At 73.4% G+C, this 56,840-nt stretch carries 48 protein-coding genes and 1 tRNA gene (1 of these 49 only partly in view); 23 read left to right on the forward strand and 26 right to left on the reverse strand.

Going from position 1 to position 56,840, the window contains the following annotated elements; genetic code table 11:
* The 3 genes from ACF1ED_RS24415 to ACF1ED_RS24425 all read right to left on the reverse strand — a co-directional run.
* Positions 1 to 1,304: AAA domain-containing protein (locus ACF1ED_RS24415; RefSeq protein ID WP_391763801.1), on the reverse strand; the 1,304-nt coding region annotated here is incomplete at its 3' end.
* Positions 1,301 to 2,893: a hypothetical protein gene (locus ACF1ED_RS24420; protein ID WP_391763803.1), complete on the reverse strand. Its 1,593-nt coding sequence runs from the start codon at positions 2,891 to 2,893 to the stop codon at positions 1,301 to 1,303. The genes ACF1ED_RS24420 and ACF1ED_RS24415, both read right to left, overlap by 4 nt.
* A complete protein-coding gene (locus tag ACF1ED_RS24425; protein ID WP_391763805.1) occupies positions 2,884 to 4,083 on the reverse strand; it encodes a hypothetical protein in 1,200 nt (399 codons plus the stop codon). Before ACF1ED_RS24425 ends, ACF1ED_RS24420 begins: the two co-directional genes overlap by 10 nt.
* 186 nt (positions 4,084 to 4,269) lie before the next feature.
* On the opposite strand from ACF1ED_RS24425, the gene ACF1ED_RS24430 reads away from it, so the two are divergent.
* Positions 4,270 to 4,866: a histidine phosphatase family protein gene (locus ACF1ED_RS24430; protein ID WP_391763807.1), complete on the forward strand. Its 597-nt coding sequence runs from the start codon at positions 4,270 to 4,272 to the stop codon at positions 4,864 to 4,866.
* 139 nt (positions 4,867 to 5,005) lie between these two features.
* Here ACF1ED_RS24430 and ACF1ED_RS24435 read toward each other — a convergent pair whose 3' ends face one another.
* Positions 5,006 to 6,292: a tetratricopeptide repeat protein gene (locus ACF1ED_RS24435; RefSeq protein WP_391763809.1), complete on the reverse strand. Its 1,287-nt coding sequence runs from the start codon at positions 6,290 to 6,292 to the stop codon at positions 5,006 to 5,008.
* Positions 6,293 to 6,517: 225 nt separating this feature from the next.
* On the opposite strand from ACF1ED_RS24435, the gene ACF1ED_RS24440 reads away from it, so the two are divergent.
* Positions 6,518 to 7,003 carry a hypothetical protein gene (locus ACF1ED_RS24440; protein ID WP_391763811.1) on the forward strand — a complete coding sequence of 162 codons (486 nt, stop codon included), beginning with the start codon at positions 6,518 to 6,520 and terminating at the stop codon, positions 7,001 to 7,003.
* A 72-nt stretch (positions 7,004 to 7,075) separates the two neighbouring features.
* Positions 7,076 to 7,939 carry a spermidine synthase gene (locus tag ACF1ED_RS24445; RefSeq protein WP_391763813.1) on the forward strand — a complete coding sequence of 288 codons (864 nt, stop codon included), beginning with the start codon at positions 7,076 to 7,078 and terminating at the stop codon, positions 7,937 to 7,939.
* 9 nt (positions 7,940 to 7,948) lie between these two features.
* Here ACF1ED_RS24445 and ACF1ED_RS24450 read toward each other — a convergent pair whose 3' ends face one another.
* A complete protein-coding gene (locus ACF1ED_RS24450) occupies positions 7,949 to 8,527 on the reverse strand; it encodes a hypothetical protein (RefSeq protein WP_391763815.1) in 579 nt (192 codons plus the stop codon).
* Between the two features lie 108 nt (positions 8,528 to 8,635).
* Here ACF1ED_RS24450 and ACF1ED_RS24455 point away from each other — a divergent pair, with 108 nt between their 5' ends.
* The 3 genes from ACF1ED_RS24455 (at position 8,636) to ACF1ED_RS24465 (ending at position 12,438) form a co-directional block, all read left to right on the forward strand.
* Entirely contained in the window at positions 8,636 to 9,337 is a 702-nt protein-coding gene (locus ACF1ED_RS24455) for a response regulator transcription factor (protein WP_391763817.1), read from the forward strand.
* A 34-nt stretch (positions 9,338 to 9,371) separates the two neighbouring features.
* Complete coding sequence (locus tag ACF1ED_RS24460) at positions 9,372 to 10,763, forward strand: ATP-binding protein (RefSeq protein WP_391763819.1); 1,392 nt, start codon at positions 9,372 to 9,374, stop codon at positions 10,761 to 10,763.
* Positions 10,764 to 10,902: 139 nt separating this feature from the next.
* Positions 10,903 to 12,438, forward strand: a complete 1,536-nt coding sequence (locus ACF1ED_RS24465; protein ID WP_391763821.1) for a cellulose binding domain-containing protein — start codon at positions 10,903 to 10,905, stop codon at positions 12,436 to 12,438.
* A gap of 93 nt (positions 12,439 to 12,531) precedes the next feature.
* Here the strand turns inward: ACF1ED_RS24465 and ACF1ED_RS24470 are convergent, their stop codons facing one another.
* The 6 genes from ACF1ED_RS24470 to ACF1ED_RS24495 form a co-directional block, all read right to left on the reverse strand.
* Positions 12,532 to 14,181 (reverse strand): bifunctional aspartate transaminase/aspartate 4-decarboxylase, encoded by a 1,650-nt coding sequence (locus tag ACF1ED_RS24470; protein ID WP_391763822.1) that lies wholly within the window; start codon positions 14,179 to 14,181, stop codon positions 12,532 to 12,534.
* Positions 14,182 to 14,198: 17 nt separating this feature from the next.
* Positions 14,199 to 15,902: an aspartate-alanine antiporter gene (gene aspT, locus ACF1ED_RS24475; RefSeq protein ID WP_391763824.1), complete on the reverse strand. Its 1,704-nt coding sequence runs from the start codon at positions 15,900 to 15,902 to the stop codon at positions 14,199 to 14,201.
* A gap of 17 nt (positions 15,903 to 15,919) precedes the next feature.
* Entirely contained in the window at positions 15,920 to 17,602 is a 1,683-nt protein-coding gene (gene aspT, locus ACF1ED_RS24480) for an aspartate-alanine antiporter (protein WP_391763826.1), read from the reverse strand.
* Positions 17,603 to 17,793: 191 nt separating this feature from the next.
* Entirely contained in the window at positions 17,794 to 18,639 is an 846-nt protein-coding gene (locus ACF1ED_RS24485; protein WP_391763828.1) for a carbohydrate ABC transporter permease, read from the reverse strand.
* Positions 18,636 to 19,595, reverse strand: a complete 960-nt coding sequence (locus ACF1ED_RS24490) for a carbohydrate ABC transporter permease (protein ID WP_391763830.1) — start codon at positions 19,593 to 19,595, stop codon at positions 18,636 to 18,638. Before ACF1ED_RS24490 ends, ACF1ED_RS24485 begins: the two co-directional genes overlap by 4 nt.
* Positions 19,596 to 19,610: 15 nt before the next feature.
* Entirely contained in the window at positions 19,611 to 20,972 is a 1,362-nt protein-coding gene (locus ACF1ED_RS24495) for an ABC transporter substrate-binding protein (RefSeq protein WP_391763832.1), read from the reverse strand.
* A gap of 192 nt (positions 20,973 to 21,164) precedes the next feature.
* Between ACF1ED_RS24495 and ACF1ED_RS24500 the strand changes: the two genes are divergently transcribed.
* Both ACF1ED_RS24500 and ACF1ED_RS24505 read left to right on the forward strand, forming a co-directional pair.
* A complete protein-coding gene (locus ACF1ED_RS24500; RefSeq protein ID WP_391763834.1) occupies positions 21,165 to 23,855 on the forward strand; it encodes a cellulose binding domain-containing protein in 2,691 nt (896 codons plus the stop codon).
* Entirely contained in the window at positions 23,840 to 25,180 is a 1,341-nt protein-coding gene (locus tag ACF1ED_RS24505) for an endo-1,4-beta-xylanase (RefSeq protein ID WP_391763836.1), read from the forward strand. Before ACF1ED_RS24500 ends, ACF1ED_RS24505 begins: the two co-directional genes overlap by 16 nt.
* A gap of 58 nt (positions 25,181 to 25,238) precedes the next feature.
* On the opposite strand, the gene ACF1ED_RS24510 is transcribed toward ACF1ED_RS24505, so the two are convergent.
* From ACF1ED_RS24510 to ACF1ED_RS24525, 4 genes are all read right to left on the reverse strand, one after another.
* Positions 25,239 to 25,311: transfer RNA gene (locus ACF1ED_RS24510), tRNA-His, on the reverse strand.
* Positions 25,312 to 25,430: 119 nt separating this feature from the next.
* Complete coding sequence (gene orn, locus ACF1ED_RS24515) at positions 25,431 to 26,033, reverse strand: oligoribonuclease (protein WP_391763838.1); 603 nt, start codon at positions 26,031 to 26,033, stop codon at positions 25,431 to 25,433.
* A gap of 155 nt (positions 26,034 to 26,188) precedes the next feature.
* Positions 26,189 to 27,358, reverse strand: a complete 1,170-nt coding sequence (locus tag ACF1ED_RS24520) for a helix-turn-helix domain-containing protein (protein ID WP_391763840.1) — start codon at positions 27,356 to 27,358, stop codon at positions 26,189 to 26,191.
* A gap of 407 nt (positions 27,359 to 27,765) precedes the next feature.
* Positions 27,766 to 28,176 (reverse strand): hypothetical protein, encoded by a 411-nt coding sequence (locus tag ACF1ED_RS24525; protein WP_391763841.1) that lies wholly within the window; start codon positions 28,174 to 28,176, stop codon positions 27,766 to 27,768.
* A 411-nt stretch (positions 28,177 to 28,587) separates the two neighbouring features.
* Here ACF1ED_RS24525 and ACF1ED_RS24530 point away from each other — a divergent pair, with 411 nt between their 5' ends.
* Positions 28,588 to 29,109, forward strand: coding sequence for a universal stress protein (locus ACF1ED_RS24530; RefSeq protein WP_043224232.1), 522 nt, complete (start codon positions 28,588 to 28,590; stop codon positions 29,107 to 29,109).
* Positions 29,110 to 29,287: 178 nt separating this feature from the next.
* Positions 29,288 to 29,854: a GPR1/FUN34/YaaH family transporter gene (locus ACF1ED_RS24535; RefSeq protein ID WP_391763843.1), complete on the forward strand. Its 567-nt coding sequence runs from the start codon at positions 29,288 to 29,290 to the stop codon at positions 29,852 to 29,854.
* Positions 29,855 to 30,014: 160 nt separating this feature from the next.
* Here ACF1ED_RS24535 and glmS read toward each other — a convergent pair whose 3' ends face one another.
* Positions 30,015 to 31,832 carry a glutamine--fructose-6-phosphate transaminase (isomerizing) gene (gene glmS, locus ACF1ED_RS24540; RefSeq protein WP_391763845.1) on the reverse strand — a complete coding sequence of 606 codons (1,818 nt, stop codon included), beginning with the start codon at positions 31,830 to 31,832 and terminating at the stop codon, positions 30,015 to 30,017.
* A 68-nt stretch (positions 31,833 to 31,900) separates the two neighbouring features.
* Positions 31,901 to 32,176, reverse strand: coding sequence for a hypothetical protein (locus ACF1ED_RS24545; protein WP_391763847.1), 276 nt, complete (start codon positions 32,174 to 32,176; stop codon positions 31,901 to 31,903).
* A 251-nt stretch (positions 32,177 to 32,427) separates the two neighbouring features.
* On the opposite strand from ACF1ED_RS24545, the gene ACF1ED_RS24550 reads away from it, so the two are divergent.
* The 6 genes from ACF1ED_RS24550 (at position 32,428) to ACF1ED_RS24575 (ending at position 39,537) form a co-directional block, all read left to right on the forward strand.
* On the forward strand, positions 32,428 to 33,480 hold the full coding sequence (locus ACF1ED_RS24550; protein ID WP_391763849.1) for an ABC transporter substrate-binding protein: 1,053 nt from the start codon (positions 32,428 to 32,430) through the stop codon (positions 33,478 to 33,480).
* Between the two features lie 4 nt (positions 33,481 to 33,484).
* Positions 33,485 to 34,354: a siderophore-interacting protein gene (locus tag ACF1ED_RS24555; RefSeq protein ID WP_391763851.1), complete on the forward strand. Its 870-nt coding sequence runs from the start codon at positions 33,485 to 33,487 to the stop codon at positions 34,352 to 34,354.
* Between the two features lie 144 nt (positions 34,355 to 34,498).
* Positions 34,499 to 35,938 (forward strand): pyridoxal phosphate-dependent decarboxylase family protein, encoded by a 1,440-nt coding sequence (locus tag ACF1ED_RS24560; RefSeq protein ID WP_391763853.1) that lies wholly within the window; start codon positions 34,499 to 34,501, stop codon positions 35,936 to 35,938.
* Positions 35,925 to 37,208, forward strand: a complete 1,284-nt coding sequence (locus ACF1ED_RS24565) for a lysine N(6)-hydroxylase/L-ornithine N(5)-oxygenase family protein (protein ID WP_391763855.1) — start codon at positions 35,925 to 35,927, stop codon at positions 37,206 to 37,208. Before ACF1ED_RS24560 ends, ACF1ED_RS24565 begins: the two co-directional genes overlap by 14 nt.
* Positions 37,205 to 37,753, forward strand: a complete 549-nt coding sequence (locus tag ACF1ED_RS24570; RefSeq protein ID WP_391763857.1) for a GNAT family N-acetyltransferase — start codon at positions 37,205 to 37,207, stop codon at positions 37,751 to 37,753. The genes ACF1ED_RS24565 and ACF1ED_RS24570 overlap by 4 nt, the downstream gene beginning before the upstream one ends.
* Complete coding sequence (locus ACF1ED_RS24575; RefSeq protein WP_391763859.1) at positions 37,750 to 39,537, forward strand: IucA/IucC family protein; 1,788 nt, start codon at positions 37,750 to 37,752, stop codon at positions 39,535 to 39,537. Before ACF1ED_RS24570 ends, ACF1ED_RS24575 begins: the two co-directional genes overlap by 4 nt.
* A 69-nt stretch (positions 39,538 to 39,606) precedes the next feature.
* Here the strand turns inward: ACF1ED_RS24575 and ACF1ED_RS24580 are convergent, their stop codons facing one another.
* The 4 genes from ACF1ED_RS24580 to ACF1ED_RS24595 are packed head-to-tail and all read right to left on the reverse strand — an operon-like array spanning position 39,607 to position 45,258.
* Positions 39,607 to 40,767 (reverse strand): acyl-CoA dehydrogenase family protein, encoded by a 1,161-nt coding sequence (locus tag ACF1ED_RS24580; protein ID WP_391763861.1) that lies wholly within the window; start codon positions 40,765 to 40,767, stop codon positions 39,607 to 39,609.
* A gap of 8 nt (positions 40,768 to 40,775) precedes the next feature.
* Entirely contained in the window at positions 40,776 to 41,708 is a 933-nt protein-coding gene (locus tag ACF1ED_RS24585) for a hydroxymethylglutaryl-CoA lyase (RefSeq protein ID WP_391763863.1), read from the reverse strand.
* Complete coding sequence (locus ACF1ED_RS24590; protein ID WP_391764052.1) at positions 41,705 to 43,630, reverse strand: biotin carboxylase N-terminal domain-containing protein; 1,926 nt, start codon at positions 43,628 to 43,630, stop codon at positions 41,705 to 41,707. Before ACF1ED_RS24590 ends, ACF1ED_RS24585 begins: the two co-directional genes overlap by 4 nt.
* A 20-nt stretch (positions 43,631 to 43,650) precedes the next feature.
* Complete coding sequence (locus ACF1ED_RS24595) at positions 43,651 to 45,258, reverse strand: carboxyl transferase domain-containing protein (RefSeq protein WP_391763865.1); 1,608 nt, start codon at positions 45,256 to 45,258, stop codon at positions 43,651 to 43,653.
* An 87-nt stretch (positions 45,259 to 45,345) separates the two neighbouring features.
* On the opposite strand from ACF1ED_RS24595, the gene ACF1ED_RS24600 reads away from it, so the two are divergent.
* Together ACF1ED_RS24600 and ACF1ED_RS24605 are read left to right on the forward strand one after the other, a co-directional pair.
* Entirely contained in the window at positions 45,346 to 45,945 is a 600-nt protein-coding gene (locus ACF1ED_RS24600; protein ID WP_391763867.1) for a TetR/AcrR family transcriptional regulator, read from the forward strand.
* A gap of 43 nt (positions 45,946 to 45,988) precedes the next feature.
* Positions 45,989 to 46,771, forward strand: a complete 783-nt coding sequence (locus ACF1ED_RS24605) for a phosphatase (RefSeq protein ID WP_391763869.1) — start codon at positions 45,989 to 45,991, stop codon at positions 46,769 to 46,771.
* Here ACF1ED_RS24605 and ACF1ED_RS24610 read toward each other — a convergent pair.
* The 4 genes from ACF1ED_RS24610 to ACF1ED_RS24625 all read right to left on the reverse strand — a co-directional run bounded on the left by ACF1ED_RS24610 (position 46,768) and on the right by ACF1ED_RS24625 (position 51,114).
* On the reverse strand, positions 46,768 to 47,706 hold the full coding sequence (locus ACF1ED_RS24610; protein ID WP_391763871.1) for a cation diffusion facilitator family transporter: 939 nt from the start codon (positions 47,704 to 47,706) through the stop codon (positions 46,768 to 46,770). The two genes, ACF1ED_RS24605 and ACF1ED_RS24610, sit on opposite strands and share 4 nt — an antisense overlap.
* A gap of 22 nt (positions 47,707 to 47,728) precedes the next feature.
* Positions 47,729 to 48,598, reverse strand: coding sequence for an acyl-CoA thioesterase (locus ACF1ED_RS24615; protein ID WP_391763873.1), 870 nt, complete (start codon positions 48,596 to 48,598; stop codon positions 47,729 to 47,731).
* On the reverse strand, positions 48,599 to 49,756 hold the full coding sequence (locus ACF1ED_RS24620) for an acyl-CoA dehydrogenase family protein (protein WP_391763875.1): 1,158 nt from the start codon (positions 49,754 to 49,756) through the stop codon (positions 48,599 to 48,601).
* A 74-nt stretch (positions 49,757 to 49,830) separates the two neighbouring features.
* A complete protein-coding gene (locus tag ACF1ED_RS24625) occupies positions 49,831 to 51,114 on the reverse strand; it encodes a helix-turn-helix domain-containing protein (protein ID WP_391763877.1) in 1,284 nt (427 codons plus the stop codon).
* A 136-nt stretch (positions 51,115 to 51,250) separates the two neighbouring features.
* Here ACF1ED_RS24625 and ACF1ED_RS24630 point away from each other — a divergent pair, with 136 nt between their 5' ends.
* On the forward strand, positions 51,251 to 51,853 hold the full coding sequence (locus ACF1ED_RS24630) for a hypothetical protein (RefSeq protein ID WP_391763879.1): 603 nt from the start codon (positions 51,251 to 51,253) through the stop codon (positions 51,851 to 51,853).
* Between the two features lie 9 nt (positions 51,854 to 51,862).
* On the opposite strand, the gene ACF1ED_RS24635 is transcribed toward ACF1ED_RS24630, so the two are convergent.
* Positions 51,863 to 53,290, reverse strand: coding sequence for a PucR family transcriptional regulator (locus ACF1ED_RS24635; RefSeq protein WP_391763881.1), 1,428 nt, complete (start codon positions 53,288 to 53,290; stop codon positions 51,863 to 51,865).
* Between the two features lie 114 nt (positions 53,291 to 53,404).
* Here ACF1ED_RS24635 and speB point away from each other — a divergent pair, with 114 nt between their 5' ends.
* The 4 genes from speB to ACF1ED_RS24655 form a co-directional block, all read left to right on the forward strand.
* Complete coding sequence (speB, locus tag ACF1ED_RS24640) at positions 53,405 to 54,370, forward strand: agmatinase (protein ID WP_391763883.1); 966 nt, start codon at positions 53,405 to 53,407, stop codon at positions 54,368 to 54,370.
* 68 nt (positions 54,371 to 54,438) lie between these two features.
* Positions 54,439 to 56,121, forward strand: coding sequence for a thiamine pyrophosphate-binding protein (locus tag ACF1ED_RS24645; RefSeq protein WP_391763885.1), 1,683 nt, complete (start codon positions 54,439 to 54,441; stop codon positions 56,119 to 56,121).
* Between the two features lie 81 nt (positions 56,122 to 56,202).
* Positions 56,203 to 56,535: a hypothetical protein gene (locus ACF1ED_RS24650; protein ID WP_391763887.1), complete on the forward strand. Its 333-nt coding sequence runs from the start codon at positions 56,203 to 56,205 to the stop codon at positions 56,533 to 56,535.
* 93 nt (positions 56,536 to 56,628) lie between these two features.
* A protein-coding gene (locus tag ACF1ED_RS24655; protein WP_391763889.1) for an ABC transporter ATP-binding protein crosses the window boundary here: on the forward strand, positions 56,629 to 56,840 show its 5' end (the start). It continues 3,574 nt past the right edge of the window; only the first 212 of its 3,786 coding nucleotides appear in the window; its start codon is at positions 56,629 to 56,631; its stop codon lies off the right edge, out of view.

Here is a 56,840-nt window from a genome sequence, read left to right on the forward strand (position 1 = left end):
ACCGCGTGGTTCGCCTCCCAGCCGTCCGGGAACTTCACGGTGACGCCGAGCTGGACCGGTTCCGTGGAGGGGTGGGCGTCGAGGAGGTCGGTGACGCCGGCGCGGCAGACGACGACGCAGGCGTGGCGGTGGCGGGAGGCGAGGACGCAGAGGCGGCCGGTCTCCAGGTGGAAGGCGGTGGCGTCCGGGCGGCCCGACAGGGGGTGCAGGACGACCGTCACGTCGTACTCCCGGCCCTGGAGGCGGTTGGCCGTGTCGACCGTCACGTCCGACACGCCGAGCGCCGCCAGGGCCGCGCGGACGGCCGCCGCCTGGTCGCGGTGGGCCGTGCCGACCGCGATCCGGTCGGCGGTCACCGGCACGGGCGTGTCGGAGCGCTCGCTGACCGCCGCGCCGCCCCGGTCCAGGAGGCGCCGGACGACCAGCGCGACCGCGTGCACGGCCTCCGGGTCGGTGCGCGGGGTGTGCCGGGCGGGGAGCTCCAGCAGGCCCCAGCCGGACTCGGCGGCCTCGTCCAGGACCCGGTCCGGCGCGGAACCGTCGGAGGCGACGCCGAAGGCGAGCCGCCGGTCGCCGGGGCCGGTCCCCGAGCGGAACGGCGTGTACGGGTAGAACGCGTCCGACACCAGCGGCGCCGCCGAGGCGGGCAGCCGCCAGGAGACCGGCAGCCGGTGCTGCGGCAGCTCCGGGTTGTGGGCCAGCAGCGTCGACACCGCCGAGGCCGAGGGGTCGTACGACAGCCCCGCCCACTGGTCCGCGCCGACCACCGAGAAGGGGTCCAGCTGCCCCGGGTCGCCCACGAACAGCGCCCGCTCGAAGAGCCCCGCCACGGCGAGCAGCGCGTCCGAACGCATCTGGTACGCCTCGTCCACGATCGCGTGCGCCCACGGCTCCACGTTCTTCACGTGCGCCCACTTGGCGGCCGTCGAGACGACCACCGGCAGCCCGGCGAGGTCCCCGGCCTTCGCCGACTTCCGTACGCGTTCCAGCGCGTCGAGCGCCTTGTCGTACGGGTCGCCGTCGCTGGAGTGCAGCCGTCCCACCTCCAGCTCCGGCTCCTTCTCGGCGAGCCGCAGCACCAGGTCGTCGACCTGCGCGTTGGTCTGCGCGACCACCATCAAGGGGCGCCCGGCGGCGGCCAGTTCGAGCGCGGCCCGCACCACGAGGGTGGACTTCCCGGCGCCGGGCGGGGAGTCGACGACGACCCCCCGGGCGGAGCCGCGCAGGGTGCTCTCCAGGATCTCCGCCGTCGCCTTCGCGGCGGCGGCGCCGGGGTCGGGCACGGCGGGGTCGTACACGGTCACAGCAGGTCCTCGGGGGTCACGGCGTCGGGCAGTTCGGCGGTGTCGGCGGAGCGCGGCGGGCCGCCGTGGGTCCACGGCGTCTCCTCCGGATCGGGCAGCTTCGGCCCCACCCGCGTGTCGTGCTCGAAGAGGGTCCAGGCGATCCGCTCGCCCTTCTCCGGCACCGTGCCCGGCGCGGGCTCCTTCGACCTGCCCATCCTGTCCAGCAGCCGCAGCACCAGCGCGCCGTCCTCCTCGCGGGCCACGAACTCCGCGGACTGCGGCTTGCCGTCCAGCGAGCGGTACACCTTCACGCCCGCGTCCAGGTGCGGCCGGTCCCCGGTGCGGACCGTGAGCAGCGGGCGCGGCGCGGGCCGCTTCGACTCCGTCCACGCCATGGTCACCTCCCTCACCTCCCCGGTGAACGCCTCGCCGGACAGCCGCCGCCCCGCCAGCACCAGCGGATCGTCCAGCGCCTCCTGGGCGTCCAGCTGCCCCTGCGCCTGCTCGCGCGCGGCGAGCTTGGCGGCGGCGGTCACCGCGTCGTCGCGGCGCGGCTGCGGCGGCTCCCCGGCGGCGATCCGGTCCCGGTGCGCGGTGAAGGACCAGCGGTCCCGGGTCCACCGGTCGGGGACCCGCGCCCCCTCGGGCAGCTCCCGCAGCAGGTCCAGCGCCCGCCAGGTCGCGTCCCAGGTCGGCCGCAGCTGCGAGACGACCAGCCGTCGGACCTCCCGCTCGGCGCGGTGCAGGGCGCCGAGGGCCGCGTCGGCCGTCTCGCCGTCCTCGGCGGCGCCGACCGCCTGCCGGGCCCGGTCGTACGCCTCGATCGCCGGCGCCAGCAGCTGGTTGTCGAAGGCCGGATCGGTCGCGGGCCCGGCCGGCGGGCACAGCAACTGCCCCCGCTCGTCCCGCCCCAGCTCGGCCCGGTGGGCGGCCTCGGCGCCCGGCTCGTCGTCGTACGGGTCGATCCAGGCGAGCAGCGCCCCCAGGTGCTGGTCCTCCAGGGAGGACTGCCCGGTGGCCCAGTGCCGGTTCAGCAGGTCGGTCGCCGCGAGCAGCAGGGAGGAGCCGGGGACGCGGGCCCGCTCCCCGTAGTGGGTCAGCCAGCGGCCGAGCAGCGGCACCCGAGGGGGCGCCGGGTACGGCGTGTCCGGGTCCTGCTCGGCGGTGCGCCGGAAGCGCGTCGACCGCCCCAGGAGCCGTACGTACTCGATCCCGGCCCGGCTCGGCACGATCAGCTGCGGCGCGTCCGCGCACAGTTCGACCTCGACCCTGGACCTCGTCCCGGTCTCCGGATCCGTCTGGTTCCGCTCGACCAGCTCGACGGCGTCCGTGAACCCGTCGACGTACGGCAGCACCTCCTCGGCCAGCTCGGCGAGGAACGCGAACCGCAGCTCCCGGTCCCGCGGCTGAGGCACCACCAGCAGCCGCGGCTCGTCCGGATCGGTGCCGACCAGCGCCCCGAGCGGGGCGCCCGCCTCACCGGCGGTGGTCAGCGGCACGAGGACCAGCGGCCGCCCGCCGAGGTGCCGGTGCCGGACGGTCGCCAGGGGCTGTGCCCGGCCCGCCTCCACGGCCTCCATCCGGGCCAGATGCGCGATCAGCGACACGCGGCTGCCTCCGCCCCGTCCAGCGCCTCCTGCCGCAGGGCCCACGCCCGGCGCAGCGTCACGACCGCCGGATCCTCCGGTTCGCCCGCCTCCGGGCCGTCGGCGCCGCCGGAGCGGGGGTCGCCGGCGCCGCGCGCGGCGGCGAGCACCGCGCCGATCGTGGTCAGCCCGCCCAGCTCGCCCCGGACCGCACGGCCCAGGGTCTGCACCGCGTCCGCCTCCCGGGCCCGCGACCGGCAGTGGAAGCCCAGCTCGCAGGCGGTCAGGCACTCCGGCGCGTAGGCGTGGGGGACCGCCTCCACGGCCTTGGACAGCTCCTCGGCCGAGCGGCCCTCCAGGTCGAAGCTCAGCCCCTCCGGCAGGGCCCCGGCGATCTCCTCGATCCGGGTCAGCCGCTCCAACTGCCGCCGGGTGACCGCCCGCTGGCGGCGCACGTCCACCGCGGAGGCCGTCGGCAGGTTCGAGAAGTCCTTCGGGCAGACCAGCAGCACCGTGTGGCGGACCTCGGCGCCCTCGGTGAGCGCCGCCACCCGCTCCAGCGCCAGCACGTACACGGCCGCCTGCCGGGCCGCCGCGCCCACCTTCGCCGCGTCCGCCGCCCCGTCCACCATCGGGAAGGACTTGATCTCCACGACCGTCCACCGCCCGGACGGGTCCACCACCACCGCGTCCGGCTCCAGGTGCACGGGGGAGCCCGCCACCTCCAGGGTCAGCAGCGGGTGGTCGAGCAGCGTCCACCCGCCGGCCGCGGTCGCCTCGCGCAGCGCCAGCGCCGTCCGCGCGGTCCGCCCCTCGGGTCCGGACGCCGACAGGTCGGGTACGGAGACGGCCCCCGGGTCCTCGACGCCGAAGAGCCGCAGCAGCTCGCGCCCGCCGTCCGCCTTCACCTTCGCCTCGAAGCTGTTGCCCCGCACGATCGCGAACTGCGACTGGCCGAACGGCGCGGGCGAGCCCAGCCGGGAGGCCAGCGCCGCCTTGTCCACCCCGGCGCCGTCGAGCAGCGCGCGGCGGCTGCACCCCGGGTTCGCCGCCAGCGCGGCCAGCGCCCGCGCGTCCAGCGGGCGCGGCGGGACCGCCGGGCCGCGCAGTTCGGCGAGTCTCTCCCGCGTCCTGCGGCGGCTCGCCGGGGTCGGCACGGGGTCCGTCGTCTGAGGCGGCCGTGACCCGCCGTCGTCCAGGGATGCGCTCACCCGCGGAAGTCTCCCATCCGCCACTGACAACGCGGGCGCGTTCCGGCCCGGGGACACCGGGAGTTCGCGCCCGGGACACCTGCGCGATGATGGGAGGGGACCCTCCGCCAGGGCACCCGGCGGAAGGGCGTCCGGCGGAAGGACCCCGTACCCCCGTACCCGCGCAATCTCTGGAGAGCCCCGCCCATGGCACCGCGCATCCTGCTCGCCCGACACGGCCAGACCGAGTGGTCGCTCCTCGGACGGCACACCGGCAGGACCGACATCCCGCTGCTCGACGAGGGCCGGCGCGGCGCCGAGCTCCTCGGCGAGCGCCTGCGCCGGGGCCCCTGGCAGGGCCTGCCCGGCGTCGAGGTGCGCACCAGCCCGCTGGTCCGCGCGAGCGAGACCTGCGACCTGGCCGGCTTCGGCGACCGCGCCGAGCCCTGGGACGCCCTGATGGAGTGGGACTACGGCGCCTACGAGGGCCTCACCCCGGCGCAGATCCAGGAGCTGCGCCCCGGCTGGCTGATCTGGCGCGACGCCGTCCCGGAGGGCGAGTCCCTCGCCCAGCTGTCGGCCCGCGCCGACCGGGTCGTGGAGTGGGCCCGCTCGGCCGACCGCGACGTGCTGGTCTTCGCCCACGGCCACATCCTCCGCTCCATCGGCGCCCGCTGGCTCGGCGAGGACGTCTCCTTCGCCGCCCGCATCCGCCTCGACCCGACGAGCCTGTCGGTCCTGGGGTGGGCGTACGGGGCGCCCGCGATCGAGCGGTGGAACGACACGGGGCACCTGGAGGGCTGAGCGGGTCTGGATTCGACCTCCCGGATCTCGGATCCAAGCTTCCCGGATCTCGGATCTCGGATCCAAGCTCCAACCTCCCGGATCTCGGATCTCGGATCTCGGATCCAAGCTCCAACCTCCTGGATCCCGGATCCAGCCCTCACGCCCCCGTCAGGATCAGCCGCGTCTCGGCCAGCAGCCCCCGGATCCGCGCCGACGCGATCCCGTCCAGCGAGTCCGCCACCCGCCGCGCCTCGGCCTCGGCCTCGTCGCGGCGGCCGGCGCGGGCGAGGTTGCCGGCGAGCTGGGCGCGGTAGAGGGCGAGGTTGCGGGCGAAGCGGGGGTGCTGGAGGACGGTGGCCCGGTGGGAGTGGCGGGCGGCGCGGGTCCAGTCGCCGAGCGCGGCCCAGCAGTGGGACTCCAGGGCCTCCAGCTCGGGCTCGCCGAAGAAGGACATCCACTCGGGGTCCTGGTCGGCGTGGCCGTGGCCGAACTGCTCGTGGGCGCGGCCGAGGCACTCCTCGGCGGAGGAGCGGTCGCCGAGTCCGGCCCAGGCGGCGGCCTCGCGCAGCGAGAGCAGGGCGAGCAGCCGGGGGGAGCCGAGCGGTCCGGCGGCCCGCAGCCCGGCCTGGGCGGCGCGGGCGGCCTCGCGGTAGCGGCCGGTGTCGCGGGCGAGGAAGGACGTGTTGCAGAAGGCGTGCGCCTCCAGGGCCGCGTTCCCGGAGACCCGGGCGGTGGCGAGGGCCTCGGCGTAGTGCGAGCGGGCGTCCTCGTGACGGCCGGAGTCGTGGGCGAGCCAGCCGACGGAGAGGGACAGTTCGCCGGCGCCGGCCAGCAGCCGGTCCTCGGTGGCGCGGCGGGCCGCGGTGCCCTGGTCGAGCAGGGCGTAGGCGGTGCGGAGCGGCTGGGCGGCGACCTTGTAGAGCCCGTCGGCGCCGTGCCGGTCGTCGAGCAGGCGGATCTGCCGTACGGCGTCCTCGACGGCGAGGACCTCGGCCTCGCCGATGCGGTGGGTGCCGCGGGGGCTGGGGATCGCGACGGCGGTGGAGCCGAGTCCCCAGGAGGCGGCCGCCAGGGTGGCGGTGCCGCTCGTCATGAATGCGCGACGCAGCACGTCGCTCTCCTCATCGTTCCGGGTCGGGAGGGCGGGGGGCCCCGAGGCCCCGGCCGGGGCGGCCTGCCGTCGGCCGCGTACCGCCTCCCGCGCAGAGAAACCCAGGTCGGCAAGGGTCAGCCCGGGGAACATGTGCAGGAAGACCCGCTCGTACGCGTAGTTCGGGCAGCGGATCTCGCCCGCCTCCACGCGCCCGATGTAGCGGGCGTCGCACGCGACCTGTTCGCCGATCTCCCGTGCCGCCCGGCGGACCACGGCGGCGAACTCCGCCGGGGAGTGCTGTCCGCGGAGCCGCCGGAAGGCGAGATTGGGAACTGCCCGTGACAGGGACATGGCCGAGCCCTCTCCTGGTGCTGCCGGGTGTTCCGGCGGCATGAACGTACCTGCTGTGACCGGATGCCTACGCTGAGTTTGGCTACAAATCGGATATCTCGCCTGCGATCTGCCATGAACTGCCATCCTTTGCGGCGGCGTGCCGCCGTAGCCGTTGACGCGCACGGGCGTTGAACCGTATGGGAGAGACGGAACGTGTCTCCTCTGGGAAGCGAGGAGGGGTCCATGTCCGAGAACGCCGCGCCTTTCGAGACGACCGTGACGACCGTACCGACGCCGACGACCGTGCCGACCGCGACGACCACCGGGACCCCCGGGACCCCGGGCCGCGCCGGGGCCGAGGAGCCCTGCGACCTGGTGACCGTGCCCGTGCGGCAGGGGCTGGAGGCCGTCGACATCCTCCGCCGCCGGGGCGTCCCCGCCGTCGGCCCCGTCCTCCACGACGGCGCCTGCGACACCCTCGGCTTCCTCGTCCCGCCCGGCACCGCCGCCGCCTGGGACCTCCCCGGCAGCGCCTGCACCCGCACCTCCGGCCGGGGCCTGCGCCTCCCCGAGCTCCCCGAACTGCCCGAGCCCGCCGGCGACGCCCCCCGCCCGGCCGGCTGGCTGCTGCCCCCCGGCGACACCGGCCCCGTCACCGACCCCGCCGTGCTGCGCCGCGCCCTCGGCGAGGCGGCCCGCCTCATCGAGGCGGCCGACGGCTGTCACTGAGCACCGTCACGGAACACCGCCGCCGGACACCGTCACCGGACGCCCCGCCCCCGTCCCGCCGATAATGGACGGATGGCCAGGAACAAGCAGCGCGAGCGGGCGGCGGCCGACGCCGTCTCCGAGACCGTCGACGGCGGGCTCGCCGAACTGATACCCGACCGCGACCGCCCCCGTGCCTGGACGCTGCTCCTCGACGGAGCCCCGCAGTCCCACGTCGACCTCGACGATCCCGCCGCGCTCACCTTCGAGTACCAGAGGCGGCTCGGCCACGTCGCCGACCTCGCCGCCCCGCCCGGCCGCCCCCTCCAGGCCGTGCACCTCGGCGGCGGCGCCCTCACCCTCGCCCGGTACGTCGCCGCGACCCGGCCCCGCTCCACCCAGCAGGTCGTCGAGATCGACGAACCCCTGGTCCGCCTCGTCCGCCGCGCGCTGCCGCTCGACCCCGGCGCCCGGATCCGGGTCCGCGCCGTCGACGCCCGGGCCGGCCTCGCCAAGGTCCCGGACGGCTGGGCCGACCTGATCATCGCGGACGTCTTCCGCGGCGCCCGCACCCCCGCCCACCTCACCAGCACCGAGTTCCTGGACGAGGTCCGCCGCGCGCTGCGGCCCGGAGGCACGTACGCCGCCAACCTCGCCGACGGCCCGCCGCTCGCCCACCTCCGCGGCCAGGTCGCCACCGCCGCCGCCGTCTTCCCCGAGCTGGCCCTGATCGCCGACCCGACCGTGCTGCGCGGCCGCCGCTTCGGCAACGCGGTCCTGGTCGCCTCCGGCCGCGAACTGCCCGTCGCCGACCTGACCCGCCGGGTCGCCACCGACCCGCACCCCGGCCGCGTCGAACACGGCCGGGCCCTCGCCGACTTCACCGGCGGCGCCGCTCCGGTCACCGACGCGACCGCGAAGGAATCGCCCGCGCCCCCGCCGTCCGCCTTCCACTGACCGGCCGGGTCAGACCGCCCGTTCCTCGATCTGCACCCGCGGCGCCGAGTCGTGCCACAGGCAGAACACGGAGACCTCGCGGCCGTCCTGGGTGAAGGTCACCCGGATCCAGGTCGGCTGCTTCCACACCTGCATCCGCCACCCGGACGCCGGGCTCGCCGAGACCAGCTCGGCGGAGGTCTCGCCCAGGTCGAAGGTCACCCGGCCGCCGTCCGACGGGTAGCTCTTCACCGAGGAGCCGCCCGCCGCCGGCGCGGTGGTGGCCGGGGCCGGGGCGGTCCGCTGCGGGGCGGCCGGCCTGCCGGACGGCGGGACGGCCGGCTTCGGCGGAGACGACGACGGCGTCGGCGACGGGGGAGCGGCGGCCGGCGGCGTGGTCGACGGGCGGCGGGTCGAGGACGTCACGGGGTCGCCGATGGAGGTCTCGGCCGGCACGAGGTCCGCCGGGCTGCCGGCCGGCAGGGGCAGGGCGCGCGGCGGGTCGTAGACCGTGCCGGACAGCACCGTGTGCACTCCCCACCAGGAGAGCGTGACCGCCGCGCCGGTGGCGAGCGACCAGGCCAGGGCGTGAACGAGTCCTCTTCGCATCCCGCACATAGTGCACCACGCCCGTCCCGCGCGTACCGGAAGGTGCGCCGTGACCGGCGGTCCCCCGACGTGACCGGGGGGTCCCCCGGATGGCGTACGGTGCGGGCCATGGCAAGTGTGCTCGTGGTCGAGGACGACCAGTTCGTGCGCTCCGCCCTCATCCGGCAGCTGACGGAAGCCTCCTACACGGTACGGAGCGTCGGCACGGCCCTGGAGGCGCTGCGCGAGGTCGCCCATTTCCGCTTCGACGTGGTCGTCCTCGACCTCGGTCTGCCCGATCTGGACGGGTCCGAGGCGCTGAAGATGCTGCGCGGCATCACCGACGTGCCGGTGATCATCGCGACCGCCCGGGACGACGAGGCGGAGATCGTCCGGCTGCTGCACGCCGGAGCCGACGACTACCTCGTCAAACCCTTCTCCGTCGAGCACCTCACCGCCCGGATGGCCGCCGTGCTGCGCCGGGCCCGGGCGGTGTCCGGGGAACCCGCGCCGAGCACGGAGATCCGGGTCGGCGGCCTCGCCATCGACCCGCTGCGCCGCCAGGCCGAACTCGACGGCGCCCCGCTCGACCTGACCCGGCGCGAGTTCGACCTGCTCGCCTTCCTCGCCGGCCGGCCCGGGGTGGTCGTCCCGCGCAGGGAACTGCTCGCCGAGGTGTGGCAGCAGGCGTACGGCGACGACCAGACCATCGACGTCCACCTGTCGTGGCTGCGCCGGAAGCTGGGCGAGACGGCCGCCCGGCCCCGCTACCTGCACACCCTGCGCGGCGTCGGCGTGAAGCTGGAGCCGCCCCGGGAGCACCGCCCGTGAGCCGGGGCACCCGCCGAAGGACGGGGAAGCGGCCGTGAGGTGGGCGCTCGTCAAGGTGTCGCTGGCCGTCACCGCCATGGTCGTCATCGCCTTCGCCGTGCCGCTCGGCCTCGTCGTCAAGGAGATGGCCCGCGACCGGGCCTTCTCCAACGCCGAGCGGCGCGGCGCCGGGCTCGCCCCGGTCCTCGCGATCACCACCGACCGGGTGGAGCTGGAGAAGGCCGTCGCCACCACCGAGGACGGCGCCGCGGGCCGGCTCGCCGTGCACGTCCCGCCCGCCGCGCCCGACGGCCGGGCCCTGGAGATCGGCACCCGCCGGGCCGGCGCCGACGAGCTGGCCGCCACCCGCACCCTGGGCCGGGCCTCCATCGCCGAGGTCCCCGGCGGCTACGCCCTGCTCCAGCCCACCGCGCTCAGCTCAGGGCAGGTCGCCGTCGTCGAACTCTTCGTCCCGGAGGGCGAGGTCACCAACGGCGTCGCCACCGCCTGGCTGGTCCTCGCCGGCGTCGGCGTCGCCCTGATCGTCGGCTCCCTCGCCGTCGCCGACCGGCTCGGCGTCCGCATGGTCCGCCCCGCCCAGCGCCTCGCCGGCGCCGCCCACGAGCTGGGCGAGGGCCGGCTCGGCGTCCGGGTCGCCGAGGAGGGCCCGCCCGAACTCAAGTCGGCCGCCGTCGCCTTCAACTCGATGGCCGACCAGGTCGTCCAGCTCCTCGCCAACGAGCGCGAGCTCGCCGCCGACCTCTCCCACCGGCTGCGCACCCCGCTCACGGTGCTCCGCCTCAACGCCGCCTCGCTCGGCTCGGGGCCCGCCGCGGACCAGACCCGGGCCGCCGTCGAGCAGCTGGAGCGCGAGGTCGACACCATCATCCGCACCGCCCGCGAGGCCAAGCCGCAGACCACCCCGCCGACCGGTCCCGGGGCGGGCTGCGACGCCGCCGAAGTGGTCCGCGAGCGGATGGAGTTCTGGTCCGCGCTGGCCGAGGACGAGGGGCGTCTGGTCCGCCTCGCCGGGGTCGAGCGGCCGGTACGGATCCCGGTGGCGCGCCCCGAACTCGTCGCCGCCCTCGACGCCCTGCTCGGCAACGTCTTCCGGCACACCCCGGAGGGCACCGCCTTCTCCGTCGACGTCCACAACGGCGACGACGCCGTCATCGTCCTGGTCTCGGACGCCGGCCCCGGCATCGCCGACCCGGACGCCGCGCTCGCCCGCGGCAACAGCGGCACCCGGGCGGGCTCCACGGGCCTGGGCCTCGACATCGCGCGCCGGATGGCCGAGTCCACCGGAGGCGACGTCCGGATCGGCCGCTCGGTCCTCGGCGGCACCGAGGTGCGCATCTGGATCGGGCTCGGCGGGCACCGCCCCGGCGGCTCCGAGGGCCGCGGCTCGCGCCGCCCGGCCCGCCGCCGCAAGGCGTCGAGGCGCTGAACCTTTGCCCGCGCTGATGGCTCCCTTAAGCGGACCCTAAGGATTCCGACCGCCTTCCTCCGTACGGCATTTGTCCGGATCCCTGGCGCTAGCGTGCTGCCGCGTCCCCACACCCCCCCGCACCACGGAGGCAGCACGCATGGGCAGCAACGGACACCGGCGCAGGACGAGCGGCCGTACGAAGGCGGTCGGCGCGGTCGTCGCCGCGGCGATCACCGGCGGCACGGTCTTCCTGCTCACCGGGACCGCCCAGGCGGCCGCCGTCGGAGCCGCCTACACCCGGACCTCCTCCTGGACCGGCGGCTACACCGGCCAGTACGTGATCACCAACGAGACCTCCGCCGCCCAGTCCGACTGGACGCTGGAGTTCGACCTGCCCGCCGGGACCACGCTCGGCTCCCTGTGGAACGGCGACCACACGGTCTCGGGCCGGCACGTCACCGTGAAGCCCGCGAGCTGGAACCGGCGGCTCGCCCCCGGCCAGTCCGTCACCGTCGGTTTCGTGACCTCGGCGGCCGGACGGGCCGGGGACCCGGCCGGCTGCCTCATCAACCAGGCCGCCTGCTCGGCCGGCGGCCCCGCCCCCACCCCCAGCGGCCGTCCCACCGAGCGGCCCACCGCGACGGCGACGCCCACCGCCACCGCGAGCCCGAAGCCCACGGCGACCGCCACCACGCCCCCGAAGCCGACCCCCACGGCCACGGCGACCGCCACCACACCCCCGAAGCCGACCCCCACGCCCACCCCGACCCCGGCGCCCACCCCCACCGGGACCCCCGCCACCGCCGCCCGGTACGCCCCCTACGTCGACACCTCGCTCCACCCCGCGTACGACCTGCTCGCCACCGCCGACGCCACCGGCGTGAAGGAGTTCAACCTCGCCTTCATCACCTCCGGCGGCTCCTGCGCCCCGCTCTGGGGCGGCGTCACCGACCTCGCGTCCGACCGGGTCGCCGCCCAGATCGGCGCCCTGCGCGCCAAGGGCGGCGACGTGCGGGTCTCCTTCGGCGGGGCGGCCGGCCACGAGCTGGCGCTGAACTGCGCGAGCGCCGCCGACCTGGCGAAGGCGTACGGCAAGGTCGTCGACCAGTACCGGCTCACCAAGGTCGACTTCGACGTGGAGGGCGCCGCCCTCCCCGACACGGCCGCCAACACCCGCCGCTCCCAGGCCATCGCCCGGCTCCAGAAGGACCACCCCGGCCTGAACGTCTCCTTCACCCTGCCGGTGATGCCCGAGGGCCTCACCCAGCCCGGGGTGAGCCTGCTCGCCGACGCGAAGAGGAACGGCGTCCGGATCGACGCGGTCAACATCATGGCGATGGACTACGGACCCGCCTACAGCGCCGACATGGGCACCTACGCCATCCAGGCGGCGACCGCGACCCAGGCCCAGCTCAAGGGCGTCCTCGGCCTCTCCGACGCGGCCGCCTGGAAGGCCGTCGCGGTCACCCCCATGATCGGCGTGAACGACGTCACGACCGAGGTCTTCACGGTCGACGACGCCACCCAGCTGGTCGACTTCGCGAAGTCCAAGGGCCTCGGATGGCTCTCGATGTGGTCCTCGACCCGGGACAAGCAGTGCCCGGACGGCGCCGTGAACCGCGCCGACGCCACCTGCTCCTCGATCCTCCAGCAGCCGCTGGCCTTCACGAAGGCATTCGCCGCCTACCGGTAGGCCCCCTCAGCCACTCCTCGCCCCCCACAGCGCGTGCCCCGGCCGACGACACCCCACCCTCGGCCGGGGCACGCCCCTGTACGTCCGCCGGGCTCAGGCCCGGGAGCCCTTCCACTCCTGCGCGTAGTCGTCGAAGATGCCCCGCAGGTGGTGGCCGATCTTCAGGTAGTCGAGGTCGTCCAGGTTGGCGAGGGAGACCCGGACCGACCACTCGGGGCCGTCGAAGCCGCCGCCGTTGAGGAGGACGACCCCGGTCTGCTCGGCGAGCCGGAACAGCGGGTCGACGGGCTCGTAGTTCTTCTCCAGGAAGTCGGCGAAGTCCTTGCCGTGGACCCGCTCGGCCTCCGCGAGGAGGTCCAGCTCGATGTAGTAGCCGGCCCGCTGGTCGTCCTCGGCGATCTTCATCTGGGCGCCTTCGAGGAGCAGGTCGAGCCGCTGCTTCACGATGGACCGCAGCCGCTCCTTGTACGCCTGGCCCTCGGGGAGCATGTCGAAGAGCGAGAACAGCGTCATCATGACCTGCTGCGGCAGCGACAGCCCGGCGGTGTGGTTGAGGGCGACCTGCCGGGAGTCCGCGACCAGCCGGTCGATGAACTTGATCTTCTCCGGCTCCAGGGTGAGCGTCCCGTACCGCTTGGCCAGCCGCTCCTTCTCGGCGGCGGGCAGCTCCGCGATCATCCGGTCGATGACGTTGTCGTCGTTGAGGCCGATGACGCCGAGCCGCCAGCCGGTGGCGCCGTAGTGCTTCGAGTACGAGTACACGAGCAGGGTGTTCTGCGGGAGGTCGGCGGCGATCGAGCGGAATCCGGGCACGAAGGTGCCGTAGACGTCGTCGGTGACGATCACCAGGTTCGGGTTCTTCTCGGCGACGATCTCCTTGAGCTGGTCCGCGACCCGCCGGCTGAGCGCCAGGGACGGCGGGTTGGAGGGGTTGACCAGGCAGAGCAGCTTGACCGACGGGTCCTCCAGCTTGGCGACCTCCTCCGCCGGGTAGCGCCACTCGCGGACGCCGGTCTCGGCGAAGAGGGAGGCGTTGACGTGCACGACGTCGAACTCGTACGTGTCGAGTTCGGGGATCTCGATGTACGGCGTGAAGACCGGCACCATCAGGGCGATCCGGTCGCCCTTCTTGAGGATGCCGTTCTTCATCAGGGAGTCGAAGACGTAGCACATGGCGGCGGTGCCGCCCTCGGTGGCGAAGTACGAGACGTTCCCGGCGGGCGGCCGGCGGTCGAACATCTCGTCGTCGACGTAGCCGCGGACGACCTGCTCGGTGTGGCTGAGGATCCGGTCCGGCACCGGGTAGTTGTCGCCGATGGAGCTGTCGGTCAGCTCGTGGACGAAGGCGTCCTTGTCGAAGCCGAAGCGCTCGACGGCGTACTCGACCGACTTCTGGAGCAGTTCGATGCCGGGCAGGTCCGGGTGCTGCCGCACGAAGGTGTCGAAGCGGGCGCCGGAACCCTGGAGTTCGGGCATGCCGCCGAGGTCGTCGGCGGTCCACACCCGGCGGGACTCGGCGAGCGCGAAGTAGCCGAGGGCGTGGAAGGCCTCGCGGGGACTGGTGGCGGTCCAGTTCGGGTTGCCGCGGCCCGCGTTGAGCATCTGGACCGAGGACTTGCCCTTCTGGCCCGGCTGGTCGGCCTGGACGGCCCGGGCGAGGGTGATGAACTTGTCCTTCAGCTCGAACGGCGAGAGCCGGCCGAAGGACTTGATCTCCTCGCGGGTGAACGTGGTCTTGGGCATCGGACGTCCTTCGCTGGTCAGTGGTTGAGGATGACGATCACGGCGCCCCAGATGGTCAGCAGCACGTTGCCCACCGCGTAGGGGATCGTGTAACCGAGCGTGGGGATCTGGGACCTGGACTGTTCGTTGATCGCGCCGATCGCCGCGGTCGTGGTCTGGCCGCCGGCCAGCACGCCCATCAGGATCGGGAAGCGGATCTTCTGGACGTAGTGGCCGACGGCGAAGCCGACGAGCAGCGGGATCAGGGTGGCCACCGCGCCCCACAGCAGCAGCCCCCAGCCGGCCGAGGACAGGCCGCTGGTGAAGCTCGGTCCGGCGTTGATGCCGACCACGGCGACGAAGGCGCACAGCCCGAAGGTGTCCATGAACCACTGCGCGCCCGGCGGCACGTTGCCGTACGTCGGGTACTTGCCGCGGATCCAGCCGAAGACCAGGCCCATGATCAGCGCGCCGCCGGAGGTCGACAGCGAGATCGGCACGCCGGAGACGGTGAGCGCCGGGATGCCGACGCAGCCGCCGAGGAAGACGCCGAGGCCGACCCAGAGCATGTCGGTGGCGAAGGAGGTCGGCACCGGCTTGCCGATCGCCCTGCCCGCCGGGTCCACGAGCCGCTTCGGGCCGGTCAGGACCACGGTGTCGCCGCGTTCGATCTCCGTCGACAGGCGGTAGGGGAACGCGGAGCCGGAGCGGTAGATCCTGTCGATGTAGACGCCGACCATGAAGGGCTCGCGGCGCAGGTCGGCGACGGTCTTGCCGAGCTGCTCCTTGTTCGAGGCGACGACGTGCAGGGACTCGGTCTGGTAGCCGAGGAGTTCGACGTCGTCGGTCTCGGGGCCGATGTGGGTGCGGGCGTCGAAGTCGACGAGGGAGCCGCGCAGCGCGGAGACGGCGACGACGTCGCCCTCGCGGAGCACGGTTTGCTGATCGTGGTCGAGGACCGTGCCGTCGCGCCGCACCCGGGTGAGGTAGATGCGGTGGCCGAGCGCCTTCTGCTGGTCCTCGAAGTCGTCGATCGTGCGGCCGACGAGGTCGGGGCGCCGGATCGTGTACGCGCGCAGCACGACCTCGTAGTAGCCCTCGGCGAGGTCCGGGTCGTCGCCGGGGGCGTCCAGTTCCTCGGCGAGCTGCGCGGACTCGGCGGCCAGGTCCCGCTTGTAGAGCCGGGGGAGGAGGTTGGCGAGGAGGATGGCGCAGAGGATGGTGCCGAGCGGGTAGGTGACCGCGTATCCGATGGCGACCAGGTTCTCCTCGGTCTTCACCTGGTCGGCGGACAGGCCCGGCAGGTTGCCGATGGCGTCCTGGGCGACGCCGATGACGGCGGACTGGGTGAGCGCGCCGCCGAGCAGGCCGGCGGAGAGGCCGGGGCCGTACCCCAGCATCACGGCGAAGCCCCAGGAGACCAGCAGGCCGGTGACGCAGACGACGAGCGCGTTGACGACCTGCGGGAGTCCGTCCTTCTTCAGTCCCCGGAAGAACTGGGGGCCGACCTTGTAGCCGAGGGCGAAGAGGAAGAGGGTGAAGAAGAGGTTCTTGACCGTCGCGTCGATGGTGATCTCGAACTGGGCGCCGAGCAGCAGTCCCGCGACGAGGCAGCCGGTGACGGCGCCGAGCGCGATCGCCCGGTAGCGCAGCTTCCCGAAGAGGAAGCCGAGGGCGACGGTGATGAAGACGAGCAGTTCGGGGTGGGGCTGGAAGATGTTCCGGTTGAGGAAGTCGACCATGGGTGGGGCGCCGCCTCTCAGGCTCCGAGGATGCCGACCAGGAGCGGTCCGGTCAGCGGGAGCAGGAAGTTGGAGAGGGTGTACGTGATGGTGTAGCCGAGCATCGGGACCGAGCTCTGGGCGACCTGGGTGACGGAGGTGATCGCCGGGGTCGAGCACTGCTGGCCCGCGATGGCGCCGATCAGCAGCGGTTTCTCGATCTTCAGCAGCTTGCGGCCGACGAACAGCGAGATCGTGGCCGGGACGAGCACCATGGCGATGCCCGCGAACGGCAGCAGCGCCCCGTACTCCTTGAGCAGCGGTCCCGCCTGCGGGCCGGAGACCAGGCCGGTGCAGGCGATGAAGATGGCCAGGCCCATGTCCTTGATGGTGGTCGCGGCCTGCGGGGGGAAGGCGCCGAAGGTCTGGGTGCGGGAGCGGAACCAGCCGAAGAGCAGGCCGGAGATGAGGCAGCCGCCGCCGGTGCCCAGGGACATGGGGACGTCGCCGAACTTCACCACGACCTGGCCGAGGAGCGAGCCGCAGGCGATGCCGAGGCCCAGGTAGATGAAGTCGGTGGCGTCGTTCTTGACGATGGCGCCGACCTTGGAGGCGAGCCGGCCGAGCGAGGCGCGGGCGCCCACCAGGGTGAGCACGTCACCCCGCTGGACGACGGTCTCCGGGGTGGCGGGCAGATGGGCCTCGTTGCGGAGGACGTCCGTCACGTAGACGCCGCCGGAGGCGATCTCCGGGTGTTCGGTGGTCAGCTGGTCCAGGGACTTGCCGGCCGCCGCCTTGTCGGTGAGGGAGACCTGCTGGGTGGCGAGCGGGGTGTCGAGGCCGGGGACGGCCGGGGTCTCGGGGCCGATGAGCCGGCCCGCCTCGATGATGTTGGCCCGCCGGCCCACCGCGAGGACGAGGTCGGAGAGGGTCAGCTCGAAGCCGGGCGGGGGAGGGGTGAGGATCTCGCTGCCCCGCTTCACCGCCTCGACGGTCACCCGGTTGCCGAACTGCCGCTCCAGGTCCTCGACCTTCGCGCCGTCGGCGAGGGTGACGAGGAAGGTGCGGCCGACCATGCCGGGCAGCGCCTCGCGCTCGTCGGACTCCAGGCCGCCGCCGGAGCCCCGCATCTTCTCCCACAGCTCGCGGGAGGCGTCGCGGAGGTTGATCCGCATCAGCATCGGCATGATCTGGCTGGTGTAGATCACGATGGTGATGAGGCCGAAGAGGTAGCAGACCGTGTACGCGGTGGCCACGTGGCCCTGGTACTGGGTGATCTGCTCCTGCGTCAGGTCGGAGAGCTTGCCGATGGCCTCGGTGGCCGTGCCGACGACCGCGGACTCGGTGGCGGCGCCGGCCAGGATGCCGGCGGCGGTGCCGACGTCCAGGTCGAAGGCCTCGGCGAGCCCGAGGGCGATGCCGACGACGCAGACGACCTCGATGAGGCAGAGGGTGAAGAAGCGCAGGCTCTTCTTGTTGAGGTTGGCGAAGAACTGGGGTCCGGCGAGGTAGCCGAGCGAGAAGATGAAGAGCGCGAAGAAGATCGTCTTGACGTCGTCGGAGACGGTGACCTCCGCCCAGGCGCCCATGAGCAGCGAGACGATGAGCGTCCCGCAGATGCCGCCGAGCGTGATGGGTCCGACGCGGAGCTTGCCGAGGAGGTATCCCGCGGCGAGGCAGACGAAGAGGGCGAGTTCGGGATGGTCGCGCAGGACTCCCATCCGGCCTCACCCCGCCCACATGGGAAGCAAACCATTCATAGCGGACATAAGGGGACGCTAACAGCGGGGATCCCGCCGTGGATCGCCGCCGCGCCCGTCCGGGTGAACGCCCGCCGTGCCCCCCCGTGACCCCCGTCGCCCTGTCACTCCTTCACCCCTTCACCCCTTCACCCCTTCACCCCTTCACCCCTTCACCCCTTCACCGCCCCCCGCATCACCCCGCCCACGATCTGCCGCCCGAACAGCGCGAGCACCACCAGCAGCGGCAGCGTCCCCAGCAGCGCCCCCGCCATCACCACCGAGGTGTCCGGCACATAGCCCCGGCCCAGACCGGTCAGCGCCACCTGCACCGTCGGGTTGCCCGTCTGGGTGAGCGCCAGCACCGGCCAGAAGAAGTCGTTCCACGCGGCCACGAACGACAGCATCCCGAGCACCGCCATCGCCGGCCGTGCCGCCGGCAGCACCAGGTGCCACACCACCCGCGCCGTCCCCGCCCCGTCCATCCGCGCCGCCTCCAGGAGCTCCGGCGGCAGCGCGCCCAGCAGGTGCTGGCGCATGTAGAAGACCCCGAAGGCGGAGACCAGCGAGGGCAGCACCACCGCCTGGAGCTGGTCGGTCCAGCCGAGCCGGGCGATCAGCAGGTAGAGGGGGACGACCCCGAGTTGCGGCGGCACCAGCATCGTCGCCCCCACCAGGAGCAGCAGCGGCCCCCGGAAGCGGAACCGCAGCCGGGCGAAGGCGAAGCCGGCCAGCGTCGAGAAGGCCACCGTGCCCAGGGCCACCGCCCCCGCCACCACCGCCGTGTTGGCCAGCGCCTCGCCCATCCCGCCCTCGCCCCAGGCCACCGACACGTTCCGCGGCAGGTTCCGCCCGAACCAGAACGGCGGCGGAGACCCGGCCAGCCGCCCGCTCGTCCGCGAGGCCGCGACCGCCGTCCACAGCAGCGGGAAGACGGACACCGCCGTGAACAGCGCGAGGAGCAGGTAGGTCCCCCACCCCGCCCGCTCGTACGACTCCGGGCCCGCCCGCCCCGTCACCGCCGCCCGCCCTTCCCCCGGCCGAGCCGCACCAGCCCGAACACCACCACCAGGAGCAGCAGCATCGCCCAGGCGATCGCCGCCGCCCGCCCCAGGTGCAGGTTGACCCAGCCCTGCTCGTACAGGTACAGCCCCAGCGTCTGGTACTGGTGGTCGGCGCCGCCCGAGGCGCCCGCCCCGCTGCTGAACAGCAGCGGCTCGCCGAAGAGCTGCACCGCCCCGATCGTCGACACGATCCCGGTGAAGGCCAGCGCGGGCCGCAGCCCCGGCAGCGTCACGTGCCAGAACCGCCGCCACCGCGAGGCCCCGTCCAGCGCCGCCGCCTCGTACAGCTCCGGCGGGATCGTCTGCATCGCCGCCAGGTAGATCAGCGCGTTGTACCCCGTCCAGCGCCAGATCACGATCGACGCCACCGCGAACTTCGACGCCCACGGCCCGTTCTGCCAGTCCACCGGATCGAGCCCGACGAGGCCGATCGCCCAGTTCACCATCCCCTGGTCGCGCCCGTAGAAGAGCGCGAAGACCAGCGTCGCCGCCGCCACCGAGGTCGCGTACGGGGCGAGGGCCGCCACCCGGAAGAACAGCCGTCCGCGCAGCCGGGCGTCCAGCAGGTGCGCCGCGCCGAGCGCGAGCAGCAGCTGCGGGACGGTGGCGAGCAGCCCGATCAGCACCGTGTTCGCCAGCGCGTTCCAGAAGAACTCGTCGGTGAGCAGCCGCGCGTAGTTGTGGAGCCCCACCCACTCCCGGGCCTCCGGCGCGGTCAGCTCCACCCGGAACAGCGAGGTCCACGCCGTCGCCACCAGCGGGAACAGCCCGAACGCCCCGAACAGCAGGAAGAACGGCGCCACCAGCACGTACGGCGCCGAGCGCGACCGCAGCCGGCCCAGCCGCTCCCGGCGCGCCCCGCCCGCCGGCACCGCGGGCACGAGCGCCCGCTCCACCACGTCCTCAGCCATCCCCAGCCATTCCGCTCACCGGTCCAGCGCGTTGTCGATCGCCTTCATCGCCGCCCGCCACGCCGAGTCCGGCGACCGTCCCGTCTGGTCGACCTGGAGCATCCCGGTGTCGGAGAGGATCGTGTTCACCAGCCCGTCCTTCGGCCCGACCGGCGCCACCGGCACCCCCATGGCCGCCGCCGAGTAGATCCGGCCGACCGGCGCGTCCCCGAAGTACGGGTGCCGGGCGTCGCGTACCTGCGGCAGGCCGAAGGCGGCCTCGGCGCTCGGGAAGCTGCCGCGCCGCTCGAAGAGCACCGCCTGCTGCTCCGGCGCGGTCAGCCAGGCCGCCAGCTCGGCCGCCTCTTCGACGTGCTTCCCGGCGGCCGGGACGACCAGGAAGGAGCCGCCCCAGTTCCCGGGCCGGGGGGCCTTCGCGACGTCCCACTTCCCCTTGCCGTCCGGACCGCCCTTGTCCTGGATGTAGCCGAGCATCCACGCCGGGCAGGCGATCGAGGCGAACCGGCCGTGCGCGAAGCCCTGGTCCCATTCGGGGGTGAACTGCTGGAGCCGGGCGGTCAGTCCGTACCGGGCGAACTCCGCGCCGAGGTCCCAGGCGGCCCGCACGGCCGGGTTGACCGCCACCACGAGCCGCCCCTCGGCGTCGTAGTAGCGCGGGTTCGCGCCCGAGATCGCGGCGGCCATCACCCCGGACGCGGAGTCGGTGAACGCCACCCCCTCCGGCGCCCGTCCGGCGAACCGCCGGCCCGTCTCCAGGTACTTCCGCCAGTCCCCGGCCCACAGCCGCCCCACCTCCTCCCGGTCGGTGGGCAGCCCGGCGGCGGCGAAGTGGTCCTTGCGGTAGCAGACGGCCAGCGGCCCGATGTCGGTGCCGAGCCCCAGGACCCGCCCGTCGTCCGTCCGCGCCTGCGCCCACTTCCAGGGCAGGAAGGCGCTCTCCCGCACTCCGGGCGCGCGGGCCAGGTCGACGAGCCGGCCGGCCTGGGTGCCGACGACCTCCGCGATGTTCCCGACCTCGACCGCCTGGACGTCGGCGAGGCCGGCGCCGGCGGTGAGGTGGGTGAGGAGCTGCGGGTAGTAGACGTCGGCGCGGGCCAGCGAGGTCTGCCGGATCGCCACGTTCGGGTGGAGCCGCATGTACGTGTCGTACAGCCCGGCCTCCTTGAGCCCGAAGGTGCCGAAGACCCCGACGGTGAGCGTGACCGGCCGCCCCGACCCGTCCACCTCCGACCCTCCGCCCGGGGCGGCCGGTACCGGCGGGTCGGTGGCGCAGCCGCCGAGCAGCGCCGCGGCGGGCAGCAGCGCTCCGGCGAGCAGCAGGGCGAGGGCGCGCGGGCGCGCGCCGGTGCGCCGTCGTGGTCCGTTCCTCCACCCCATGGCCCCGACCGTAGGGGGCGGCGCCGGGGCGTCCGGCGGGGCGGCGCCGGGGTCCGGGCCCGCCTCACCCGTTCGGCCCACCGGCCGGGCGCGGTCGTCGAACGTCTTCGACGGGTCCCGTGTATTGACCGTGTTCTGACAGGACTCGGATAGTGGGAGCGCTCCCATACTTCACTTCCCGACGGGATACCCATGCGCAGACCACGACTCCTCGCCGGACTCGCGGGGCTGGCCCTCACGGCCGGGCTCCTCGCGGGCGCCCTCCCCGCCGGCGCTGCCGAACCGGCCCCGGCCCCGGCCGCGGCCCGGACCCAGGCGGCGGCCTCGTACACCTGGAAGAACGTCCGCGTCGACGGCGGCGGCTTCGTGCCCGGCCTGGTCTTCAACCGGACCGAGAAGAACCTCCTCTACGCCCGCACCGACATCGGCGGCGCCTACCGCTGGGACCAGGCCGGCTCCGCCTGGGTCCCGCTCCTCGACCACATCGGCTGGGACGACTGGGGCCACACCGGCGTCGTCTCGCTCGCCTCCGACACCGCCGACCCCGACAGGGTGTACGCCGCCGTCGGCACCTACACCAACGACTGGGACCCCGGCACGGGCGCCGTCCTGCGCTCCGCCGACCGGGGCGCCACCTGGCGGCGCGCCGACCTCCCCTTCAAGCTCGGCGGCAACATGCCGGGCCGCGGCATGGGCGAGCGCCTCGCCGTCGACCCGCACGACAACCGGATCCTCTACCTCGGCGCCCCCAGCGGCAACGGCCTGTGGCGCTCCACCGACTCCGGCGCCACCTGGGCGAAGGTCACCTCCTTCACCAACCCCGGCGGCTACCAGCAGGACCCCACCGACACCAGCGGCTACAACTCCGACGAGCAGGGCATCGTCTGGGTCACCTTCGACGAGTCCACCGGCACCGGAACCGGCACCGGCGCGACCGCCACGAAGACGATCTACGTCGGCGTCGGCGACAAGGAGAACGCCGTCTACCGCTCCACCGACGCGGGCGCCACCTGGACCCGCCTGGCCGGCCAGCCCACCGGCTACCTCGCCCACAAGGGCGTCCTCGACGCCGAGAACGGCTACCTCTACCTCGCGTACAGCGACACCGCGGGCCCGTACGACGGCGGCAAGGGCAGGGTCTACCGGTACGCCACCGCCACCGGCGAGTGGAAGGACATCAGCCCCGTCGCCGAGGCCGACACCTACCACGGCTTCAGCGGCCTCACCGTCGACCGGCAGCGCCCCGGCACGGTCATGGTCTCCGCCTACAGCTCCTGGTGGCCCGACACCCAGATCTTCCGCACCACCGACTCCGGCTCCACCTGGACCAAGGCGTGGGACTACTTCTCCTACCCCACCCGCTCCAACCGCTACACCATGGACGTCTCCTCGGTGCCGTGGCTGACCTGGGGCGGCAACCCCGCCCCGCCCGAGCAGGCCCCCAAGCTCGGCTGGATGACCGAGGCCCTGGAGATCGACCCCTTCGACTCGAACCGGATGCTGTACGGCACGGGCGCCACCGTCTACGGCACCACCGAGCTCACGAAGTGGGACGCGAACACGAACTTCACCATCCGGCCGATGGTGAAGGGCCTGGAGGAGACCGCCGTCCTCGACCTGGTCTCGCCGCCCTCCGGCGCCCCGCTGATCAGCGCCCTCGGCGACGTCGGCGGCTTCCGCCACACCGACCTCGGCGCCGTCCCGCCGATGATGTTCACCTCCCCGAACTTCACCTCCACCACCAGCCTCGACTACGCCGAGACGAAGCCGGACGTCCTGGTCCGCTCCGGCCACCTCGACGGCGGCCCCCGGGTCGCCTTCTCCACCGACAACGGCGCGAACTGGTTCGCCGGGCAGGAGCCCGCGGGCGTCACCGGCGGCGGCACGGTCGCCGCGGCCGCCGACGGAGGCCGCTTCGTCTGGAGCCCCGAGGGCACCGCAGGCGTCCACGCGGCCACCGGCCACGGCACCTCCTGGACGGCCTCGGCCGGCATCCCGGCCGGCGCCACCGTCGAGTCCGACCGGGTCGACCCGAAGACCTTCTACGGCTTCAAGGACGGCACCTTCTACGCCTCCGCCGACGGCGGCCTCACCTTCACCGCGAAGGCCACCGGCCTGCCCGCCAAGGGCAACGTCCGCTTCAAGGCCGTCCCCGGCAAGAAGGGCGACGTCTGGCTCGCGGGCGGCGCCCCCGACGCCGCGTACGGCCTGTGGCACTCCACCGACGGCGGCGCCACCTTCACGAAGGTCTCCGGCGTCGACCAGGCCGACGCCATCGGCTTCGGCAAGGCCGCCCCGAACGCCTCCTACCCGGCGCTCTACTCCAGCGCGAAGATCGGCGGCGTCCGCGGCGTCTTCCGCTCCACCGACGCCGGCGCCACCTGGGTCCGGGTCAACGACGACGCCCACCAGTGGGGCTGGACCGGCGCCACCATCACCGGCGACCCGCGCGTCTACGGCCGGGTGTACGTCGCCACCAACGGGCGCGGCATCGTCTACGGCGACACGAGCGAGACCGGCGGCGGGGACGACGGCGGCACCGGTCCCGGCACCCCGCCGGCCGGCGCCTGCAAGGTCGCGTACAAGATCACCAACCAGTGGCAGGGCGGCTTCCAGGCCGACGTCACCGTGACCAACACCTCCACCACCGCCTGGAACGGCTGGACCCTCGGCTGGACCTTCGCCGCCGGCCAGACCGTCGGCCAGATGTGGAACGCCGCCCCGGCCCAGACCGGCACCGCCGTCACCGCGAAGAACGCCGGCTGGAACGGCACGGTCGCCCCCGGCGGCTCCGCCTCCTTCGGCTTCACCGGCGGCTGGACCGGCACCAACCCGGCACCCGCCGCCTTCACCCTTGGAGGTGCCACGTGTTCCGCCGCCTGACCGCCGGCGCGGCGCTCCTCGCCGCCGTCCTCGCCCTCGCCGGGGCCGGACCGGCCCCGGCCGCCGACGCCCCGCTGCGGGACCTCGCCGAAGCCCGGGGGATCTACCTCGGCACCGCCGTCACCGGCGGGAAGCTGACCGGCGGGTACGCCGACACCGCCGCCGCCCAGTTCGGCTCCGTCACCCCCGGCAACGAGATGAAGTGGGGCTCCGTCGAGCCCGTCCGGGGCCAGTTCTCCTGGGCCGGCGCCGACCGGGTCGTCGACTTCGCCGAGGCCCACGGGCAGGAGGTCCGCGGCCACACCCTGGTCTGGCACAGCCAGCTGCCCTCCTGGGTCGAGAACGGCACCTGGACCCCCGACGCCCTCCGCACGGTCATGACCGACCACGTCACCACCGAGGTGAGCCGCTACAAGGGGCGCGTCGACCACTGGGACGTCGTCAACGAACCCCTGAACGAGGACGGCACCCTCCGGCGGTCCGTCTTCGGCGCCACCCTCGGCGAGTCCTACATCGCCGACGCCTTCCGGGCCGCCCGGGCCGCCGACCCGGCCGCGGAGCTCTACCTGAACGACTACTCCACCGACGGCATCGGCGCGAAGAGCGACGGCATGTACGCCCTGGTCGAGCGGCTGCTCGCGCAGGGCGTGCCGGTCGACGGGGTCGGCTTCCAGGCCCACCTGATCCTCGGCCAGGTCCCCTCCACCCTGGAGGCCAACCTCCGCCGCTTCTCCGACCTCGGCGTCGACGTGGCGATCACCGAGCTCGACGTCCGCATGACCCTGCCCGCCACCGACGCGAAGCTCGACCGGCAGAAGGCGGACTACGCGGCCGTGACCCGTGCCTGCCTGGCCGTCGCCCGCTGCGCGGGCGTCACCGTCTGGGGCTTCACCGACTCCGACTCCTGGATCCCGGACTTCTTCCCGGGCGAGGGCGCGGCCACCCCGTACGACGAGAACCTGAACCCGAAGCCCGCGTACGCCGGGATCGCCGGGGCCCTCGCCCCGGTCACGCCCCCGGGCCCGGCGGGCTGCGCCGCCGCGTACACGGTGCAGAGCCAGTGGGGCGGCGGCTTCACCGGCCAGGTCACCGTCCGCAACACCGGCACCGCCCCGCTGACCGGCTGGAAGGTCGTCTGGGAGTACCCGGCGGGCCAGCGGGTCGCCCAGGCGTGGAACGCCACCGTCACCCAGACCGGCACCACCGTGACGGCGGCGAACCTCTCGTACAACGGCACGGTCCCGGCCGGCGGCTCCGCCACCTTCGGCTTCAACGCCTCCTGGACCGGCGCCAACCCGCCCCCGGCCGTCCTCACCTGCGCCTAGGGGGAACGCGGAAACGACCGAGGCCCCGGTTCTTCCGAACCGGGGCCTCGGCCTTCAGGGTGAGTAACGGGACTCGAACCCGCGACATCCTGGACCACAACCAGGTGCTCTACCAGCTGAGCTATACCCACCATGACCGGCGGTTTTCCCGAAGGTTTCCCCGACCGGCCGAGAAGAAGTCTACAGGGTTCCGGGGGGTGCTCGCGCACACGTTTTCCCCGGGTGCGCGAGCGGGCCCCTCCGGGGGCGGTTACTCCGCCGGGACGACGTGGCGGGCCGCGATCTCCCGCGCGGTCTCCGAGTCGGGACCGGGCCGCGGGACGAAGACCGCCTCGCGGTAGTAGCGCAGCTCGGCGATGGACTCGCGGATGTCGGCGAGCGCCCGGTGGTTGCCGTTCTTCTCCGGACTGTTGAAGTACGCCCTCGGGTACCAGCGGCGCGCCAGCTCCTTGACCGAGGACACATCGACGATCCGGTAGTGCAGGTGCCCCTCCAGCGCGGGCATGTCCCGGGCGAGGAAGCCGCGGTCCGTGGAGACCGAGTTCCCGCACAGCGGCGCCTTGCCGGGCTCCTTCACGTGCTCGCGGATGTACGCCAGGACCTGCGCCTCCGCGTCGGCCAGCGTGGTCCCGCCGGGCAGCGCGTCGAGCAGTCCCGAGGCCGTGTGCATCTGGCGCACGATCTCCGGCATGGTCTCCAGGGCACGGTCCGGCGGGCGGATCACGATGTCCACGCCTTCGCCGAGCACGTTCAGTTCCGAGTCGGTGACCAGCGCGGCCACCTCGATGAGTGCGTCGTCCGTCAGCGAGAGCCCGGTCATCTCGCAGTCGATCCACACCATGCGATCGTTCATGCGTCCTACCTTAGGCGGGAAGAGTGGGGAACAGGCGCCCGCGGGCGCCCGTGGACATGCCGACGGGCGCCCGGGGGAGGTGGCCCCCCGGGCGCCCGCCGGTCACCGCGTCGCGCCGCTCGTGGCGGCACGGGTCCTGTCGCCGTCCGCCGCCGCTAGGGCGCGCTGCGCTGGCCGGGCAGGGCGGCGCGGCCCGGCGAGTAGGCGTCGCCCGGAGGCTTGCCCGGCTCCAGGGGGCCGCCGGGGCGGCGGATCCCCGCCCCCACCTGCGCGGGCACCACCGGGTCCAGGACGGCCGTGACCGGCTCGCCCTGGGGCCGCCGGGCCCGGTACGCCGCCCGGTAGGCGGCCGGCGAGGAGCCGAGCTGCCGCCGGAAGTGGCCGCGCAGCGCCACCGGCGAGCGGAAGCCGCAGCGGCCCGCGACCTCGTCCACCGAGTAGTCCGAGGTCTCCAGGAGCCGCTGCGCCTGGAGCACCCGCTGGGTGATCAGCCACTGGAGCGGCGCGGAGCCGGTCAGCGAGCGGAAGCGGCGGTCGAAGGTCCGCCGCGACATGTACGCGCGGGCGGCCAGGGTCTCCACGTCGAACTGCTCGTGGAGGTGCTCCAGCGCCCAGGCCACGACCTCGGCGAGCGGGTCGGAGCCGATCTCCTCGGGTAAAGACCTGTCGAGGTAGCGCTCCTGACCGCCGCTGCGCCGCGGCGGGACGACCAGCCGGCGCGCGAGCGCTCCGGCGGCCTCGGTGCCGTGGTCGGTCCGCACGATGTGCAGACACAGATCGATTCCGGCCGCGGTGCCGGCGGAGGTCAGCACGTCCCCGTCGTCGACGAAGAGCTCCCGCGGGTCCACGTGGACCGACGGGTAGCGCTTGGCGAGCGTCGGCGCGTACATCCAGTGCGTGGTCGCCGGGCGGCCGTCGAGCAGGCCGGCCGCGGCGAGGACGAACGCCCCGGTGCACAGGCCGACGATCCTGGCCCCTTCCTCGTGCGCCCTGCGGAGCGCTTCGAGCGCTTCCGGCGGCGGCGGCGAGGTGATCGAGCGCCAGGCGGGGACGACGACCGTCCCCGCGCGTCCGATCGCCTCCAGGCCGTACGGCGCGGTGAGTTCGAGCCCGCCCGTGGTCCGCAGGGGGCCCTCCTCGCCGGCGCAGACGAGCAGCCGGTAGCGGGGCACCCCGGCGTCCTGCCGGTCGATGCCGAACACGGAGAGCGGGATGGAGCTCTCGAAGATGGGGCCGCCGCTGAACAGCAGCACCGCGACGACTTCGCGACGGCGGCGCCCGGACAGCTTCCGTGCGACCTCCGGTGCGGCGGAGTCCTGGCTCATGACGCTAAGCCCCCCTCGGTGTTCGCGTCTCCCTGGTCGTGTCGCTGTGCCACGTTTCCCCTCGGTTTTGCACGAGACCCCAGTCTTCGGTACCCATGATCGAATCTACCTGTGTCCCGTGCCGCCGGCGTGACAAGTTCTCGATCCGGCACATTGTCGACAAGGCCACTTGGCGTGAAGCGATCGATCGGCGGGTGTCCGGCCGGACGGCCCCCGGAAGGGCCCCGGTGGGGGAGAAGTGGCCGTACGCGTAGGGTGCGGCCCCTGGGGGCGGGGCTTTTCCGGGGGATCGGGGAAGGGCTGGCGTACCGTTTCGGCAGGGACGCGCCAGGAACTTCAAGTTGGCTGAAAACATATGGGATCGGCTGTGCGAACCTGTCAACTCGACGGGGGTCCCTGGCGTCCTCTCAGCCCCGGCGGCGGCTTCCGGAGCCCCCGGCGCCCTCGGCGCGCAGCCCCCGTTCCGCGCGGCGCAGCAGCAGCCGGCACGCGGCCGTCACGGAGGCGAGTCCGAGCGCGGTCCCGCCGGCCCCGCCCAGCGAGGTCCCGAAGGCGAGGAGCACCAGCGGGACGAGGGCGCAGCAGAACACCGCCCAGCGGACCACGTCGCCGGCCGGGTCCCCGAGCGCTCCCGCCGGCCCCGCCCCCGCTCCCGCCGCCGGCCCCGGCTCCGTGCCCGCGCCCGGCCCGGCCGGGCGTCCGCCCGCCCCCGGGGCCAGGGGCGCCGAGGGGCCCGGGACCCGGGCGCGGCGGCGGGAGCGGACGGCGGGGACGGAGGCGGCGGTCGCGGCGGAGGCGGGGGTGAGCGGTGCGGGCACGGGCGGTCTCCCTGCGGCGGTGATCCGGACCTGTGGGGAACGAGGAACGGAACGTTCCGGTCACTCCGGGCGACGCCCGTTCGGCCCTCGCGGCGGCGGGGACGAGGGCGGGAAGGCCGGTGGGAGGCGGCCGGGGGGCGGCCGGGGAGGGACGCCTGTAGGGCACATCCGGCATTGCCAGATGGTGAATCCTTCGTGCATCCTCCGGAGGACACCGCGCGCGCCGCGCCGCGCACGGGCGGTGCGCACGCCGGGTGTGGCACGGCGGGCTCTGGGCAGGAGAGGAGTGTCGCCGTACCCTTGGGGGTATGGGCTTGGGAAGATGATTCCCGGACACAGCTCCGCCGCCACCCGTTGTTCCGCTCCCCTCCACCGTCCCTTCCCACGAGGACTTCCCTAGCCGAGACACCGATGGCCGGTCACGAATATCCCGAACCCGCGGACCGCAAGCGCGTCGCCGACTCCACGGTCGACCCCCTCGCGGTGGAACAGCCACGCCACGCCTGCGACCCGGCCTTCCGGCACGGGGTGGTCGTCGGCTTCGACGGCTCCACGTCCAGTGAGCGCGCCCTGGCGTACGCCATCGGCATGGCCCGGCGCTCCGGCTCCGGTCTGATCATCGTGCACGTGGCGAACCGGCTCCCCACCACCGTGTGGGCGGGCTGCGAGCCGCCGGTCTTCGTCGACGTCCCGGACCACCGCACCGAGGTCCTCGGCCTGGAGCTGGCCTGCGCGGAGCACCTCTCCGAGGTGCCGTGGATCCTGGTGGAGCGCGGCGGGGACATCTGTCACGAGCTGGAGGAGGTCGGCCGGGAGTACTCGGCCGACGCGATCGTGGTCGGCTCGACGCACGGGATCGTCGGCCGGATCTTCGGCTCGGTGGCGGGCCGGCTCGCGCGGCGCGCGCAGCGGCCCGTGATCGTCATCCCGTAGCCCCCGGCGCCATCGGACCGCCGGATCCCCTCGTATCACCTGACCCTTCCTCAACTCCCTTTCCGTGGCGATAATTTCTGCCCGCCTCAGGTGATTTGTGCGCTTGTGAAGGGTAGTTAAAGAGCACCGGAACACAGCAGCTCACGCGGCATCACCGCTCGTTCGAAGGGAGCCCCACGTGAACAAGGACGTCGCGTCGGGGAACGGCACCTCCACTCTCGGAAACCTCGCACTCGGACTGACCCTCCTGGCCTTCGGCCTGGGCGGCACCGGTGTGATCGACAACGTCGCGGCAGCCGATGCCGCGGGCCTCGCCACCTGGGTCGGCGGCGTGGCGCTCTTCCTGGTCGGTCTGCTCGCCCTGCGCGCGGGCAGCACCGGCGACGGCACGGCCTTCGCGGCGCTCGGCGCCTTCTGGTTCACCTGGGGGACCGGAGTGGGCGGCGGGGGCTCGGCGGACGCGGCCGGTCTCTTCCTGCTCCTGTGGGCGCTGCTGGCGCTCACGCTGACGCTGGCCGCCTCGGGCGGCGGGGTCTTCGGGCAGGGCGTGTACGGCCTGCTGTTCGTCGCGCTGCTGCTCTCGGGCATCGCCGCGCTGGCGGGCAACGAGGGCCTCGGCAAGGCGGGCGGCTGGGTGGCGGCCCTGGCGGGCCTCGCCGCCTGGTACGGCGCCACGGCGGCCGTGGCGGGCTGGCCGACGGCCCTGGGGCGCGCGAGCCGGGGCGGCACGGCGGCAGCGGCGTAACGGAGGGGCACACGGCAGAACGGCCCCCGCGCTCCTGGGAAGCGCGGGGGCCGTTCTTCGTGTCCGGTCGGTTCCGCCGGGGGACAGGCCCGGCGTACGGCTCCGGGGGACAGGCCCGGGGCCGTGGCGTCGTGCGGCGGGTGACAGGCCCGCCGGGCGACTACTCGACCGTGACGGACTTGGCCAGGTTGCGCGGCTTGTCGATGTCGCGGCCCATGGCGAGGGCGGTGTGGTAGGCGAAGAGCTGGAGCGGGATGCCCATGAGGATCGGGTCGAGCTCGTCCTCGTTCTTCGGGACCACGATGGTGTGGTCGGCCTTCTCCTGCGGCTGGTGCGCGACCGCGAGGATGCGGCCGGAACGGGCCTTGATCTCCTCCAGGGCGGCGCGGTTCTTCTCCAGCAGGTCGTCGTCCGGGACGATCGCGACCGTCGGCAGGGCCGGCTCGATGAGGGCGAGCGGGCCGTGCTTCAGCTCGGAGGCCGGGTACGCCTCGGCGTGGATGTAGGAGATCTCCTTCAGCTTGAGGGAGGCCTCCAGGGCGACCGGGTAGCCCCGGACGCGGCCGATGAACATCATCGACGCGGCACCGGCGTACTCGGCGGCGAGGCGCTTGATCTCCTCCTCGTCCTTGAGGATCTCCTCGATCTGCGAGGGCAGCTTGCGCAGGCCCTCGATGATCCGCTTGCCGTCGGTGACGGACAGGTCGCGGATGCGGCCGAGGTGGAGGGCGAGGAGCGCGAAGGCGACCACCGTGTTGGTGAAGCACTTGGTGGAGACGACGCAGACCTCGGGTCCCGCGTGGACGTAGACGCCGCCGTCGGCCTCGCGGGCGATGGCGGAGCCGACCACGTTGACCACGCCGAGGACGCGGGCGCCCTTGCGCTTGAGCTCCTGGACGGCGGCCAGCACGTCGTAGGTCTCGCCGGACTGGGAGACGGCGATGTACAGCGTGTCGGGGTCCACGACCGGGTTGCGGTAGCGGAACTCGGAGGCCGGCTCGGCGTCGGCCGGGATGCGGGCCATGCCCTCGATGAGGGAGGCGCCGATCATGCCGGCGTGGTACGAGGTGCCGCAGCCGAGGATCTTGATGCGGCGGATGGTGCGGGCCTCGCGCGGGTCGAGGTTGAGGCCGCCGAGGTGCACGGTGGAGAAGCGGTCGTCGATCCGGCCGCGCAGCACGCGGTCGACCGCGTCGGGCTGCTCGGAGATCTCCTTGTGCATGTACGTGTCGTGGCCGCCCATGTCGTAGGAGGCGGCCTCCCACTCGACGGTCTCGGGGGTCGCCGTGGTGGAGGCGCCCGCGACCGTGTAGGTGCGGAAGTCGTCGGCCTTGAGGGTGGCCATCTCGCCGTCGTCGAGGGTGACGACCTGGCGGGTGTGGGCGATGAGCGCGGCCACGTCGGAGGCGACCAGCATCTCCTTCTCGCCGATGCCGAGGATGACCGGCGAGCCGTTGCGGGCGACGACGATGCGGTCGTTGAAGTCGGCGTGCATCACGGCGATGCCGTAGGTGCCCTCGATGACCTTGAGCGCGTCGCGGACCTTGTCCTCCAGGGACTCGGCCTGGGAACGGGCGATGAGGTGGGTGATGACCTCGGTGTCCGTCTCGGAGGCGAAGACGACGCCGTCGGCCTCCAGCTTGGCGCGGAGCTCCTGGGCGTTGTCGACGATGCCGTTGTGGACGACCGCGACCTTGTTCTCGGGGTCCAGGTGGGGGTGCGAGTTGTGGTCGCTGGGGGCGCCGTGGGTGGCCCAGCGGGTGTGCGCGATGCCGGTGGTGCCGGAGAAGCGCTTGGGGACGCGGGCTTCCAGGTCACGGACCCGGCCCTTGGCCTTGACCATCTTCAGCGCCGCGCTCTTCGGGCTGTTGATGACGAGGCCGGCGGAGTCGTAACCGCGGTACTCCAGGCGGGCCAGGCCCTCCAGGAGCAGCGGCGCCACGTCGCGCTTACCGATGTAACCGACAATTCCGCACATAAAGGAAACCCCTCCGATGGGTGATGGTGGTGTCCGGTCCGGACGGTGCCGGACCGGACGGGGCCGGACTAGCCGTAGACGATCCGGCGCAGCTGCCGGAGCGAGAGCTCCGGCGGCGCGACGGCCCGGTGCGGCAGTTCGGCCGAGATCCGCTCGAAGATCTCCGCGTTCACCGCTCCGCCGGACTGCAGCTCGCGGTGGCGGCGGCGGACGAACTCCTCGGTCGTCTCGTCGAAGTACGCCAGCACGTCGAGCACCACCCGGGCGGCCTCACCGCGCTGGAGCGCGGTGCTCCGGACCAGGTGGTCGAGGAGGTCGTCGTGGGTCGGGCGGCGTTCGAGCACCCATGAATACTGAGGGGTACCCCCGGCTTCCCGCAAGAATCCTGCCCGAAATCGGGCAGGCGCCGCATGATCATCGGTCTGAACGGGGTTATTGGTCCAGACTTTGACCCCGGGTGGGGCGGCCGCACGCGCGGTGGCCGCGATGTGACCCAGCCCTCGGGGGCCCGGATCTGTTGATCGGTGTGAGGTTAGGCTAACCTCACACCGACTTGCCCAGGCCGACCCCGGCACGTATCGAAAGCGACCTCGCCATGCCCAGCAACGCCCGAGCCACCTCCCTCACCCGCCGCGGCATCCTCGCCGCGGGCGGCGCCCTCGGGCTCGGCGCCGTGCTCGCCGCCTGTGGCGACGGCGACAAGAAGGACGCGGGCCCCTCTTCCTCCGCCTCCGCCAAGTCCGGGTCCTGGGAGTTCAAGGACGACCGCGGCCAGACCGTGAAGACCGAGGCGGTCCCGAAGAACATCGTCGCCTTCACCGGCACGGCCGCCGCCCTCAAGGACTTCGGCGTCGAGGTCACCGGCGTCTTCGGCCCGACCTACGTCGAGGACCCGAAGACCAAGGAGAAGAAGCCGGACGTCCAGGCGGGCGACCTCGACATCACCAAGGTCAAGGTCATCGGCAACGTCTGGGGCGAGTTCAACATCGAGGAGTACCTCAAGCTCCAGCCCGAGGTCCTCATCACCGACATGTGGGAGAAGGACGCCCTCTGGTACGTGCCGGAGGAGCAGAAGGCCAAGATCCTGAAGATCGCTCCCAGCGTCGCCCTGTGGGCCGCCGGCAAGTCGATGCCGTCCGTCCTCCAGCGCCACGCCGACCTGGCCGCCTCCCTCGGCGCCGACGTGAACGGCGAGCAGGTCAAGAAGGACAAGGCCCGCTTCGAGGCCGCCGCCGAGCGCCTGCGCAAGGTCGCCCAGGGCAAGAAGGACATCAAGGTCCTCATCGGCTCCGGCGCCCCGGACACCTTCTACGTCTCCACCCCGGTCCGCCCCACCGACACGCTCTTCTTCCAGGAGCTGGGCCTCAACATCGTCACCCCGAAGAAGCTGGACCCGTCCGGCTGGTTCGAGCTCCTCAGCTGGGAGAACGTCGACGCCTACGAGGCCGACGTCATCCTCCTCGACAACCGCACCGGCACCCTGCAGCCGGAGCAGCTGAAGGCCAAGCCGACCTGGGCCGCGCTGCCCGCGGTCAAGGCCGGCCAGGTCTTCCCGCGCGTGACCGAGCCCGTCTACTCCTACGCCAAGTGCGCCCCGCTCCTGGAGGACCTGGCCACCGCCCTGGAGAACGCGAAGAAGGTGTCCTGACCCGATGACGAACGCCGAGACCGCCCCGTTCCAGTTCTTCTCCCTCCAGGTCGACCGGACGCGGCGGCTCGGCCCGTCGCTGGTCCGCGTCACCTTCACCGGGGAGGACCTCAAGGGCTTCGCCGCCGGCGGGCGCGACCAGTCGCTCTCGCTCTTCCTGCCGCACCCCGGCCAGGAGGCGCCCGTCCTGCCGCCGCTGGACAATCCGGACATGTACGCGATCCTCGGCGCCTGGCGGGCCATGCCCGACGACGTCCGGGCCGTGATGCGCTCGTACACCGTCCGCGAGCAGCGCGCCGAACCCCGGGAAGTCGACATCGACTTCGCCGTCCACGAGGACGGCGGCCCGGCCTGCCGCTGGGCGCAGCACGCGAAGCCCGGCGACCGGGTGGTCGTGCTCGGTCCGGCGGTCGCCGACAACACCGGTGTCCGCTTCCGGCTGCCGGAGGGCGCCGACTCGGTGCTGATCTGGGCGGACGAGACGGCGCTGCCCGCCGCCTCCGCGATCCTGGAGTGGCTGCCGGCCGAGACCCGCGCGCGGGTCTTCCTCGAAGTGCCGTACTCCGGCGACCGGACGGAGCTGTCGACGGAGGCGGACGCCACCGTCACCTGGCTCGTGCGGGAGGAGGGCGCGCCCTCCGGCCTGGAGGCGGTCGCGGGCGCGGAGCTGCCCGGCGAGTCGCCGTACGTGTGGATCGCCGGCGAGTCCGGCGCGGTGAAGGCGCTGCGGCGGCACTTCGTGCGCGAGCGCGGGCTCGACCGCCGCCGGGTGACCTTCGTGGGCTACTGGCGCAAGGGCCTGTCGGAGGACGCGCTGCGCGAGGTCCCGGACGAGGCGGCGCAGGACGCGGCCCAGGACGCCCCCGCGAAGTAGCTTCGCGCTCCGGCCCTTTGCCGCACGGCCCCTCGATCTTCACCGGTTGGGGGGCCGTTGTCGTATCAAATTAGGTTAGGCTAACCTTACTTAAGCATCCACGGCTGCGTATTCCGCGTCCCTCGTCCCGGAAGGGCCCCCCACATGCGTTCGCACCTGCTCAACGACACGACGGCGGAGAGCTACCGACGCTCCGTCACCGAAGGAGTCGAGCGGGTGGCGAGGAAACTCGCCACGACGCGCGGCCCGTTCACCGGCGTCACGCCCGCCGAACTGGCGCCCGTGATCGACGCCGTGGACCTCGACCGTCCCCTCGGTGACGCCTCCGCCGCCCTCGACGAGCTGGAGGACGTCTACCTCCGCGACGCGGTCTACTTCCACCACCCGCGCTACCTCGGCCACCTCAACTGCCCGGTCGTCATCCCCGCCGTCCTCGGCGAGGCCGTCCTCTCGGCGGTCAACTCCTCGCTGGACACCTGGGACCAGTCCGCCGGCGGCACCCTCATCGAGCGCAAGCTCATCGACTGGACCGCCGCCCGCATCGGCCTCGGCCCGCTCGCCGACGGCATCTTCACCAGCGGCGGCACCCAGTCCAACCTCCAGGCGCTGCTGCTCGCCCGCGAGGAGGCCGGCACCGCCGACCTGTCGAAGCTCCGGATCTTCTCCTCCGAGTGCAGCCACTTCTCCGTCCAGAAGTCGGCCACCCTCCTCGGCCTCGGCCGCGAGTCGGTCATCTCGATCCCGGTCGACAAGAACAAGCGGATGCAGTCCGTCGTCCTCGCCGCCGAGCTGGAGACCTGCCGCGCCGAGGGCCTCGTCCCGATGGCCATCGTCGCCACCGCCGGCACCACCGACTTCGGCTCGATCGACCCGCTGCCCGAGATCGCCGCCCTCGCCGAGGAGTACGGCGCCTGGATGCACGTCGACGCCGCCTACGGCTGCGGACTGCTCGCCTCGCTCAAGCGCCGCCACCTCCTCGACGGCATCGAGCGCGCCGACTCGGTCACCGTCGACTACCACAAGTCCTTCTTCCAGCCGGTCAGTTCCTCCGCCGTGCTGGTCCGCGACCGGGCCGCCCTGCGCCACGCCACCTACCACGCGGACTACCTCAACCCGCGCCGGACGGTGGCCGAGCAGATCCCCAACCAGGTGGACAAGTCGCTCCAGACCACCCGCCGCTTCGACGCCCTCAAGCTGTGGATGACCCTGCGCGTCATGGGCGCGGACGGCGTCGGCGAGCTCTTCGACGAGGTCTGCGACCTGGCCGCCGCCGGCCACGACCTGCTCGCCGCCGACCCCCGCTACGACGTGGTCGTGGAGCCGCAGCTGTCCACCCTCGTCTACCGCTACGTCCCCGAGGCCGTCACCTCGCCCGCCGAGATCGACCGCGCCAACCTCTACGCCCGCAAGGCGCTCTTCGCCTCGGGCGAGGCCGTCGTCGCCGGCACCAAGGTCGACGGCCGCCAGTACCTCAAGTTCACCTTGCTCAACCCCGAGACCACGGTCGCCGACATCGCCGCCGTCCTCGATCTGATCGCCGGCCACGCCGAGCAGTACCTGGGAGAGAACCTTGTCCACGCCTGAGAACGCCGGGATCCACGACTTCATCGGCATCGGGCTCGGTCCCTTCAACCTGGGCCTCGCCTGCCTGACCGAGCCCATCGCCGAACTGAACGGCCTCTTCCTGGAGTCCAAGCCGGACTTCGAGTGGCACTCGGGGATGTTCCTCGAAGGCGCCCACCTCCAGACGCCGTTCATGTCGGACCTGGTCACCCTCGCCGACCCGACCTCGCCGTACTCCTTCCTGAACTACCTGAAGGAGAAGGGCCGGCTGTACTCGTTCTACATCCGCGAGAACTTCTACCCGCTGCGCGCCGAGTACAACGACTACTGCCGCTGGGCGGCGGACAAGGTCACCTCGATCCGCTTCTCCACCACCGTCTCCTCGGTCGCCTACGACGAGGCCGGCGAGGTGTACGTCGTCACCACCGAAGCCGGAGAAACGTTCCTGGCCCGCCGGATCGTCCTCGGCACCGGCACCCCGGCGTACCTCCCCGACTCCTGCCGGGAGCTGGGCGGCGACCTCATCCACAACTCGCGCTACGTGCCGAACAAGGAAGCCCTCCAGCGCAAGAAGTCGATCACGATCGTCGGCAGCGGCCAGTCCGCCGCCGAGATCTACCACGACCTCCTGTCGGAGATCGACGTCCACGGCTACAAGCTCAACTGGGTGACCCGCTCCCCGCGCTTCTTCCCGCTGGAGTACACCAAGCTCACCCTGGAGATGACCTCCCCCGAGTACGTGGACTACTTCCACGCGCTCCCCGAGGAGACCCGCTACCGCCTGGAGACCCAGCAGAAGGGCCTCTTCAAGGGCATCAACGGCGACCTCATCGACGCCATCTTCGACCTGCTCTACCAGAAGAACTTCGCGGGCCCCGTCCCCACCCGGCTCCTCACCAACTCCGCGCTGCACACCGCCTCGTACGACGAGACGGCCGGCACCTACACCCTCGGCTTCCGCCAGGAGGAGCAGGAGAAGGAGTACGAGATCGAGACCGAGGGCCTGGTCCTCGCCACCGGCTACAAGTACGCCGTCCCCGCCTTCCTGGAGCCGCTGAGGGACCGCCTGCGCTTCGACGGGCAGGGCCGCTTCGACGTCGCCCGCAACTACGCCGTCGACACCACGGGCCGCGAGGTCTTCCTCCAGAACGCCGGCGTCCACACCCACTCGATCACCTCGCCCGACCTGGGCATGGGGGCGTACCGCAACGCCTACATCATCGGGCAGATGCTGGGGTCCGAGTACTACCCCGTCGAGAAGACCATCGCGTTCCAGGAGTTCGCCGTATGACCGCCCACGCCACCGCCGTCGTCGAGATCCGCCCCCTCGACCCCCTCAAGGACGCGGAGCTGATCCACCCCTGGGTCACCCACCCCAAGGCCGCCTTCTGGATGATGCAGGACGCCAGGCTCCAGGACGTCGAACGCGCCTACATGGAGATCGCCGCCCACCCGCACCACGACGCCTTCCTCGGCCTCGTCGACGGCGAGCCCGCCTTCCTCATGGAGCGGTACGACCCCGCGCGGGTCGAGCTGGTCGGGCTCTACGAGCCGCTCCCCGGCGACGTCGGCATGCACTTCCTCGTCGCCCCCACCGACACCCCGGTGCACGGCTTCACCCGCCTGGTGATCACCGCCGTGATGCGGGAGCTGTTCGCCGACCCGGCGACCGCCCGCGTGGTCGTCGAGCCCGACGTCCGCAACACCGCCGTCCACGCGCTCAACGAGGCCGTCGGCTTCGTGCCCGACCGCCCCGTCCGGAAGCCGGAGAAGGAAGCCCTGCTGAGCTTCTGCACCCGCGCCCAGTTCGAGACCGCCGTCGGAGCCGCGATATGAGCCGCCTGGACGTCACCGACCCGGTCGCGCACCTCACGCCCGAGCGCTGGGCGGACGCCAACCGCGCGCTGATCCGCAAGGGCCTCGCCGAGTTCGCCCACGAGCGGCTGCTCGACCCGCAGGAGCTGGGCGAGTCCCGCTACCGGGTGATCGCCGACGACGGCGCCACCGAGTACCGCTTCACGGCGGACCGCTTCGCCCTCGACCACTGGCAGGTCTACCCCGAGTCGATCAGCCGGCACCGCGGCGACGAGCAGCTGCCGCTGGACGCCCTCCAGTTCATCACCGAACTGCGCGGCGCGCTCGGCCTGAGCGACGAGATCCTCCCCGTCTACCTGGAGGAGATCTCCTCCACCCTGGCCGGCACCGCCTACAAGGCGACCAAGCCGCAGGTGCCCGCCGCCGAGCTGGCCCGCGCGGACTTCCAGGCCGTCGAGACCGGGATGACCGAGGGCCACCCCTGCTTCGTCGCCAACAACGGCCGCCTCGGCTTCGGCGTCGACGAGTACCGCGCCTACGCCCCCGAGGCCGCGAGCCCCATCCACCTCGTGTGGCTGGCCGCCCGCCGCGACCGGGCCGCCTTCACGGCCGGCGCGGGCATCGAGTACGAGACCTTCATCCGCGCCGAGCTCGGCGACGCGGCCGTGGACCGCTTCGCCGGGATCCTCACCGCGCGCGGCCTGGACCCGGCCGACTACCTCCTCATGCCGGCCCACCCCTGGCAGTGGTGGAACAAGCTGTCGGTGACCTTCGCCGCCGAGGTCGCGCAGCAGCGCCTGGTGTACCTCGGCGAGGGCGAGGACGCCTACCTGGCGCAGCAGTCGATCCGTACCTTCTTCAACACCGCCGACCCGGCCAAGCACTACGTGAAGACCGCCCTGTCGGTCCTCAACATGGGCTTCATGCGCGGCCTCTCGGCCGCCTACATGGAGGCCACGCCGGCCATCAACGACTGGCTGGCGCAGCTGATCGAGTCGGACTCCGTCCTCAAGGCGGCCCGCTTCTCGATCATCCGCGAGCGGGCGGCGGCCGGCTACCGGCACCTGGAGTACGAGGCCGCCACCGACCGCTACTCGCCCTACCGCAAGATGCTGGCCGCGCTGTGGCGCGAGTCGCCGGTGGAGCGGCTGGCCGGGGGCGAGCGGCTCGCGACGATGGCCTCGCTGCTGCACGTCGACCACGCGGGCGCGTCCTTCGCGGGCGCGCTGGTCGAGCAGTCCGGCCTGGCGCCGGAGGCCTGGCTGCGGAAGTACCTCGACGCGTACCTCCTGCCGGTCCTGCACTGCTTCTACGCCTATGACCTGGTCTACATGCCGCACGGCGAGAACGTGATCCTGGTCCTGGACGAGCGGGGCGCGGTCGACCGGGCGATCTTCAAGGACATCGCCGAGGAGATCTGCGTCATGGACCCGCACGCGGTCCTGCCGCCGGCGGTGGAGCGGATCCGCGCCGACGTCCCCGAGGACATGAAGCTGCTGTCCGTCTTCACGGACGTCTTCGACTGCTTCTTCCGCTTCCTGGGGGCGACCCTGGCGGCGGAGGGCGTCGTCGGCGAGGACGTCTTCTGGCGGACGGTCGCGGAGTGCGTGAAGGGCTACCAGGAGTCGAAGCCGGAACTGGCGGACCGCTTCGCGCAGTACGACATGTTCGCGGAGACCTTCGCGCTCTCCGCGCTCAACCGCCTCCAGCTGCGCAACAACAAGCAGATGGTCGACCTGGCGGACCCCTCGGGCGCCCTCCAGCTCGTCGGCGACCTGGTGAACCCGATCGCGCGGTTCGCCTGACCCCCTGAACCGGTGTGAGCCCCGGCGGAGTACGGTCCTCCGCCGGGGCTCACATCTGTCCGGGCCCCGCTACGAGGAGAAGCCCAGCTCGCGGGCGATCAGCATGCGCTGGACCTCGCTGGTGCCCTCGCCGATCTCCAGGATCTTGGAGTCGCGCCACATGCGGGCCACCGGGTACTCGTTCATGAAGCCGTAGCCGCCGTGGATCTGGGTGGCCTCGCGGGCGTTGTCGACGGCCACCGTGGAGGAGTACAGCTTCGCGATCGCCGCCTCCTTCTTGAAGGGCTCGCCCAGGACCAGGCGGGAGGCGGCGTCGCGCCAGCCGATGCGGGCCATGTGGGCGCGCGTCTCCATGTCGGCGATCTTGAACTGGATGGCCTGGTTGTCGCCGATCGCGCGGCCGAAGGCGTGGCGTTCCTTCGCGTACTTCACCGACTCGTCGACACAGCCCTGGGCGAGGCCCGTGGCCAGCGCGGCGATGGCGACGCGGCCCTCGTCGAGGATCCGGAGGAACTGGGCGTAGCCGCGGCCCTCCTCGCCGAGGAGGTTCTCCACCGGGACGCGGACGTCGTCGAAGGAGAGCTCGCGGGTGTCCGAGGCGTTCCAGCCGACCTTGGAGTAGGGGGCGGCGACGGTGAAGCCGGGGGTCCCGGAGGGGACGATGATCGAGGAGATCAGCGGGCGGCCGTCGGGCTTGCGGCCGGTGACCGCGGTGACCGTCACCAGGCCGGTGATGTCCGTGCCGGAGTTGGTGATGAAGCACTTCGAGCCGTTGACGACCCACTGGTCGCCGTCGCGGACCGCCGTCGTGCGGGTGCCGCCCGCGTCCGAGCCGGCGCCCGGCTCGGTCAGGCCGAAGGCGCCGAGCATCTCGCCCGCGCACAGCTTCGGCAGCCAGGCGCGCTTCTGCTCCTCGGTGCCGAAGAGGTGCAGCGGCATGGCGCCGAGCGAGACGCCCGCCTCCAGGGTGATCGCGACGGAGGAGTCGACGCGGGCCAGCTCCTCCAGGGCGATGCCGAGGGCGAGGTAGTCGCCGCCCATGCCGCCGTACTCCTCGGGGAAGGGCAGGCCGAAGAGGCCCATCCGGCCCATCTCGGCGACGATCTCGTACGGGAACTCGTGCCGCTCGTAGTAGTCGCCGATCTTCGGCGCCACCACGTCGTGGGCGAACTGTTCGACGGTGCGGCGCAGTTCCTCGTGCTCCGCGGAGAGCCGGTGGTCGAGGGACATGTCTTTCGTCACTCCTTGTGGGAGAGGGCGCGGACGGTACGGGACGGGCTCGGGCGGCCCAGCTGTTCGGCCATCCACCCGCTCGTGGCGGTGAGGGCGGCCAGGTCGACCCCGGTCTCGATGCCGAGGCCGTCGAGCATCCACACCAGGTCCTCGGTGGCGAGGTTGCCGGTGGCGGACTTGGCGTAGGGGCAGCCGCCGAGGCCGCCCGCGGAGGCGTCCACGGTGGTCACGCCGTGCCGCAGCGCGGCCAGCGTGTTGGAGAGCGCCTGCCCGTAGGTGTCGTGGAAGTGCACGGCGAGGCGGGAGGTGGGGACCCCGGCCCCGTTCAGGGCCGTCAGGAGCGCCTGTACGTGCCCGGGGGTGGCGACGCCGATGGTGTCGCCGAGGCTCAGCTCGTCGCAGCCCATGTCGGCGAGCGCCTTGGTGACGCGGACGACCTGCCCCACGGGGACGGCGCCCTCCCAGGGGTCGCCGAAGCACATCGACAGGTAGCCGCGGACCTTGAGGCCGGCCTCTATGGCCCGGATGACGACCGGCTCGAACATGGCGAGCGCCTCGTCGACGGTCCGGTTGAGGTTGGCCTTCGCGAAGGACTCGGTGGCGGAGGCGAAGACGGCGACCTCGCGGGCGCCGAGGGCGAGCGCCCGGTCGAGTCCGCGCTCGTTCGGCACCAGGACCGGGAGGCGTACGGGAAGGCCGTTGACGAGCGGGAACAGCGTCTCGGCGTCGGCCAGCTGGGGCACCCACTTCGGGTGCACGAAGCTGGTCGCCTCGACGGTGGAGAGCCCGGCGGCGGCGAGCCGGCGGATGAACTCCGCCTTCACCCCGGTCGGGACGGCCGTCTTCTCGTTCTGCAGTCCGTCCCGGGGGCCGACCTCGTGGATCCGGACCCGGGCGGGCAGGGAGGGGTCGGGGACGGTCATGGGCAGGCCGGTCATTCCGGGGCCTCCTCGCGGGGGGTGACGACGGCCAGGACCTGGTCCATGGCGACGGTCGTGCCGGGCGTGACGTCCAGTTCGGTGACGGTGCCGGCGTGCGGGGCGGAGATGACGTGCTCCATCTTCATCGCCTCGACGACGAGCAGGCTCTGTCCCGCCTCCACCTCGTCCCCGACCGCCACCTTCACCACGGTGACGGTGCCGGGCATCGGCGCGGCGAGGGTGTCCGCCCCGCCGTGCCGGGCGCCGGAGAGCGCGGCGGCCACCGGGTCGTGGTCCACGACGTGCCAGGAGTCGCCGTCCCGGCCGAGCCAGGCGCCGGCCCGGCGGAAGGCGTGGGTGACGCCGTCGACGGTGACGGTGACCGAGCGGTCCGTCACGCGCGCGCCGCCGGGTGCCCCGACCGTGACGGGTTCGAGTCCCGCCGCCCGGAGGGGGAAGGCGAGCGGCTTCGGCGTGCCGCCGAGGCGCCAGCCGCTCGGCACGTCGAAGGGGTCCGTCCAGCCGCCGCGCGGTTCGGCCGCGAGCCCCGCGCTCCGGACGGCCGCGGCCGCCGCGTACACCTCGTCCGGCACGCCGGCCGGGACCAGGCTCTCCGCGTCCCGCTCCACCAGGCCGGTGTCCATCGCGCCCGAGACCACGTCCGGGTGGGCGAGGAGCCTGCGCAGGAAGCCCGCGTTGGTGGGGACGCCGAGGGTGGTGAGCTCCGCCAGGGCCGCGCGGAGCTTGCGCAGGGCCGTCGGGCGGTCCTTCGCGTGGACGATGACCTTCGACAGCATCGGGTCGTAGAGGGAGGAGACCTCGGAGCCCTCCAGGAGCCCGGAGTCGGTGCGCACGCCGTCGCCCGCGGGCTCGTGCAGCGCGAGGACCGTGCCGCCGGACGGCAGGAAGCCGCGGGAGGGGTCCTCGGCGCAGATCCGGGCCTCGACCGCCCACCCGTCGAGGCGGACGTCGTCCTGGCCGAAGGAGAGCGGCTCGCCGGCCGCCACCCGCAGCTGCCACTCCACCAGGTCCAGGCCGGTGACCAGTTCCGTGACCGGGTGCTCGACCTGGAGGCGGGTGTTCATCTCCATGAAGTAGTACTGGGACGGGTCGCCGCCCGGGACGATGAACTCGACCGTGCCCGCGCCGACGTAGCCGCAGGACCGGGCGGCCTCCACGGCCGCCGCGCCCATCGCCGCCCGGGTCGCCCCGTCGAGGAGGACGCTCGGGGCCTCCTCGATGATCTTCTGGTGGCGGCGCTGGAGCGAGCACTCGCGCTCGCCGAGGTGCACCACGTTCCCGTGGGCGTCCGCCAGGACCTGGATCTCGATGTGCCGGGGCCGGTCGATCCACCGCTCGACGAGGAGCGTGTCGTCGCCGAAGGAGGCCCGCGCCTCGCGGCGGGCCGCCGCGATCTCGTCGTCCAGGACCGCCAGGTCCCGCACCAGGCGCATGCCCTTGCCGCCGCCGCCCGCGCTGGGCTTCAGCAGGACGGGCGGGCCCATCTCGCGGGCGGCCTCGGCCACCCGGGGGTCGGCGTCGCCCGGCACGACCGGCACCCCGGCCGCCTTCACGGTCTCCTTCGCCCGGATCTTGTCGCCCATCAGCGCGATCGCCTCGGCGGAGGGGCCGATGAAGACGAGCCCCGCCTCGGCGCAGGCGCGCGCGAAGGCCGCGTTCTCCGCGAGGAAGCCGTAGCCGGGGTGGACGGCCTGCGCGCTGGTGCGGCGGGCCGCGTCGAGCAGGGCGGGGACGGAGAGGTACGACTCCGAGGCCGGCGCGGGCCCGATCCGTACCGCCGTGTCCGCCTCCCGCACGTGCCGGGCGTCGGCGTCGGCGTCGCTGTACACCGCGACCGAGCGGACGCCGAGCGCCCGCAGGGTGCGGATGACGCGGACCGCGATCTCGCCCCGGTTGGCGACGAGGACGGTGTCGAACATCTGCTGCATCGTCAGGGTCCTCACATCCGGAAGACGCCGAACTGGGGGTCACCCAGGGGCGCGTTGGCACAGGCGGTCAGCGCGAGACCCAGCACCTGCCGGGTCTCCAGCGGGTCGATCACGCCGTCGTCCCAGAGGCGGGCGGTCGCGTAGTAGGCGCTGCCCTGGGTCTCGTACTGCTCGCGGATCGGCGCCTTGAAGGACTCCTCCTCCTCGGCGCTCCAGGCGTCCCCGAGCTGGTCGCGCTTGACCGTGGCGAGGACCGAGGCGGCCTGCTCGCCGCCCATGACGGAGATCTTGGCGTTGGGCCACATCCACAGGAAGCGGGGGGAGTAGGCCCGGCCGCACATCGAGTAGTTGCCGGCGCCGAAGGAGCCGCCGACGACGACCGTCAGCTTCGGCACGCGCGTGGTGGCCACGGCCGTCACCATCTTGGCGCCGTGCTTGGCGATGCCGCCGTGCTCGTACGCCTTGCCGACCATGAAGCCGGTGATGTTCTGGAGGAAGACCAGCGGGATGCCGCGCTGGTCGCACAGCTCGATGAAGTGCGCGCCCTTCTGGGCGGACTCGGCGAACAGGATGCCGTTGTTGGCGACGATGCCGACCGGGTGGCCGTGGATCCGGGCGAAGCCGGTGACCAGCGTCTGGCCGTACTCGGACTTGAACTCCTGGAAGCGCGAGCCGTCCACCACGCGGGCGATGACCTCGCGCACGTCGTACGGGGTGCGGGAGTCGACCGGGACGGCGCCGTACAGCCCGTACGGGTCGACCTTCGGCTCCTCTACGGGCTCGACCTTCCACGGCAGCGGGCCCCGCTCGGGCAGGGTCGCCACGATGTTCCGGACGATCCGCAGGGCGTGCGCGTCGTCCTCCGCGAGGTGGTCGGTGACGCCGGAGACGCGGGAGTGGACCTCGCCGCCGCCCAGCTCCTCCGCGGTGACGACCTCGCCGGTGGCGGCCTTCACCAGCGGCGGCCCGCCGAGGAAGATCGTGCCCTGGTCGCGGACGATCACGGCCTCGTCGCTCATCGCCGGGACGTACGCGCCGCCGGCCGTGCAGGAGCCCATGACGGCCGCGATCTGCGGGATGCCGGCGCCCGACATGCGTGCCTGGTTGTAGAAGATCCGGCCGAAGTGCTCGCGGTCCGGGAAGACCTCGTCCTGCATGGGCAGGAAGGCGCCGCCGGAGTCGACGAGGTAGAGGCAGGGGAGGCGGTTGTCGAGCGCCACCTCCTGCGCCCGCAGGTGCTTCTTCACGGTCATCGGGTAGTAGGTGCCGCCCTTGACCGTGGCGTCGTTGGCGACGATCACGCACTCGCGGCCGGAGACCCGCCCGATGCCCGCGATCACGCCGGCGGCCGGGGCCTGGTCGCCGTACATCCCGTTCGCCGCGAGCGGCGCCAGCTCCAGGAAGGGCGAGCCCGGGTCCAGGAGGGTGTCCACCCGGTCGCGCGGCAGCAGCTTCCCGCGCGCGGTGTGCCGGGCGCGGGACTTCTCACCGCCCCCGAGCGCGGCCTCGGCCAGCTTGGCGCGCAGGGCCTCGGAGAGCTCCTGGTGCGCCGCCTCGTTGGCCCGCCAGGCGGCCGAGGCGGGATCCGCCGCACTCGACAGCACAGGTGCCTGCTGCATCGACCGATCTCCCTTGTCCGGTTAATGAGCGTTAACGTACGCCGCTCAGGTTAACGAGCGCTAACCGCGTTGTCTAGGATTGGAGGCATGACCACGAGCCCGACGCGGACGGACGCGCCGACCCGCCGCGAGCAGATCCTCAAAGAGGCCGCCCGCCTCTTCGCCGAGCGCGGGTTCCACGGCGTCGGCGTCGACGAGATAGGAGCCGCCGTCGGCATCAGCGGCCCCGGCCTCTACCGCCACTTCCCCGGCAAGGACGCCATGCTCGCGGAGCTGCTCGTCGGCATCAGCGAGCGGCTGCTCGCCGGCGGACGGCTGCGGGCCGCGGAGGCGGACGGCGACCCGGCGGCCCTGCTGACCGCCCTCGTCGACGGCCACATCGACTTCGCCCTCGACGACCGCCCGCTGATCACCCTCCACGACCGCGAGCTCGACCGCCTCAGGGACGAGGACCGCAAGCGGGTCCGCCAGCTCCAGCGCCAGTACGTCGAACTGTGGGTGGAGGTCGTCCGCGCCCTCCACCCGGCCGCGGGCGAGCCCGAGGCCAGGGCCGCGGTCCACGCCGTCTTCGGCCTCCTCAACTCCACCCCCCACCTGCGCACCCCGCTGGCCCGCCCCGCCCTCGAACACCTCCTGAGGAACCTGGCCCACGGCGCGCTCGGCGCCCTGGACGCCCCGGCCCCCTGAGACACCGCCCCGGCGGGGGAGCGGGCGCGGCAGAATGTGGCGCATGCCGATACTCAGCCGTGACGCCCTCGTCGAGCACCTCCTCCGCAGCCGCATCGCGGGGGACGTCGCCACGCCCCGCGAGAACAACCTGGACCACTACCGGAAGCTCGCCAACGGCGACCGGCACTACTGGCTCGGCCTGGAGCTCGGCGACCGGTGGACGGACGAGCAGGACGTGCTGGCCGTGATGGCCGAGCGCTGCGGGGTCGTCGACGACCCGGCCCACCGCGCCGGCCAGGACACCATCGACCCCGAGCTGACCGTCGACGCCCTGGACCGGATGGCGGCCCGCCTCAAGGAGGCCGCCGCGGGCCGGCAGCGGGTGCTCTTCGCGACCGGGCACCCGGGCGCGCTGATCGACGCGCACAGCCGGGTCGCCGCCGCCCTGCGGGCACAGGGCTGCGACATCGTGCGGATCCCGGGCGGGCTGACCGCCGACGAGGGGTACGTCGTGCAGTTCGCGGACGTCGCCGTCTTCGAGCGGGGGGCCAGCCTCTGGCACACCCACTCCCCGGAGCCGATGAACGCGGTCCTCGACGCCCTCTCCCTGCTCGGCGAGGCCGTGCCCGACCTCGTCGTCGCCGACCACGGCTGGGCCGGCCGCGCCGCGCAGCGCGGCATCGACTCCGTCGGCTACGCGGACTGCAACGACCCGGCGCTCTTCGTCGCCGAGGCGGAGGGGACGATGAAGGTCACCGTCCCGCTGGACGACCACGTCGTGGACCCGCGCTTCTACGAGCCGATGACCGCGTACCTGCTCAACGCCGCCGGGCTGCTCGGCTAGGACGGGCCGCCCGGCCGGGACGGGCCCGGCGTCGGGTCCAGGTAGACCCGGCGCACCGAGGGGAAGCGGGCCCGCAGCCGCGCCTCCGCCTGCTCGCAGGCCCGCTCCACCTCGCCGGCCGTCACCACGTCCCGGAAGTCGACCTTCGCGGCGATCAGGACCTCGCCGGGGCCCTGGATCAGGGTGATCAGGTCCAGGACGTCCACCACGTGCGCGACGCCGAGCAGCTCGTCGCGCACCTCCGTCCGCATCGCGCGCGGCAGCGGGCGGCCGATGAGGAGCTGGGCGTTGGCCCGTCCCAGGACCCAGGCCACGTACACGAGCAGGCAGCCGATGAGGATCGAGGCGACGCCGTCCCAGACGCCGGAGCCGGTGATCTGGCCGCCGAGGAGGCCGCCGGCGGCGAGCATCAGGCCGGCGAGGGCGGCGGAGTCCTCCATGACGACCGCCTTGACGGTGGTGTCGGGGGTGAGCCGCAGGTACGCGGCGAAGGGCGCCCGCATCCGCTCCGCCTCCGCCTTCACCTGTCTGATGCCGGTCCGCAGGGAGAAGGCCTCCAGGACGAAGGAGACGCCGAGCACGACGTAGGAGACCAGCGGGTCGCCGAGCTCCTCGCCGTGGGTGAGGGTGTGGACGCCGTCGTAGACCGAGAAGACGGCGCCGCCGACGAAGGTGGCGACGGCGGCGAGCATCGCCCACACGTACCGCTCGCCCGCGTACCCGACCGGATGGTCCTCGTCGGCGGGCTTCTCGCTCCGCTTGAGCGCGGTGAGCAGCATGACCTCGGTGACGGTGTCGGCGACCGAGTGGGCGGCCTCCGACAGCATCGCGCTCGATCCGCTGATGACGCCCGCGACGGCCTTGGCGACCGCGATCCCGAGGTTCGCGCCCGCCGCCACGATCACGGTGACGGTGCTCTCGCCGTTGTCAGCCATGACCGGACGGTATGTCCGGTCGTCAGCGCGGGACGCGAACGACACCCTCCTGGATGACGGAGATCGCCAGACGTCCGTCCCGGGTCCAGATCCTGGCCTGTCCGAGGCCGCGCCCGCCGGACGAGGACGGCGACTCCTGGTCGTAGAGCAGCCACTCGTCGGCCCGGAAGGGCCGGTGGAACCACATGGCGTGGTCGAGCGAGGCGCCGACCACGTCGCCGACGGCCCAGCCGCCCCGCCCGTGGGCGAGCAGCACCGAGTCGAGCAGCGTCATGTCGGAGACGTAGGTGGCGAGGACGACGTGCAGCAGGGGGTCGTCGGCCAGCTTGCCGTTGGTGCGGAACCAGACCTGCGAGCGCGGCTCGCGCGGCTCCCCGACGGATCCCCAGGGCGGGGTGTCGGCGTACCGCAGGTCGACGGCGGCGCGGGCCTCGACGAGCCGGTCCGCGATCTCCCGGGGCAGGTGCCGGGGGAGCATCTCGGCCGGGGCCGGCAGCGACTCGGGGTCCGGCGCGGCCGGCATCTCCGCCTGGTGGTCGAGCCCCTCCTCGTACGCCTGGAAGGAGGCGGAGAGGTGGAAGATCGGCCGGCCGTGCTGGACCGCGACGACCCGGCGGGTGGTGAAGGACCGTCCGTCCCGGATCCGGTCGACCTCGTAGACGATCGGCGCGCCCGGGTCGCCCGCGACCAGGAAGTAGGCGTGGAGCGAGTGGGCGAGACGGTCCGCGGGGACGGTCCGGCCCGCCGCCACCAGCGCCTGGGCGGCCACCTGGCCGCCGAAGACGCGGGGGACGATCGCGGACCGGGACTGTCCCCGGAAGATGTCCTGCTCGATCCGCTCCAGGTCGAGCAGGTCGAGCAGGCCATCCAGTGCGGAAGGTGCTTCGGGCACTTACAGGCCCATGCTCTTCGCGATGATCGACTTCATGATCTCGCTGGTGCCGCCGTAGATGCGGTTGACGCGGTTGTCCGCGTACAGGCGGGCGATCGGGTACTCGTTCATGTAGCCGTAGCCGCCGTGCAGCTGGAGGCAGCGGTCGATGACGCGGTGGGCGACCTCGGTGCAGAAGAGCTTGGCGCTCGCGGCCTCGGCCGGGGTCAGCTCGCCCGCGTCCAGGGCCTCCAGGGCGCGGTCGGCGACGGCCTCGGCGGCGTCGACCTCGGCCTGGCAGGCGGCCAGCTCGAACTTGGTGTTCTGGAAGTGGGCGACCGGCTTGCCGAAGACGGTGCGCTCCTGCACGTACTGCTGGGCGAAGCGGACCGCGGCCTTGGCCTGGGCGTAGGCGCCGAAGGCGATGCCCCAGCGCTCGGAGGCGAGGTTGTGGCCGAGGTAGTAGAAGCCCTTGTTCTCCTCGCCGAGCAGGTCCTCGACGGGGACCTTGACGTCGACGAACGCGAGCTCGGCGGTGTCGGAGGTCTTCAGGCCGAGCTTGTCGAGCTTGCGGCCGATCGAGTAGCCCTCGGACTTGGTGTCCACGGCGAAGAGGGAGATGCCGTGGCGGCGGTCCTCGGCCGACGGGGCCGAGGTGCGGGCGCAGACGATCACGCGGTCGGCGTGGACGCCGCCGGTGATGAAGGTCTTGGCGCCGTTGAGGACGTAGTGGGTGCCGTCCTCGGAGAGCTTGGCGGTGGTCTTCATGCCCGCGACGTCGGAGCCGGTGCCCGGCTCGGTCATCGCGAGGGCCCACATCTCCTCGCCGGAGACGAACTTCGGCAGGTAGCGCTTCTTCTGGTCCTCGGTGGCGAGCATCTTGATGTACGGCAGGGCGAGCAGCACGTGCACGCCGGAGCCGCCGAACTGCACGCCGGCGCGGGAGGTCTCCTCGTAGAGGACGGCCTCGAACTTGTGGGTGTCGAGACCGGCGCCGCCGAACTCCTCCGGCACGTTGATGCCGAAGACGCCCAGCTCGCCGAGCTTGTAGTAGAAGTCGCGCGGCGCCTGGCCGGCCGCGAACCACTCGTCGTAGACGGGCACGACCTCGGCCTCGATGAAGGCCCGGATGGTCTCCCGGAACGCCTCGTGGTCCTCGTTGAATACGGTACGGCGCACGGTGCGACTCCTCCGGGGTGCGGGCCATTGTCTAAGCGCTTGCTCAGCCTGTCGTCTCCGAAGTTACCCAGCGGTCACCCGCCCTGTCCAGACTCCTCGCCTGTGATCCAGGCCCGTCCAGCCGAGTCGTACCCGTAGACCGGCCCTCCCGCCACCCCGCTCGTCCGGAAGGGTGCCCCCTCCTCGTCCCCGATCCGCACCGTCCCCCGCCGCCCCTCCGAGCTCCACTCCAGCTCCAGGTACCAGCGGCAGTCGCACTTCGCCGTCCGCGCCGAGACCAGCAGCTCCTCCGGCTCGGCGGCGGTGACCGCGTACGGGAAGGAGACCGCCGGGAGCGTCCGGCCCTCCTCGCCGGAGGCGTCGTACCCGTCCAGCGCCCGCGCCACCGGCCGCGGCCGGTCCAGGTCCGCCTCGAAACGGCGCGGGGTCACCGCCCCGCCGCACCCCTCGTCCATCCGGTACCCCGCCCACGGCAGCGGCGCGCCCCGCTCCACCACCCGCACGTGCAGCCCCTGGAGCACCACCGCCGCCGCCCCCTTCCCCTGCACCGACACCCGCACCAGCGTCTCCCCGCCGTGCACGGCCCCCTGGGCCACCGCCCAGCTCCGCGCGTCGGCCGCCTCCGGCGGGGGAGGGGGAGTCCGTTCGGCGAGGTAGGTGTGCCCGCACCCGTCCTTCCAGAGGTGCGAGGCGACCGTCCACGTCAGCGGCGGAGGCGGCGGGGCCTGCGGCTCCCGCCCCTTCCCGGGAAGGAGTACGACTCCGAGCGTCACCGCCGCCACGACCGCCGCCGCCCCGCCGGCCAGGCCCGCCCACCCCCACCGACGGCGCCCCCGCCCGGACGGGAGGCCCGGCACGCGCGCGTGCACGGGCTCCAGCTCGGGCGCGGGTTCGAAGGCGGAGGTGGACGCGGGCTCGAAGGCGGACGCGGGCTCGGGCCCGGACGCGGGCTCCGGCGTCCCGTCCGGTCCGGGCTCCGCGTCCGGTCCGGGCTCCGCGTCCGGCCCGGCCCCCGCGTTCGGCCCGGCCCCCGCGTCCCGTTCCGGCGTGGGCGTGGACGTGGGCGCGGGCGACGGCGGGCGCCGGGTGCCGTCCGCCCGGCCCCACGCGGCCTCCAGGGCCCGCCGCTCCTCCTCGTCCGCTCCGCAGAGCGCGGCCAGCCGGGCGACCACGGCGAAGTCCTCCGGGACGGTCGCGCCGGAGCAGTACCGGTGCAGGGTGGACGCGCTCACGTTCAGCCGCCGCCCGAGCGCCTCGAAACTCCGCCCGTCCCGCGCCTTCAGCGCGCGCACCAGCGCCGCGAACTCCTCCACGGCGGCGTCCTTCGGCATCCCGTCCCCCTCGACCCTGCGTCCCACGCCCTCACGTCCTTGCACGTCAGCAGGGGTGGAATGGTTCCGGGACGGCCGACGGGCGCGTCGCCGTTGCCCGGGGCGGGCGGTGGCCCCACGCTGGTGGAGCACTGACCGAACGACCCACGGGGGATCCACCACCATGAACAGGCTCCGCACCACGCTCGCCGCCACCGCCGCCGCCCTGGGCCTCGCCGCCCTCGCCGCCGCCCCGGCGCAGGCCGTCGCCCAGCCCGCCTTCCTCTCCGCCTCCCAGATGCCGGCGTCGTCGACGCCGTGGACCGCCACCCCGGTCTTCACGGGCGTGCCGGAGAACGGCGGCGCCCTCTGCGCCCCGTACAAGATCCCGGCGCAGAACACCCGCTACCGCGAGTTCAGCACCGAGCTCGACACCAACGGCGTCCAGATCACCCACGTCACCCGCACCGAGGCCGACGCCGTGAAGCTGGTCGACACCCTCCGCAAGGCGATCGCCGGCTGCGGCCCCCTCCTGGAGCAGCAGAACCCGGGCCTGGAAGCCGTCAGCGCCTACCACGGCAAGCTCGCCGTGGAGGAGGGCGCCTGGGTCTACAGCCTCGACACCGCCGACCCGCAGGTCGGCAACACCGACATCCACCTCTTCTCCGTCGGCCGCGACGGCCGCACCGTCACCTACGTCCGCTGGGGCCAGATGGGCGACCTCGCGGACGCCCCGCTGACCGCCTTCCGCACCACCACGAAGACGGCCGTCAACAAGCTCTGGTGAGCCCCGGCCTCACCGGAGCGCGAACCACAGCTCCATCCGCACGTCCGCGTCGTCCAGGTCGCGGCCGAGGAGGACCGCGCAGCGGGCGATCCGCTGGCGGACCGTGTTGCGGTGGACGCCCAGGGCGGTGGCGGTGCGGTCCCAGCTGCCGTGCAGGGACAGCCAGGTGCGCAGGGTCTCGGCCTGCGGCTCGCTGAGGGGGGCGAGCAGCGCGCGGGAGTGGGCGGCGGCCTCGGCCGGGTCGACGAGCCCGGCCAGGCCGCCGTCCGCGCGGTGGCGCACCAGGGGCGTCCGGGTCGCCTCCGCCCGCCGCAGGGCCCGGGCCGCCTGGGCGTCGGCCGCAGGGAGGCCGGACGGTCCGGCGGGGGCGCTCACCCCGAGCGTCCAGCCCGGCTGGGCCGTCGCCGCCGAGCCCGGCGGCAGCAGGAGCCGTACCGGGGGACCCGCGTCCACCAGCTCCGTGCCCAGCGCCGCCGCCAGCGCCGCCGCCGCGAAGGGGGTGCCGTCGCCGCCCCGGGCGCGCACCACCGTCCACGGGCCGGGGGAGAGGGCGGCGGCCGCCTCCGCCGCCGGGGCGCCCAGCAGCAGCCGGGTCAGCGCCCCGTCCCGCGCCGACGCGTCGCCGGCCCGGTGCGGGGCCGTCAGCAGGGACAGCAGCACCACCGCGACCCCGGCGACCGTGTGGTCGCCGGGGTCGCGCCGCTCCGTCGCCACCCCCAGGGCGAGCCCGTCGCCGCCGCCCAGCGCGTACGCCGCGAGCCGCAGCCCGCCGCCCTCGCCGCTCGCCGACGCCGGCCCGCCCGGCCGGGGGCCGACCACCCCCGCGAGGTCCGCCAGGACCCGCTCCGCCTCCGGCGGCAGCTCCCGGCCGGCCGCCGCCGACTCCGTGCCGTCCGCGCCGTACAGCACCGCCCGGCCGCCCAGCCGGGACGCCAGCGCGCCCAGCACCGCGGGGACCGGGGCCGGGCGGGCGGCCGCCGCCGCCAGCGACTGCTGCGCCTCCGTCACCCGGCGCAGCTCGTACAGCCTGGCCTCCGCCATCAGCCGCCACAGCGCCCGCGCCACCGCCGTGAACGGCGTCCGCGGCGGCACCTCGATCAGCGGCAGCCCGTGCCGCGCGCACGCCTCCACCAGCTCCGCCGGCACCGTGTCGTACACCGGCGTCACCCCGAAGCCGAGCGCCGCCGCGCCCGCCTCCACCACCCGCTCCACGAACCGCGCCGGATCCGCCAGCTGCACGCCCGCCGTCAGCAGCAGCTCGCCGCCGAGCAGGTACGGGTACGGGTCGGCCATCTCCGAGGTGTGCACCCAGTGCAGCGCGACCCCGTCCGGGCCGGCGAGCAGCCGCAGGCCCAGCTCCCGGCGGCCGAGCAGCGCGGCGAGCGGCACCGGCGGCGTCGGGGGGGTGGCGCTCGGCTCCGAGAACGTCACGGGCATGGTCCCTTCGTCCGTTCCAGGCCCTGGAAGTGGAGGAAACGTACACTTCAATGTGGCTTTCGGGCGACTTACGGTCGAGCCGGACCCCGACGACAGCCCAGGAGGCACCGACCCATGAGCAGCGACCAGAACACCCCGCGCGGCCCGATCGACTCGTCCCGCGTCCCGCGGTACGCCGGCCCCGCGACGTTCGCCCGGCTGCCGCGGCTCGACGAGGTCGGCACCGCCGACGTCGCCGTGGTCGGCATCCCCTTCGACAGCGGCGTCTCCTACCGCCCCGGCGCCCGCTTCGGCGGCAACGCCATCCGCGAGGCCTCCCGTCTGCTGCGCCCCTACAACCCGGCGCAGGACGCCTCCCCGTTCGCCCTCGCCCAGGTCGCGGACGCCGGCGACATCGCCGCCAACCCGTTCAACATCAACGAGGCCGTCGAGACCATCGAGGCCGCCGCCGACGACCTCCTCGCCACCGGCGCCCGCATGATGACCCTCGGCGGCGACCACACCGTCGCCCTCCCGCTGCTCCGCTCGGTCGCCAAGAAGCACGGCCCCGTCGCCCTGCTCCACTTCGACGCCCACCTCGACACCTGGGACACCTACTTCGGCGCCGAGTACACCCACGGCACGCCGTTCCGCCGGGCCGTCGAGGAGGGCATCCTCGACACCTCCGCGCTCTCCCACGTCGGCACCCGCGGCCCGCTGTACGGCAAGCAGGACCTGACCGACGACGAGAAGATGGGCTTCGGCATCGTCACCTCGGCGGACGTCTACCGCCGCGGCGCCGACGAGGTCGCCGACCAGCTCCGCCAGCGCATCGGCGACCGCCCGCTCTACATCTCCATCGACATCGACTGCCTCGACCCGGCCCACGCCCCCGGCACCGGCACCCCCGAGGCGGGCGGCATGACCTCCCGCGAGCTCCTGGAGATCCTCCGCGGCCTGTCCTCCTGCAACCTCGTCTCCGCCGACGTCGTCGAGGTCGCCCCCGCCTACGACCACGCCGAGATCACGGCCGTGGCCGCCTCGCACACGGCGTACGAGCTGACCACGATCATGAGCCGGCAGATCGCGGCGGGCCGATAATCCCCTGGGGTGCCCGGCCCGGCCGGGCACCCCGCGTACGACCGACCCCGACGCCCAGGGACCCCGACATGACCCACGACCACGACCTGGTCCTGCGCCCGACGCCCGCGCAGACCGAGGCCGCCCTCAACCCGCCCGCCGGGCGGACCGGCGGCGACCTCGTCATCGAGACCCTCACCGGGCTCGGCGCCACCACGGTCTTCGGTCTCCCGGGCCAGCACGCCCTGGGCACGTTCGACGCCCTCCGCCGCTCCACGCTGCGGTACGTCGGCCTCCGCGCCGAGAACAACGCGGGCTTCGCCGCCGACGCGTACGGCCGGATCACCGGCGAGGCCGCCCCCCTCCTCCTCTCCACCGGCCCCGGCGCCCTGATGTCGCTCGCCGCGCTCCAGGAGGCCGCCGCCGCCTCCGCGCCGGTCCTCGCCCTCGGCAGCCAGATCCCCGCCGCCGGGCTCGGCGGCGGCCGCCACGGCTACCTCCACGAGCTGCGCGACCAGCAGGCCAGCTTCCGGGACGTCGTGAAGTCCGTCCACACGGTCCGCACGCAGTCCCAGATCCCGTCCGCGATCGCTGCCGCCTGGGAGTCGGCGCTCACCGCCCCGCACGGCCCCGTCTGGGTCGAGATCCCGCAGGACGTGCTCACCGCGGAGACGATCCTCCCCGTCGTCACGGCCATGGACGCCACGCCCGAGGACGTCGCCCCCCGCCCGGAACTGACCGCGCTGGCGGCGCACCTCCTCTCGACGGCCGAACGCCCCGCGATCATCGCCGGCGGCGGGGTCGTCCGCTCCGACGCCTCCGGCAAGCTCCGCGCCCTCGCCGAGAAGCTGGACGCGCCCGTGGTCACCACCTTCGGCGGCAAGGGCGCCTTCCCGTGGAAGCACCCGCTCTCCCTCCAGTCCTGGCTGGAGGACCGGCACACCACCGACTTCCTGGAGGACGCCGACGTCCTCCTCGTCGTCGGCTCCGGGCTCGGCGAGCTGTCCTCGAACTACCACACCTTCGCCCCGCGCGGCCGGGTGATCCAGATCGAGGCGGACGCCGGCAAGCTGGAGTCCAACCACCCGGCGCTCGGCATCCACGCGGACGCCCGGCTCGCGCTCCAGGCGCTCCTGGAGACGACGGAGCCCCGCACCGACCCCACCGCCCCGGACCGGGTCCGCGCCGTCCTGGACGAGGTCGCGGCCCGCCTGGCCGCCCAGGACCTGGACCTGGAGCACCGGCTGGTGGCCTCGGTCCGCGAGGCGCTGCCGCCGCGCGCCCCCAGCTTCTGGGACATGACGATCCTCGCCTACTGGGCGTGGTCCGCCTTCGACGCCCGCCACCCCAACACCATGCACTCCGCGCAGGGCGCGGGCGGCCTCGGCTACGCCTACCCGGCCGCCCTCGGCGCGGCCGCCGCCGACCCGACGGTCCCGGTCCTCGCGGTCTCCGGCGACGGCGGCGCGATGTACTCGATCGCGGAACTGGCGACGGCGAAGCAGTACGGCTTCGACGTCACCTGGCTGATCGTCGACGACGGCGGCTACGGCATCCTGCGCGCGTACATGACGGACGCCTACGGCGAGCCCGCCGGCACCGAGCTGGCCCGCCCCGACTTCGTCGCCCTCGCCGAGTCCTTCGGCGTCCCCGCCGTCCTGACCACCCCCGACACCCTGACGGCCGACCTGTCGAAGGCCCTCGCGACCCCCGGCCCCTCGGTGGTCGTCCTCCCCGCCCTCCTGAGGATGTTCGAACCGACGCACCTCTGACCCGGCACGTGCGCGTGGACAACCCTCCGCCCCCGGCCGGGGTCTCCCTCTCCGAGACCGGTCGGCGAAGGGGGAACGTCCATGCGGGTCGTGGTGAAGGTCGTGAAGGGCATCCGCGAGTTCGTGGTGGAGACCGTGGGGGATCTGGTCCTGGAAGCCCTGGTCTGTCTGCTGCTCCTGGCGGTCGTCGGCGGGGTCCTGGTCCTGGCGGCCCTGGGGTACTCCGTGAGCCCGGCCGGCACCCTCACCGCCGCCGGGCTGTTCGTGGCCTTCACCGGGTACGGGGCCGTGGAACTGTTCCGGGGGCCGGGGCGCCGCCGCCCCGGCCGGCTGACGACCGCTGCCGTCGTCACGGCCGGCACCGCCGCCACCCTGGCGTTCCTCGCCGTGGAGTGCGGCTGCGAGTGGTCCTAGGACCACAGCCCGATGTTTGCTGCGGCGGGATGAAAACGCACGTCGGGCACGTTGTCGCCTTCCGGTAGACCAGGACGGAACGGGAGGCGCCACGTGGCGGCGGTGGGGCGGAAACAGGCCGGGGCGGAGCGGGAACAGGGGTGGGCGCGGCGGCTGTGGTCGTACGCCTGGCGGTACAAGACGGACGTCGTGCTCGCCCTGGGCTCGTCGCTGGCCGGCATGGCGCTGCTCGCGCTCGTGCCGCTCATCACCAAGGTGATCATCGACGACGTGATCGGGGCCGGGACCCGGTCCCTGGCCGTGTG

The organism is Streptomyces sp. NPDC014656 (genome assembly GCF_043084305.1).
GTDB lineage: Bacteria > Actinomycetota > Actinomycetes > Streptomycetales > Streptomycetaceae > Streptomyces.

Excerpts from the sequence above, each read along its gene's own strand:
- ACF1ED_RS24430 (WP_391763807.1), top strand. The coding sequence starts at position 4,270 with ATGGCACCGCGCATCCTGCTCGCCCGACACGGCCAGACCGAGTGGTCG.
- ACF1ED_RS24435 (WP_391763809.1), bottom strand. The coding sequence starts at position 6,292 with ATGTCCCTGTCACGGGCAGTTCCCAATCTCGCCTTCCGGCGGCTCCGC.
- ACF1ED_RS24440 (WP_391763811.1), top strand. The coding sequence starts at position 6,518 with ATGTCCGAGAACGCCGCGCCTTTCGAGACGACCGTGACGACCGTACCG.
- ACF1ED_RS24445 (WP_391763813.1), top strand. The coding sequence starts at position 7,076 with ATGGCCAGGAACAAGCAGCGCGAGCGGGCGGCGGCCGACGCCGTCTCC.
- ACF1ED_RS24450 (WP_391763815.1), bottom strand. The coding sequence starts at position 8,527 with ATGCGAAGAGGACTCGTTCACGCCCTGGCCTGGTCGCTCGCCACCGGC.
- ACF1ED_RS24455 (WP_391763817.1), top strand. The coding sequence starts at position 8,636 with ATGGCAAGTGTGCTCGTGGTCGAGGACGACCAGTTCGTGCGCTCCGCC.
- ACF1ED_RS24465 (WP_391763821.1), top strand. The coding sequence starts at position 10,903 with ATGGGCAGCAACGGACACCGGCGCAGGACGAGCGGCCGTACGAAGGCG.
- ACF1ED_RS24470 (WP_391763822.1), bottom strand. The coding sequence starts at position 14,181 with ATGCCCAAGACCACGTTCACCCGCGAGGAGATCAAGTCCTTCGGCCGG.
- aspT (WP_391763824.1), bottom strand. The coding sequence starts at position 15,902 with ATGGTCGACTTCCTCAACCGGAACATCTTCCAGCCCCACCCCGAACTG.
- aspT (WP_391763826.1), bottom strand. The coding sequence starts at position 17,602 with ATGGGAGTCCTGCGCGACCATCCCGAACTCGCCCTCTTCGTCTGCCTC.
- ACF1ED_RS24490 (WP_391763830.1), bottom strand. The coding sequence starts at position 19,595 with ATGGCTGAGGACGTGGTGGAGCGGGCGCTCGTGCCCGCGGTGCCGGCG.
- ACF1ED_RS24495 (WP_391763832.1), bottom strand. The coding sequence starts at position 20,972 with ATGGGGTGGAGGAACGGACCACGACGGCGCACCGGCGCGCGCCCGCGC.
- ACF1ED_RS24500 (WP_391763834.1), top strand. The coding sequence starts at position 21,165 with ATGCGCAGACCACGACTCCTCGCCGGACTCGCGGGGCTGGCCCTCACG.
- orn (WP_391763838.1), bottom strand. The coding sequence starts at position 26,033 with ATGAACGATCGCATGGTGTGGATCGACTGCGAGATGACCGGGCTCTCG.
- ACF1ED_RS24520 (WP_391763840.1), bottom strand. The coding sequence starts at position 27,358 with ATGAGCCAGGACTCCGCCGCACCGGAGGTCGCACGGAAGCTGTCCGGG.
- ACF1ED_RS24530 (WP_043224232.1), top strand. The coding sequence starts at position 28,588 with ATGGCCGGTCACGAATATCCCGAACCCGCGGACCGCAAGCGCGTCGCC.
- glmS (WP_391763845.1), bottom strand. The coding sequence starts at position 31,832 with ATGTGCGGAATTGTCGGTTACATCGGTAAGCGCGACGTGGCGCCGCTG.
- ACF1ED_RS24550 (WP_391763849.1), top strand. The coding sequence starts at position 32,428 with ATGCCCAGCAACGCCCGAGCCACCTCCCTCACCCGCCGCGGCATCCTC.
- ACF1ED_RS24555 (WP_391763851.1), top strand. The coding sequence starts at position 33,485 with ATGACGAACGCCGAGACCGCCCCGTTCCAGTTCTTCTCCCTCCAGGTC.
- ACF1ED_RS24560 (WP_391763853.1), top strand. The coding sequence starts at position 34,499 with ATGCGTTCGCACCTGCTCAACGACACGACGGCGGAGAGCTACCGACGC.
- ACF1ED_RS24570 (WP_391763857.1), top strand. The coding sequence starts at position 37,205 with ATGACCGCCCACGCCACCGCCGTCGTCGAGATCCGCCCCCTCGACCCC.
- ACF1ED_RS24575 (WP_391763859.1), top strand. The coding sequence starts at position 37,750 with ATGAGCCGCCTGGACGTCACCGACCCGGTCGCGCACCTCACGCCCGAG.
- ACF1ED_RS24580 (WP_391763861.1), bottom strand. The coding sequence starts at position 40,767 with ATGTCCCTCGACCACCGGCTCTCCGCGGAGCACGAGGAACTGCGCCGC.
- ACF1ED_RS24585 (WP_391763863.1), bottom strand. The coding sequence starts at position 41,708 with ATGACCGGCCTGCCCATGACCGTCCCCGACCCCTCCCTGCCCGCCCGG.
- ACF1ED_RS24590 (WP_391764052.1), bottom strand. The coding sequence starts at position 43,630 with ATGTTCGACACCGTCCTCGTCGCCAACCGGGGCGAGATCGCGGTCCGC.
- ACF1ED_RS24595 (WP_391763865.1), bottom strand. The coding sequence starts at position 45,258 with ATGCAGCAGGCACCTGTGCTGTCGAGTGCGGCGGATCCCGCCTCGGCC.
- ACF1ED_RS24600 (WP_391763867.1), top strand. The coding sequence starts at position 45,346 with ATGACCACGAGCCCGACGCGGACGGACGCGCCGACCCGCCGCGAGCAG.
- ACF1ED_RS24605 (WP_391763869.1), top strand. The coding sequence starts at position 45,989 with ATGCCGATACTCAGCCGTGACGCCCTCGTCGAGCACCTCCTCCGCAGC.
- ACF1ED_RS24610 (WP_391763871.1), bottom strand. The coding sequence starts at position 47,706 with ATGGCTGACAACGGCGAGAGCACCGTCACCGTGATCGTGGCGGCGGGC.
- ACF1ED_RS24630 (WP_391763879.1), top strand. The coding sequence starts at position 51,251 with ATGAACAGGCTCCGCACCACGCTCGCCGCCACCGCCGCCGCCCTGGGC.
- ACF1ED_RS24635 (WP_391763881.1), bottom strand. The coding sequence starts at position 53,290 with ATGCCCGTGACGTTCTCGGAGCCGAGCGCCACCCCCCCGACGCCGCCG.
- speB (WP_391763883.1), top strand. The coding sequence starts at position 53,405 with ATGAGCAGCGACCAGAACACCCCGCGCGGCCCGATCGACTCGTCCCGC.
- ACF1ED_RS24645 (WP_391763885.1), top strand. The coding sequence starts at position 54,439 with ATGACCCACGACCACGACCTGGTCCTGCGCCCGACGCCCGCGCAGACC.
- ACF1ED_RS24650 (WP_391763887.1), top strand. The coding sequence starts at position 56,203 with ATGCGGGTCGTGGTGAAGGTCGTGAAGGGCATCCGCGAGTTCGTGGTG.